At 59.8% G+C, this 56400-nt stretch carries 50 protein-coding genes, 1 tRNA gene and 1 pseudogene (1 of these 52 only partly in view); 33 read left to right on the top strand and 19 right to left on the bottom strand.

The features are described from left to right. On the bottom strand, nt 1-2288 hold the 5' portion of the coding sequence (gene barA, locus AACQ95_RS03040; RefSeq protein ID WP_098980698.1) for a two-component sensor histidine kinase BarA. Its footprint begins 424 nt before the window's first position; the window shows 2288 of its 2712 coding nt (coding positions 1-2288); it begins with the start codon at nt 2286-2288; its stop codon lies beyond the left edge, outside the window. Between the two features lie 230 nt (nt 2289-2518). On the opposite strand from barA, the gene rlmD reads away from it, so the two are divergent. The 14 genes from rlmD (at nt 2519) to rpoS (ending at nt 17470) form a co-directional block, all read left to right on the top strand. Continuing rightward, nucleotides 2519-3838: a 23S rRNA (uracil(1939)-C(5))-methyltransferase RlmD gene (gene rlmD / locus AACQ95_RS03035; protein ID WP_241280534.1), complete on the top strand. Its 1320-nt coding sequence runs from the start codon at nt 2519-2521 to the stop codon at nt 3836-3838. 373 nt (nt 3839-4211) lie between these two features. Next, nucleotides 4212-6422: a GTP diphosphokinase gene (gene relA / locus AACQ95_RS03030; RefSeq protein WP_043142131.1), complete on the top strand. Its 2211-nt coding sequence runs from the start codon at nt 4212-4214 to the stop codon at nt 6420-6422. A 175-nt stretch (nt 6423-6597) separates the two neighbouring features. Continuing rightward, nucleotides 6598-7395, top strand: a complete 798-nt coding sequence (mazG, locus tag AACQ95_RS03025; RefSeq protein WP_043554948.1) for a nucleoside triphosphate pyrophosphohydrolase — start codon at nt 6598-6600, stop codon at nt 7393-7395. Nucleotides 7396-7536: 141 nt separating this feature from the next. Beyond that, the gene (gene pyrG, locus AACQ95_RS03020) at nt 7537-9174 is read left to right on the top strand and encodes a glutamine hydrolyzing CTP synthase (RefSeq protein WP_042872670.1); all 1638 of its coding nucleotides are present in this window, start codon (nt 7537-7539) and stop codon (nt 9172-9174) included. Nucleotides 9175-9263: 89 nt separating this feature from the next. Further along, nucleotides 9264-10565 (top strand): phosphopyruvate hydratase, encoded by a 1302-nt coding sequence (eno, locus tag AACQ95_RS03015; protein WP_103472742.1) that lies wholly within the window; start codon nt 9264-9266, stop codon nt 10563-10565. 179 nt (nt 10566-10744) lie between these two features. After that, on the top strand, nt 10745-11062 hold the full coding sequence (gene ftsB, locus AACQ95_RS03010; RefSeq protein WP_042872668.1) for a cell division protein FtsB: 318 nt from the start codon (nt 10745-10747) through the stop codon (nt 11060-11062). Beyond that, a complete protein-coding gene (gene ispD / locus AACQ95_RS03005; RefSeq protein ID WP_098980695.1) occupies nt 11055-11741 on the top strand; it encodes a 2-C-methyl-D-erythritol 4-phosphate cytidylyltransferase in 687 nt (228 codons plus the stop codon). Before ftsB ends, ispD begins: the two co-directional genes overlap by 8 nt. A gap of 168 nt (nt 11742-11909) precedes the next feature. Then, a complete protein-coding gene (gene ispF, locus AACQ95_RS03000; protein WP_042872662.1) occupies nt 11910-12386 on the top strand; it encodes a 2-C-methyl-D-erythritol 2,4-cyclodiphosphate synthase in 477 nt (158 codons plus the stop codon). Then, nucleotides 12386-13444, top strand: coding sequence for a tRNA pseudouridine(13) synthase TruD (truD, locus tag AACQ95_RS02995; RefSeq protein ID WP_241280533.1), 1059 nt, complete (start codon nt 12386-12388; stop codon nt 13442-13444). The genes ispF and truD overlap by 1 nt, the downstream gene beginning before the upstream one ends. Next, nucleotides 13425-14186 (top strand): 5'/3'-nucleotidase SurE, encoded by a 762-nt coding sequence (surE, locus tag AACQ95_RS02990; protein ID WP_241280532.1) that lies wholly within the window; start codon nt 13425-13427, stop codon nt 14184-14186. Before truD ends, surE begins: the two co-directional genes overlap by 20 nt. A gap of 4 nt (nt 14187-14190) precedes the next feature. Then, on the top strand, nt 14191-14808 hold the full coding sequence (locus tag AACQ95_RS02985) for a protein-L-isoaspartate(D-aspartate) O-methyltransferase (protein ID WP_043142113.1): 618 nt from the start codon (nt 14191-14193) through the stop codon (nt 14806-14808). Further along, the gene (locus AACQ95_RS02980) at nt 14805-15386 is read left to right on the top strand and encodes a YqaA family protein (RefSeq protein WP_043142110.1); all 582 of its coding nucleotides are present in this window, start codon (nt 14805-14807) and stop codon (nt 15384-15386) included. The genes AACQ95_RS02985 and AACQ95_RS02980 overlap by 4 nt, the downstream gene beginning before the upstream one ends. 9 nt (nt 15387-15395) lie before the next feature. Continuing rightward, nucleotides 15396-16439, top strand: a complete 1044-nt coding sequence (locus AACQ95_RS02975; protein ID WP_241280531.1) for a peptidoglycan DD-metalloendopeptidase family protein — start codon at nt 15396-15398, stop codon at nt 16437-16439. A 47-nt stretch (nt 16440-16486) separates the two neighbouring features. Next, nucleotides 16487-17470: an RNA polymerase sigma factor RpoS gene (gene rpoS, locus AACQ95_RS02970; protein WP_042872653.1), complete on the top strand. Its 984-nt coding sequence runs from the start codon at nt 16487-16489 to the stop codon at nt 17468-17470. Nucleotides 17471-17558: 88 nt separating this feature from the next. Here rpoS and tsaD read toward each other — a convergent pair whose 3' ends face one another. Next, nucleotides 17559-18572, bottom strand: a complete 1014-nt coding sequence (tsaD, locus tag AACQ95_RS02965) for a tRNA (adenosine(37)-N6)-threonylcarbamoyltransferase complex transferase subunit TsaD (protein ID WP_241280530.1) — start codon at nt 18570-18572, stop codon at nt 17559-17561. 179 nt (nt 18573-18751) lie between these two features. Between tsaD and rpsU the strand changes: the two genes are divergently transcribed. The 5 genes from rpsU (at nt 18752) to AACQ95_RS02940 (ending at nt 23654) form a co-directional block, all read left to right on the top strand. After that, entirely contained in the window at nt 18752-18967 is a 216-nt protein-coding gene (gene rpsU / locus AACQ95_RS02960; protein ID WP_005309452.1) for a 30S ribosomal protein S21, read from the top strand. A 15-nt stretch (nt 18968-18982) separates the two neighbouring features. Beyond that, the gene (locus tag AACQ95_RS02955; RefSeq protein ID WP_043554942.1) at nt 18983-19426 is read left to right on the top strand and encodes a GatB/YqeY domain-containing protein; all 444 of its coding nucleotides are present in this window, start codon (nt 18983-18985) and stop codon (nt 19424-19426) included. A gap of 88 nt (nt 19427-19514) precedes the next feature. Continuing rightward, on the top strand, nt 19515-21302 hold the full coding sequence (gene dnaG, locus AACQ95_RS02950; protein WP_241280529.1) for a DNA primase: 1788 nt from the start codon (nt 19515-19517) through the stop codon (nt 21300-21302). A 183-nt stretch (nt 21303-21485) separates the two neighbouring features. Beyond that, nucleotides 21486-23381, top strand: coding sequence for an RNA polymerase sigma factor RpoD (gene rpoD, locus AACQ95_RS02945; protein ID WP_290019324.1), 1896 nt, complete (start codon nt 21486-21488; stop codon nt 23379-23381). Nucleotides 23382-23577: 196 nt separating this feature from the next. Then, nucleotides 23578-23654 (top strand) — tRNA-Ile (locus AACQ95_RS02940). Between the two features lie 136 nt (nt 23655-23790). Here the strand turns inward: AACQ95_RS02940 and AACQ95_RS02935 are convergent. From AACQ95_RS02935 to purH, 4 genes are all read right to left on the bottom strand, one after another. Then, on the bottom strand, nt 23791-24354 hold the full coding sequence (locus tag AACQ95_RS02935; RefSeq protein ID WP_241280528.1) for a cytochrome b/b6 domain-containing protein: 564 nt from the start codon (nt 24352-24354) through the stop codon (nt 23791-23793). Further along, nucleotides 24335-24709: a cytochrome b562 gene (locus AACQ95_RS02930; protein WP_043142093.1), complete on the bottom strand. Its 375-nt coding sequence runs from the start codon at nt 24707-24709 to the stop codon at nt 24335-24337. Before AACQ95_RS02930 ends, AACQ95_RS02935 begins: the two co-directional genes overlap by 20 nt. A gap of 280 nt (nt 24710-24989) precedes the next feature. Then, nucleotides 24990-26279, bottom strand: a complete 1290-nt coding sequence (gene purD / locus AACQ95_RS02925; protein WP_241280527.1) for a phosphoribosylamine--glycine ligase — start codon at nt 26277-26279, stop codon at nt 24990-24992. Between the two features lie 117 nt (nt 26280-26396). Next, a complete protein-coding gene (gene purH, locus AACQ95_RS02920; protein ID WP_241280526.1) occupies nt 26397-27989 on the bottom strand; it encodes a bifunctional phosphoribosylaminoimidazolecarboxamide formyltransferase/IMP cyclohydrolase in 1593 nt (530 codons plus the stop codon). A gap of 420 nt (nt 27990-28409) precedes the next feature. Here purH and zntR point away from each other — a divergent pair, with 420 nt between their 5' ends. The 3 genes and pseudogenes from zntR to AACQ95_RS02905 all read left to right on the top strand — a co-directional run bounded on the left by zntR (nt 28410) and on the right by AACQ95_RS02905 (nt 29757). Then, entirely contained in the window at nt 28410-28847 is a 438-nt protein-coding gene (gene zntR / locus AACQ95_RS02915) for a Zn(2+)-responsive transcriptional regulator (RefSeq protein ID WP_043142084.1), read from the top strand. Next, a pseudogene (locus AACQ95_RS02910) lies at nt 28837-29404 on the top strand (dihydrofolate reductase family protein). The gene zntR and the pseudogene AACQ95_RS02910 overlap by 11 nt, the downstream one beginning before the upstream one ends. Before the next feature lie 134 nt (nt 29405-29538). After that, a complete protein-coding gene (locus tag AACQ95_RS02905) occupies nt 29539-29757 on the top strand; it encodes an alternative ribosome-rescue factor A (protein ID WP_241280525.1) in 219 nt (72 codons plus the stop codon). Nucleotides 29758-29874: 117 nt separating this feature from the next. On the opposite strand, the gene hemW is transcribed toward AACQ95_RS02905, so the two are convergent. After that, a complete protein-coding gene (hemW, locus tag AACQ95_RS02900; RefSeq protein ID WP_043142076.1) occupies nt 29875-31020 on the bottom strand; it encodes a radical SAM family heme chaperone HemW in 1146 nt (381 codons plus the stop codon). A gap of 83 nt (nt 31021-31103) precedes the next feature. Continuing rightward, nucleotides 31104-31700, bottom strand: coding sequence for an XTP/dITP diphosphatase (locus AACQ95_RS02895; protein WP_241280524.1), 597 nt, complete (start codon nt 31698-31700; stop codon nt 31104-31106). A 236-nt stretch (nt 31701-31936) separates the two neighbouring features. Between AACQ95_RS02895 and AACQ95_RS02890 the strand changes: the two genes are divergently transcribed. From AACQ95_RS02890 to AACQ95_RS02880, 3 genes are all read left to right on the top strand, one after another. Next, the gene (locus AACQ95_RS02890; RefSeq protein ID WP_043142070.1) at nt 31937-33100 is read left to right on the top strand and encodes a multidrug effflux MFS transporter; all 1164 of its coding nucleotides are present in this window, start codon (nt 31937-31939) and stop codon (nt 33098-33100) included. Between the two features lie 102 nt (nt 33101-33202). Further along, on the top strand, nt 33203-34252 hold the full coding sequence (locus AACQ95_RS02885) for an oxidoreductase (RefSeq protein ID WP_241280523.1): 1050 nt from the start codon (nt 33203-33205) through the stop codon (nt 34250-34252). A gap of 309 nt (nt 34253-34561) precedes the next feature. Next, nucleotides 34562-34795, top strand: a complete 234-nt coding sequence (locus AACQ95_RS02880) for a hypothetical protein (RefSeq protein ID WP_043142271.1) — start codon at nt 34562-34564, stop codon at nt 34793-34795. 100 nt (nt 34796-34895) lie between these two features. Here AACQ95_RS02880 and AACQ95_RS22595 read toward each other — a convergent pair whose 3' ends face one another. The 3 genes from AACQ95_RS22595 to AACQ95_RS02865 are packed head-to-tail and all read right to left on the bottom strand — an operon-like array spanning nt 34896 to nt 36217. Further along, complete coding sequence (locus tag AACQ95_RS22595) at nt 34896-35090, bottom strand: hypothetical protein (RefSeq protein WP_043554932.1); 195 nt, start codon at nt 35088-35090, stop codon at nt 34896-34898. After that, a complete protein-coding gene (locus AACQ95_RS02870) occupies nt 35056-35607 on the bottom strand; it encodes a GNAT family N-acetyltransferase (RefSeq protein WP_043554930.1) in 552 nt (183 codons plus the stop codon). The genes AACQ95_RS22595 and AACQ95_RS02870 overlap by 35 nt, the downstream gene beginning before the upstream one ends. 55 nt (nt 35608-35662) lie before the next feature. After that, nucleotides 35663-36217 carry a GNAT family N-acetyltransferase gene (locus AACQ95_RS02865; RefSeq protein WP_043554929.1) on the bottom strand — a complete coding sequence of 185 codons (555 nt, stop codon included), beginning with the start codon at nt 36215-36217 and terminating at the stop codon, nt 35663-35665. 352 nt (nt 36218-36569) lie between these two features. Between AACQ95_RS02865 and AACQ95_RS02860 the strand changes: the two genes are divergently transcribed. Then, nucleotides 36570-38339: a M4 family metallopeptidase gene (locus tag AACQ95_RS02860; RefSeq protein ID WP_043554927.1), complete on the top strand. Its 1770-nt coding sequence runs from the start codon at nt 36570-36572 to the stop codon at nt 38337-38339. Nucleotides 38340-38390: 51 nt separating this feature from the next. Here the strand turns inward: AACQ95_RS02860 and AACQ95_RS02855 are convergent, their stop codons facing one another. After that, nucleotides 38391-39290, bottom strand: a complete 900-nt coding sequence (locus tag AACQ95_RS02855; RefSeq protein WP_043142060.1) for a LysR family transcriptional regulator — start codon at nt 39288-39290, stop codon at nt 38391-38393. A 209-nt stretch (nt 39291-39499) separates the two neighbouring features. On the opposite strand from AACQ95_RS02855, the gene mdtH reads away from it, so the two are divergent. Then, a complete protein-coding gene (gene mdtH, locus AACQ95_RS02850; protein WP_098980680.1) occupies nt 39500-40693 on the top strand; it encodes a multidrug efflux MFS transporter MdtH in 1194 nt (397 codons plus the stop codon). An 89-nt stretch (nt 40694-40782) separates the two neighbouring features. On the opposite strand, the gene AACQ95_RS02845 is transcribed toward mdtH, so the two are convergent. The 3 genes from AACQ95_RS02845 to aspA form a co-directional block, all read right to left on the bottom strand. Then, nucleotides 40783-41868, bottom strand: coding sequence for a porin (locus tag AACQ95_RS02845; protein ID WP_043554925.1), 1086 nt, complete (start codon nt 41866-41868; stop codon nt 40783-40785). 200 nt (nt 41869-42068) lie between these two features. Beyond that, nucleotides 42069-43388, bottom strand: coding sequence for an anaerobic C4-dicarboxylate transporter (locus AACQ95_RS02840; protein WP_043142055.1), 1320 nt, complete (start codon nt 43386-43388; stop codon nt 42069-42071). Between the two features lie 127 nt (nt 43389-43515). Then, complete coding sequence (gene aspA, locus AACQ95_RS02835; protein WP_098980678.1) at nt 43516-44958, bottom strand: aspartate ammonia-lyase; 1443 nt, start codon at nt 44956-44958, stop codon at nt 43516-43518. 451 nt (nt 44959-45409) lie between these two features. Between aspA and AACQ95_RS02830 the strand changes: the two genes are divergently transcribed. Beyond that, on the top strand, nt 45410-45886 hold the full coding sequence (locus AACQ95_RS02830; RefSeq protein ID WP_043142052.1) for an FxsA family protein: 477 nt from the start codon (nt 45410-45412) through the stop codon (nt 45884-45886). Nucleotides 45887-45910: 24 nt separating this feature from the next. Here AACQ95_RS02830 and AACQ95_RS02825 read toward each other — a convergent pair whose 3' ends face one another. Beyond that, entirely contained in the window at nt 45911-47263 is a 1353-nt protein-coding gene (locus tag AACQ95_RS02825) for an MATE family efflux transporter (protein WP_435301924.1), read from the bottom strand. A 233-nt stretch (nt 47264-47496) separates the two neighbouring features. On the opposite strand from AACQ95_RS02825, the gene AACQ95_RS02820 reads away from it, so the two are divergent. The 5 genes from AACQ95_RS02820 to AACQ95_RS02800 all read left to right on the top strand — a co-directional run bounded on the left by AACQ95_RS02820 (nt 47497) and on the right by AACQ95_RS02800 (nt 52259). Continuing rightward, nucleotides 47497-47790 (top strand): co-chaperone GroES, encoded by a 294-nt coding sequence (locus tag AACQ95_RS02820; RefSeq protein ID WP_005318973.1) that lies wholly within the window; start codon nt 47497-47499, stop codon nt 47788-47790. A gap of 39 nt (nt 47791-47829) precedes the next feature. After that, a complete protein-coding gene (gene groL / locus AACQ95_RS02815; protein WP_043554921.1) occupies nt 47830-49464 on the top strand; it encodes a chaperonin GroEL in 1635 nt (544 codons plus the stop codon). A gap of 95 nt (nt 49465-49559) precedes the next feature. Beyond that, the gene (locus AACQ95_RS02810; protein WP_172955411.1) at nt 49560-50057 is read left to right on the top strand and encodes a molybdopterin-binding oxidoreductase; all 498 of its coding nucleotides are present in this window, start codon (nt 49560-49562) and stop codon (nt 50055-50057) included. Between the two features lie 23 nt (nt 50058-50080). Further along, nucleotides 50081-52012 (top strand): putative bifunctional diguanylate cyclase/phosphodiesterase, encoded by a 1932-nt coding sequence (locus AACQ95_RS02805; RefSeq protein WP_241280522.1) that lies wholly within the window; start codon nt 50081-50083, stop codon nt 52010-52012. 58 nt (nt 52013-52070) lie between these two features. Continuing rightward, on the top strand, nt 52071-52259 hold the full coding sequence (locus AACQ95_RS02800; protein WP_080741189.1) for a hypothetical protein: 189 nt from the start codon (nt 52071-52073) through the stop codon (nt 52257-52259). Nucleotides 52260-52316: 57 nt separating this feature from the next. Here the strand turns inward: AACQ95_RS02800 and rluA are convergent, their stop codons facing one another. From rluA to AACQ95_RS02785, 3 genes are all read right to left on the bottom strand, one after another. Further along, nucleotides 52317-52973, bottom strand: coding sequence for a bifunctional tRNA pseudouridine(32) synthase/23S rRNA pseudouridine(746) synthase RluA (gene rluA / locus AACQ95_RS02795; protein ID WP_241280521.1), 657 nt, complete (start codon nt 52971-52973; stop codon nt 52317-52319). Between the two features lie 107 nt (nt 52974-53080). Beyond that, entirely contained in the window at nt 53081-55948 is a 2868-nt protein-coding gene (gene rapA, locus AACQ95_RS02790; protein ID WP_241280520.1) for an RNA polymerase-associated protein RapA, read from the bottom strand. A 216-nt stretch (nt 55949-56164) separates the two neighbouring features. After that, nucleotides 56165-56400 (bottom strand): hypothetical protein (locus AACQ95_RS02785; protein WP_241280519.1); only part of this gene is annotated, 236 nt, incomplete at its 5' end.

Raw genomic sequence — 56400 nt, 5'->3', positions numbered from 1 at the left:
TCATCCATCCCCTGCCGGATCAGCCGCTCCCGCTCGCCGGGAATGGCGTGGGCGGTCACCGCCACGATCGGCGTCTCTGTGTTGAGGGACTGGCTGCGGATCGCCTGGGTGGCGCTGATGCCATCCATGATCGGCATCTGTATATCCATGAAGATGATGTCGAATGGCTGGCTCTGGGCCAGTCTGACCGCCTCCTTGCCGTTCTTGCACACCACCACCTGGCTCACCATCTCCTTGAGCATGGCGGCGATCAGCTTGAGGTTGGCCGCATTGTCGTCCACCGCCAGCACCTTGACTTGCTGCACCTGGCGCTGGGTCGGGGCGGGCAGCGGCGCGCTCTTGGCTGCCTCGGGGGAGAGCAGGGCGTGCAGCAGCTTGCGGTGGTTGGTGGGCTTGGAGAGACAGTGCTGGGCGCCGTGGGCCAGCATGGCGTCATAGAGCGCGGGCTCGTGGCTGCTGAGCAGCACTATGGTGTTCTGCTGGCCGTCCAGCCCGTCGAGGCGGGCGATCACCTGCTGCGGTGTGTGCAGTGTGCTGCTGCCGATGATCACCATGTCCTGGTTGCTCATCTCGGGCCAGATGGTGTCGATGGCGAGCGACTGCACATCCAGCTGCCACTCCGCCAGCAGGGCGCAGAGGGAGGAGTGGCTGAAGGGATCCGGCTCCAGCAGCCAGACTCGTTTGCCCTGGATGCGATCCAGCGGCAGCTTGTCGGTCTGGGGCAGGGGAGAGACGTCCATGTCCAGGCTGAAGGAGAAGACGGAGCCCTTGCCCAGTTCGGATTCGAAACGGATCTGGCCCCCCATCTGCTGCACCAGCTTCTGGGTGATGACGAGGCCGAGGCCAGTGCCGCCATAGCGGCGCGAGATGGAGGAGTCGGCCTGGTTGAAGGCCTGGAACAGCTGGCGCTGCTGCTCTTCCGAGATGCCGATGCCGGTATCGCGGATCAACACGTTGAGCCGCACCTTGTTGCCGTTGCTGCCCCCGGTCTGCTCGATGCGCACATCCACGTTGCCGCGCTCGGTGAACTTGATGGCGTTGCCGGTGAGGTTGGTCAGCACCTGCTGCAGGCGCATGGGGTCGCCGGTGAGGTAGTCCGGCACCTCGGCATCCACCTGCAGGGAGAGTTCGAGCTGCTTGTCGTGGGCGCTGGGGCCGAGCAGGTGCATGGTCTCGTTGAGGGTGTCGCGCAGGCTGAAGGGTATGTGCTCCAGTTGCAGCTTGCCCGCCTCCAGCTTGGAGAAGTCGAGGATGTCGTTGATGATGCCGAGCAGGTTGCGGGCCGACTTCTCTATGGTCTGCATGTAGTCGGTCTGGCTCGGCGTCAGCGCCGTCTTGAGCAGCTGGCGGGTGAAGCCGATGACGCCGTTGAGCGGGGTGCGCAGCTCGTGGGACATGTTGGCGAGGAACTCGGATTTGACCCGCGCCGCCTCCTGCGCCCGCTTCTTGGCCATGTCGAGCTCGACGTTCTGGATCTCGATCTGCTCCAGCGTCTCGCGCAAGTCAGAGGTGGCCTGATCGATGTTCTGCTGCATCTCCTCGTGATATTCCGAGAGCGCCTTGGCCATGGCGTTGATGCCGTTTTTCAGCATGTCCAGCTCGCCGGTGAGCTGGCCGCTGACCCGGGTGTCGAGCCGCCCCTCCCTGATCTTGTGCACCGCCTGCACCATGTCGGTGATGGGCTGGGTCACGCTCTTGACCAGCCTGAAGCCAAACAGGGTACTGACGGCCAGACCGATGAGCACCATGATCACCGCGAAGAAGGTGTCGCGATACTGCAGGATCATGGCCCTGTCTGTGGTCATCTGCATGGAGATGTAGCCGATCATGGGCGGCTCCACGTCGCTGGGCAGCGGGAAGCCATCCATGCTGGTCTCGGCCTGGATCGGGGTGCGCAGTATGATGTCGTCACCATAGAGGGTGACGCTGGTCAGCTCGGGGATCTGGCTGCCATCGGGCAGCCGCAGCCGGGTGAAGTCCCTGTGGTAGTTGGACGTCACGAACAGCTGGTTGTCCTGGGTGAAGACGGCGATGGACTTGATGAGCGGCGAATTCTTGCGGTGAGTCAGGCCAATCAGCCGCTTGAGCGACTCCCGGCTGTGCTGGGTCATGCCGTATTCACTGGCGATGGCCAGCGGCTCTATGATGTTGATGCCCTGATCGATCAGGTTGTTTTCCAGCTGCTGGTAGCGGTGGAAGGTGAAATAGCCGGCCATCAGGCCGCCAATGATCAGGGTCGGCAATATGGTAAAGGCCAGCACCCGGGCTCGCAGGCCGTACTTGGTCATGCGAATGGTCCCCCGATGAGCAGGGTGGGCAAGATGGTCAATGGCACGACATGAGCGCGCAGGCCGGATTGGGTCATGCGGATAGTCCCCCGAAGAGCAGGGTTGGCAAGAAGGCAAACGACAGTGGGCGGGCCCGCAGGCCGGATTTGGTCATACTATTATTCTTGTGGGACAATAGCCTGCTGCAGATTCCACAATCATGACATAGCCACCTATAGGCACCAAGTTTTATGGCCCAGTTTTTCAAGCCCCAAAAGAAATCCACCCAGCCCCAACGTATTGAATTTACGGTAGACAGTCTGGATCACCACTGCGTCGGTATCGGCCGTCATCAGGGCAAGGCGATCTTCATCGAAGGGGCGCTGCCCGGCGAGCAGGTCAAGGCCCGCATCCTCGAAGACAAGAAGCAGTATGCCCACGCCACCTTGCAACAGGTGGTGACCCCGGCAGCCAATCGCATCGCCCCCTTCTGCAGCCACTACCGCGAGTGCGGCGGTTGCAATGCCCAGCATCTCGGTGAGGCGGATCAGCAGGCCGCCAAGGAGGCCGGTTTGGTCAGCCTGTTCGAGCGGCTGGGGCAGATCAAGGCGCCAGCGCTGGAGCCCGTGCTGACAGGGGAGTCTCGCGCCTACCGCCGGGTCTGCCGGCTGGCCATCAAGTTTGACAAGAATGGCCGCTGCACCCGGGTCGGTTTTCGTCGTCGCCAATCCAACGACCTGGTGGAGATCGAGGACTGCCCCGTGCTGGCCGAGCCGCTCTCTGCCCTCATTAACCCTCTGCGCGACTGCCTCAATCGCCTCAAGAGCCAGCGTGAGCTGGGCCATGCCGAACTCATTCAGGCCGAGCAGGGGATCATGATGCTGCTGCGCCATACGGGTCGTCCCAACGAGGGGGATCGCGCCCTGCTGGTGGCGTTTGCGCAGACGCAGGGGATAGACCTCTATCTGCAGGCTGCCGATGAACGCATCGAGCCATTGCACCAGGTATTCCAGCCATCCTACTCACTGGATGGCCTGTCTCTTGCATTTGCTCCTGGTGACTTCATTCAGGTCAACGGCCCCATCAACCAGAGCATGGTGGCCCAGGCGCTGGCGTGGCTCGGGGCGAGCAAGGATGACAAGGTGCTGGATCTGTTCTGCGGCATTGGCAACTTCACCCTGCCACTGGCCCGTCAGGCCCGGGAAGTGGTGGGCGTGGAAGGGGAGCTGGCCATGGTGGCCCGCGCCGAGGAGAACGCCCGTCGCAACGGCATCGACAATGCCCGTTTCTACAAGGCGGACTTGAGCGGTGACATAGTCGGCATGTCCTGGGCGCGGGAAGGGTTCGATCTGGTGCTGCTGGATCCGGCCCGCCCCGGTGCGCTGGAGGTGATGGGGCACGTCGTGAAACTTTCACCCAAGCGAGTGGTCTACGTTTCCTGTAACCCGGTCACCCTGGCCCGTGACAGCCAGGTGCTGGTGAAAGGGGGCTACCGACTGGTACGTCTGGGGATGCTCGACATGTTCCCCCACACCGGCCATCTGGAGTCCATGGCCCTGTTTGAGCGGTAATGAACGGAGTAATCCAGCCCCTTGGTCTGATGCGTGTGGGGGCCGGATATGTTCTTTTATTCCGGTATATCTGGTGTCCATCAGGCTGTTTGAGCGGGAGTGAACTGAGTAATCCAGCCCCTTGGTCTGATGTGTTTGGGGGCCGGATATGTTCTTTTATTCTGGTGTATCTGGCGTCCATCAGGCTGTTTGAGCGGGAGTGATTGGGGTAATCTAGCCCCTCGTAAATCGGCTGGGCCTGTTGGAGAACTCTATTGTCTTTATTGACAATATGCCTTGAAAAGTTCTCCAGATATCCCCATCTGAGGCAGTCTCATCAGGTGAGGGGGAGGAAGCGGTAGCTTTCGGCCCAATAATTTAAAGGATTGATACCATGGTTGCGGTTCGCGATATTCATTTGAAAGACAACTTCACCCTGGAAGAGTGGGTCAGCTCGCTCTCCTTGAGTGACAGTGACAAGGATCAGTTGCGAACCGTCTACCAGTATTGTCTGACGCTCGGTGACGAGGCGCTCACCAACCGCCTGCTGGTGCGTGGCGTCGAGATGGCGGGCATTCTGCTGATGCTCAGCATGGATCTCGGCACCCTCAAGGCCGCCATCATCTACCCCTTCGTCGAAGCCGGCCTCATCAGCCAGGAGCGGATGGACGAAGACTTCGGTCCCAAGATCGCCAAGCTGGTGGAAGGGGTGCTGGAGATGGAAGCCATCCGCTCCCTGCAGACCCTGCACCGCAGCGAGACCTCGCCGGAACAGGTCGACAACGTGCGCCGCATGCTGCTCGCCATGGTCGAGGATGTGCGTGCCGTGGTCATCAAGCTGGCGGAGCGGATCGCCTGCCTGCGGGAAGCGAAGAAGGCGGATGAAGAGACCCGGGTGCTGATGGCCCAGGAGATCACCAACATCTATGCCCCGCTGGCCAACCGGCTCGGCATAGGTCAGCTCAAATGGGAGCTGGAAGATCTTGCCTTCCGTTACCTGCACCCGGACACCTACAAGCAGATCGCCAAGCAGCTCGACGAGAAGCGCCTCGACCGGGAGCGCTACATCCGCGAGTTCGTGCAGTCCCTGCGCGATGCCCTCAAGGAAGCGGATGTGGAGGCTGAAGTCTATGGCCGTCCGAAACACATCTACAGCATCTGGCGCAAGATGCAGAAGAAGCACCTCGAGTTCAACGAGCTGTTCGACGTGCGCGCTGTGCGGGTGGTGACCAAGCGGCTGCAGGATTGCTACGCGGCGCTCGGCATAGTCCATACCCATTTCCACCATATTCCCCGCGAGTTTGACGACTATGTCGCCAACCCCAAACCCAACGGCTATCAGTCGATCCACACAGTGGTGGTGGGGCCGGAAGGCAAGACGGTGGAGATCCAGATCCGCACCGACCAGATGCATCAGGATGCCGAGCTGGGGGTGGCCGCTCACTGGCGCTACAAGGAAGGGGCCCAGGCCGCCAACAAGGCCAACAACTTCGAAGACAAGATCGAGTGGCTGCGCAAGCTGCTCGCCTGGCAGGAGGATCTCTCCGAGAGCGGCTCCCTGCTCGAGGATCTGCGCAGTCAGGTGTTCGAGGACAGGGTCTATGTGTTCACCCCGAAAGGGGATGTCATCGACTTGCCGGCGGGTGCCACCCCGCTCGACTTCGCCTATCACGTGCACAGCATGATCGGCCACCGCTGCATCGGCGCCAAGATTGACGGTCGTATCGTGCCCTTCACCTATGCGCTGCAAACCGGCGACCAGGTGGAGGTGATCACCCAGAAGGAGCCGAACCCGAGCCGCGACTGGATGAACCCCAACTCGGGTTTCCTGCGCTCCAGCCGGGCGCGGGCCAAGGTGGCCACCTGGTTCAGAAAGCTGGATCGGGACAAGAACATAGCCGCCGGCAAGGAGCTGCTGGAGAAGGAGCTGGACAGACACAACCTGACCCTCTCCAAGGTGGACAAGGTGGTGCTCGAGCGTTTCCACGCCGAGGAGCTGGAAGACCTGCTGGCCGGTATCGGCAGCGGCGACATCCGCATCAACCAGCTGCTCAACTACCTGGACACCCGTTACAACAAGCCGACGGCGGAAGAAGAAGATCGCCGTGTGCTGGAAAAACTGGAGCAGAAGGCCAATACCCCGTTCCGGCCCAAGCCCAAGGATCACATAGTGGTGGAAGGGGTCGGCAATCTGATGACCCACATCGCCCGCTGCTGCCAGCCCATCCCGGGCGACACCATTCAGGGCTTCATCACCATGGGGCGCGGGGTATCCATCCACAGGGATGATTGCGAGCAGCTCAAGGAGCTCTCCCGTCGCAACCCGGAACGACTGATCGATGCGGTGTGGGGGGAGAACTACTCGGGTGGTTATGGCCTCACCATTCGCATCCTCTCCAACGATCGCTCGGGTCTGCTGCGGGACATCACTACCGTGCTGGCCAACGAGAAGATCAACGTGATGGGGGTGCGTTCGCGCTCCAACGTGCGCGAGCAGACCGCCGAGATCGACATGGAGCTGGAGATTTACAACATCAACGCCTTCAACCGGGCGTTGGCCAAGCTCAGCCAGCTCAACGACGTGATCAGCGCCAAGCGCCTCTGATACCCAGCGACCGGCCCAGGGTGGGCCGGTCGCTTTTCCTCTGTTTGAACGACCTGAAAGCGGATCTCCCATGTCCCAACGTTACGACCTGCCCCAACTGCTCGACATGAGATTGATCGGCTGCACGGCTTGATGTCGCTTCATCCCCATTTAACGAATCGAAAGTGAGTAGCTCATGTCTCAACGTTACGACCTCTCTCAATTGCTCGATATCATGTCTCGCCTGCGTGACCCGCAAGAGGGTTGCCCCTGGGATCTCAAGCAGAGCTTCCAGACCATAGTGCCGCACACCCTGGAAGAGGCCTATGAGGTCGCCGATGCCATCGAAACCCGAGATTGGCAGGGATTGAAGGGGGAACTCGGTGATTTGCTGTTCCAGGTGGTCTTCTACGCCCAGCTGGGCAAGGAGCAGGGGCTGTTCGATTTCGCCGATATCGTCGATACGGTGAGCGAGAAGCTCATTCGTCGCCATCCCCATGTGTTTTCCGATGCGGATCTCGGTGACGAGCAGGCGGTGAAGGTGAACTGGGAGGCCGAGAAGGCCAAAGAGCGGGCCGCGCTCGACAAGGAAAGCGTGCTGGATGACATACCGCTCGCGCTGCCGGCCCTGACCCGTTCGGCCAAGATCCAGAAGCGCTGTGCCACTGTTGGCTTCGACTGGAAGACGCTGGGCCCTGTGGTGGACAAGATCCACGAAGAGATCGACGAGGTGATGGAAGAGGCGCTGATGGCCGACGTCGACGAGGCGCGGGTGAGCGATGAGCTCGGTGACCTGCTGTTTGCCACCGTCAACCTGGTACGTCATCTTGGCAAGGATCCTGAGCAGGTGCTGCGGGGCGCCAACAGCAAGTTCGAACGTCGCTTTCGTCAGGTTGAGCAGTTTATCGCCGCGGAAGGGCTGAAAATGACCGATTGCTCTCTGGAAAAGCTGGACGCAGCCTGGGACAAGGCCAAGGAAACCGAACAAAGTTGATTTGGCGCAAGATGAGGGGGCGGTGAGCCTGATAGATTTTTGTTCATTGTTTGGGAGAGGGGGTTTTGGTATACTGTTTCCCCGTCCTGCTTCATCCCCGAAGCACCCCTTAAAATTCCCTAAACTTCTTTCAGGTTCAGCATGACGACAAAATATATTTTTGTAACTGGTGGCGTTGTTTCATCCCTCGGCAAAGGCATTGCCGCAGCTTCTCTGGCAGCCATTCTGGAAGCCCGTGGTCTGGATGTGACCATCATGAAACTGGACCCCTATATCAACGTGGATCCGGGCACCATGAGCCCGACCCAGCACGGTGAAGTATTCGTAACCGAGGACGGGGCCGAAACCGATCTGGATCTGGGCCACTACGAGCGTTTCATCCGCACCAAGATGACTCGCCGCAACAACTTTACCACTGGTCGCATCTACGCCGACGTGCTGCGCAAAGAGCGCCGTGGCGACTATCTGGGCGCCACCATTCAGGTCATCCCGCACATCACCAACGCCATCAAGGAGCGGGTGATTGCCGGTGCCGAAGGCCATCAGGTTGCCATCGTCGAAGTGGGCGGTACCGTGGGCGATATCGAGTCCCTGCCGTTCCTCGAGGCCATTCGTCAGCTGGCTGCCGAAGTGGGCCGCAACAGCGCCATGTTCATGCACCTGACCCTGGTGCCTTACCTGGCTGCCGCCGGTGAAGTGAAGACCAAGCCGACCCAGCACTCGGTGAAAGAGCTGCTCTCCATCGGGATCCAGCCGGATGTGCTGATCTGCCGATCTGACCGTGCCATTCCGGCCAATGAGCGTGCCAAGATTGCCCTGTTCTGCAACGTGCCTGAGCGCGCCGTCATCTCCATGAAAGACGTCGACTCCATCTACAAGATCCCGGCCCTGCTCAAGTCCCAGAATCTGGACTCCTACTTCACCGAGCGTTTCGGTCTGGAGTGCAAGGAGGCCGACCTGTCCGAGTGGGAACAGGTGGTCTTCGAAGAGGCCAACCCGACTGCGGAAGTGACCATCGGTATGGTCGGCAAGTATGTCTCCCTGCCGGATGCCTACAAGTCCGTCAACGAGGCGCTCAAGCACGGTGGCCTCAAGACCCGTCTCTCCGTCACCATCAAGTACATCGATTCCCAGGATATCGAGACCCGTGGCTCCGAGCTGCTGGAAGGCCTGGACGCGATCCTGGTGCCGGGTGGCTTCGGTGAGCGCGGCGTGGAAGGCAAGATCCAGGCGGCCCAGTATGCCCGTGAAAACAAGATCCCTTATCTGGGTATCTGCCTCGGCATGCAGGTTGCCATGATCGAATTTGCACGCAACGTGGCGGGCATGACAGGGGCTCACTCCTCCGAATTCAAGAAAGATTGTGCCTATCCGGTCGTCGGTCTCATCACCGAGTGGGTGGATGACGAAGGCAACGTCGAGACTCGTACCGAGAAGTCTGATCTGGGCGGCACCATGCGTCTGGGCTCCCAGCTCTGCCACCTGGTCGAAGGTTCCAAGGTGCGTCAGATGTACGGCAGCCCGACCATTTACGAGCGCCACCGTCACCGTTACGAAGTGAACAACAAGCTGCTGCCGCAGATTGAAGCGGCAGGTCTGAAAGTGACCGGTCTCTCCGCCGACAAAAAATTGGTGGAAATTATCGAGATCCCGGATCACCCTTGGTTCGTGGCGGCGCAGTTCCACCCGGAGTTCACCTCGACTCCCCGTGATGGCCACGCCCTGTTCGCCGGTTTTGTGAAGGCGGCAGGCGAGTATCAGAAGCGTAATCTGAAGTAATTGAAAATAAATGCGGTTGAGGCTCTGTGCCACAGCCGCTTTTTTTGGCATATTTTTGTTGTTTTTTTACGAAACCTGAGGAAATACACATGTCCAAGATCGTTAAAGTGATCGGTCGTGAAATCATCGACTCCCGTGGTAACCCGACCGTTGAGGCCGAAGTTCACCTGGAAGGTGGTTTTGTTGGTATGGCAGCCGCTCCGTCTGGCGCGTCCACCGGTTCCCGCGAAGCGCTGGAACTGCGTGACGGCGACAAGAGCCGTTTCCTGGGTAAAGGCGTTCTGAAAGCCCTCGCCGCCGTCAACGGCCCGATCGCTCAAGCTCTGCTGGGTAAAGATGCCAAGGACCAGGCCGCTATCGACCAGATCATGATCGACCTCGACGGCACCGAGAACAAATCCAAGTTTGGCGCCAACGCCATCCTGGCTGTTTCCCTGGCCAACGCCAAAGCCGCCGCTGCCGCCAAAGGCATGCCGCTGTACGCTCACATCGCCGAGCTGAACGGCACTGCCGGTGTTTACTCCATGCCGCTGCCGATGATGAACATCATCAACGGTGGTGAGCACGCCGACAACAACGTCGACATCCAGGAGTTCATGATCCAGCCGGTTGGCGCCAAGACCCTGAAAGAAGCCGTTCGCATGGGCGCCGAAGTGTTCCACAACCTGGCCAAAGTGCTGAAGTCCAAGGGCTACAACACTGCTGTTGGTGACGAAGGTGGTTTCGCTCCCAACCTGAAATCCAACGCCGAAGCGCTGGAAGTGATCGCCGAAGCCGTTGCTGCTGCTGGCTATGTCCTGGGTAAAGACATCACCCTGGCCATGGACTGTGCTGCTTCCGAGTTCTACGACGCAGAGAAGAAAGAGTACAACCTGAAAGGCGAAGGTCGTATCTTCACCTCCAACGGTTTCTCTGACTACCTGGCTGACCTGACCACCAAGTTCCCGATCGTCTCCATCGAAGATGGCCTGGACGAATCTGACTGGGACGGTTTTGCTTACCAGACTGCTGAACTGGGCAAGAAAATCCAGATCGTTGGTGACGACCTGTTCGTAACCAACACCAAGATCCTGAAGCGCGGTATCGACAACGGCGTTGCCAACTCCATCCTGATCAAGTTCAACCAGATCGGTTCCCTGACCGAAACTCTGGCTGCCATCAAGATGGCCAAAGACGCTGGCTACACTGCCGTCATCTCCCACCGCTCCGGTGAGACCGAAGACGCGACCATCGCCGACCTGGCTGTTGGTACCGCTGCTGGCCAGATCAAGACCGGTTCCATGAGCCGTTCTGACCGTGTTGCCAAGTACAACCAGCTGATCCGTATCGAAGAAGCTCTGGGTGCCAAAGCTCCTTTCCGCGGTCTGAAAGAAGTTAAAAACCAGGCTTAATTCCAGCCCGCCCTTAATTTGCTCAAAGCCCCGCCAATCTGGCGGGGCTTTTTCGTTTCCGTCATCGCCGGGTGAGGTTTCTGCATTTTTTATTCCGGCCCAGCCCATCCGGGACACAGGCTTCCTTTTGTCTTGCCTGCGAATATGGGAAACTAGGCCGCTTGAAGGAGACTCAGTGCATGCGGCTACTCACTCTTATCCTGCTCTTCCTGTTGGGAGGGCTTCAATATGACCTCTGGCTGGGGAAGAATGGCCTGTCCGATTATCACGAATTGTCCGACGCCATCTCCCGGCAGCAGCAGGACAATCTGGTACTCAAGGATCGCAACAACCTGATTTATCGCGAGATTGACGATCTGACCTCGGGCCTTGAGGCCATAGAGGAGCTGTCGCGCAACGATCTCGGCTACATCAAGCAGGGCGAGACCTTCTACCGGATCATCCCCAAGGATAAGGACAAGGGCTCCAGCTCGGGAGACGCAGCCTACGATGACTGATCGCCAGACCGGGCTGACCGCCATAGTCCCCGCCGCCGGGATTGGCAGCCGGATGGGCGCCGATTGTCCGAAACAGTATCTGCAGCTGGCGGGACAGACCATTCTCGAGCATACCCTCGGCGCCCTGCTGTCACACCCGGCCATCGCCCGGGTGATAGTGGCGCTGGCGCCCCACGATCGTTGGTTTGATGCCCTGCCCGTTGCGACCGACCCGCGTGTCCTGCGGGTAGAGGGGGGCGCCGAGCGCGCCTTTTCCGTTCTCAATGCGCTGCATGTGGCAGAGGGGGAGTGGGTGCTTGTGCACGATGCCGCCCGTCCCTGTCTGACCCACGGAGATCTCGACCGGCTCATCGCCACCGCCATCCAGTGTGGTGGCGCCATTCTCGGCAGCCGGGTGCGCGACACCATGAAGCGTTCAGACGCCATGGGCAACATACTCGGCACCGTCGATCGCGAGCAGCTCTGGCATGCCCTGACGCCGCAGATGTTCCCCGCCCGCACCCTGCTGCGGGCGCTGGAGGAGGGGCTGGCCTTGGGGGCCACCATTACCGACGAGGCCTCCGCCATGGAGCGTGCCGGTTTCACAGTACGCATGGTGGAAGGGCGTGCCGACAACATCAAGGTGACCCGGCCGGAGGATCTCTCTCTGGCGGGGCTGTTTTTAAGCCAGCAGGCATAAGTCGATACACCCAGACAAGGAGCGAGCATGATCCGGATGGGACGTGCGGTTGAGGTGCTCAGGGTTTGGGTGGATGAGTCTCCTGCCTGTTTGGAGGATGTCAGGCCGATCTTGAGGTGAACAAGGTTTAGGCGGAGAAGTTTCCTGCGTGTTTGGAGGATGTCAGGCGTGATACGAATTGGACATGGTTTTGATGTACACAAATTTGGTGGGGTTGGCCCCTGCATGCTGGGTGGCGTCGCCGTGCCGTATGAACAGGGCCTGCTGGCCCATTCCGACGGTGATGTGGTACTGCACGCGGTGAGCGATGCCCTGCTTGGCGCCATAGGCGCCGGTGACATAGGCCGCCACTTTCCCGATACCGCCGCGCAATTCAAGGGGATCGACAGCCGGATCCTGCTGCGGGACGTGTTTGCCCGAGTAAAAAAGGCGGGTTATGCCATCGGCAATCTGGACGTGACCATCATAGCCCAGGCCCCCAAGATGGCACCCCATATCGACGCCATGTGCGCCGTGCTGGCCGCCGACCTGATGTGTGATTTGAACCGGGTGAATGTCAAGGCGACTACCACAGAACAACTCGGGTTTACGGGGCGCAAGGAAGGGATCGCCACCGAAGCCGTCGTCTTACTGGTGAAACAATAATGTTGGAACAACTCAGTTATCTGCATGGGGCGCCCACCGCCCGTGGCATCCTCAAGGCCGAGGCCAGTGATTTCGTGGTGGTTGAGGATCTCGGCTTCGAGCCCTGCGGCGAGGGTGAACACATTTTCGTGCGGGTACGCAAAACTGGCGAGAACACCGCCTGGGTGGCGGGCCTGCTGGCCGATGCGGCCGGGGTCAATCGCAACGCTGTGACCTGGGCTGGCCTCAAGGATCGCCACGCCGTGACCGAGCAGTGGTTCGGCATTCACCTGCCGGGCAGGGCAGAGCCGAACCTTTCGGTGATCGAGAGTGACAGCATCCAGATCCTGCAGGTGAAGCGCCACAACAAGAAGCTGCGGGTTGGCTATCTCAAGGGCAACCACTTCACCCTGCGTCTGACCGGGCTGGAACAGACCGAGGGACTGGCGTCCCGCCTGCAGGCCATCGCCAGTCAGGGGGTGCCGAACTACTACGGCGAGCAGCGTTTTGGCCGGGGTGGCAACAATCTGGAAGCGGCCAAGGCGATGTTTGCCGGCAAGCGGATCAATGATCGCAACAAGCGCTCCCTCTATCTCTCCGCCGCCCGCAGCATGCTGTTCAATGCCATCGTCAGTGCCCGTATCGAGCAGGGGCTGGCTCACCAGCTGCTGGCCGGTGATTGCCTGATGCTCAAGGGCAGCCACTCCATCTTCAGCGAAGAGTTGCTGACCCCGGAGCTGGAGGCGCGTCTCGCCTCCGGTGACGTGCAGCTGACCGCTCCCCAGTGGGGCCGTGGCCGGCTGGCCAGCCAGGGGGCGGCGGCCGAGTTCGAGCAGGGAGTGCTTGCCGCTTACCCCGAATGGTGCGCAGGTCTGGAGAAGGCCGGGCTGGAGCAGGACCGCCGCCCGCTCCTGCTCAAGCCGGAACAGATGAGCTGGCAGCTGGACGGCGAGGCCTTGACCTTGTCCTTCTTCCTGCCGGCCGGTGCCTTTGCCACCAGCGTGGTACGCGAATTAATGCAGGCCGAAGAGGCCGATCATGGTTTCAGGAATCAGTCCGATGCGAATTCTGGTCAGTAATGACGATGGCGTGCATGCCGAGGGGATCCGAGCCCTCAGCGCTGCGCTGACGGCCTGTGGCGAAGTCACCGTGGTGGCGCCGGATCGCAACCGCAGCGGTGCGAGTCACTCCCTGACGCTGGAGGTGCCGTTGCGGGTTACCCGTCTCAGCGAAACCGGTTTTAATGGGATCGAGAGCTATGCGGTGAAGGGGACGCCGACCGACTGCGTGCATCTGGCGGTCAACGAACTGGTGCGCCCTGAACCCGACATGGTGGTGGCTGGCATCAACCACGGTGCCAACCTGGGGGATGATGTCATCTACTCGGGCACGGTCGCGGCGGCTACCGAAGGGCGTCACCTCGGCTTTCCCTCGCTGGCCATCTCGCTGGTAGGCAAGACCCATTTCGCCAGCGCGGCCCACTATGCGGCCCTGCTGGTGAAGGGCATGATGGTGCACCCGCTGCCTGCCGATCAGATCCTCAACGTCAACGTGCCGGACCTGCCCCTCGATCAGATCAAGGGGATCAGGGTGACTCGCCTTGGCAACCGCCATCGGGCGGAATCTGTGATCTGCAGCGAGGATCCCCGTGGTCAGCCCATCTACTGGATCGGCCCCCCCGGCAGCCAGCAGGATGCGGGAGAAGGCACGGATTTCGCCGCCATCGAGCAGGGCTACGTCTCGATCACCCCCCTGACCATCGATATGACTGCCTACAGCAGTCTGGCGGGTCTGGGGGCTTGGTTAGACCTGCAGGGATGAAGGTGTGATAGTACAGCGCCTGTTAAACCAGCTGATCGCACAGGACATTCGTGATTTCCGCGTACTCGCGGCGATTGCGAAAGTGCCGCGCCAGCTGTTTGTGGATGAAGCCATGGCCCACAAGGCCTGGGACAACACGGCGTTGCCCATAGGCCACGGTCAGACCATCTCCCAGCCTTATATGGTGGCGCGGATGACAGAGTTGCTGATCCAGAATGATCCGGCCCACGTGCTGGAGATCGGCACCGGCTCCGGTTATCAGACGGCGGTGCTGGCTCACCTGGTGGAGCATGTCTACACGGTGGAGCGGATCAAGTCGCTGCAGTTCCAGGCCAGACGCCGGCTGCGGCAGCTCGATCTGCACAATGTCTCCGCCAAGCACGGCAACGGCTGGCTGGGCTGGCCCAACAAGGGGCCGTTTGATGCGATCCTGGTGACGGCTGCGGCCAGCGAGGTGCCCACAGCCCTCACCGATCAACTGGCCGATGGTGGCCGTCTGGTGCTGCCGGTGGGGGACAGCCAGCAGACGCTGCAGCTGATCGAGCGATCCGGCTCCCAGCTGACCAGCAAGATCCTGGAGCCGGTGCGGTTTGTTCCCCTGATCGACGGAGATGTTGAGTGACCTTGTTTTCTCGTCTGTACGTGCTGGTGATGCAGTGGGCCCGCCACAAGTACGCCCCTTATTATCTGGCGATCACCGCCTTTGTTGAGTCGGTGTTCTGGCCGATCCCGGTGGACGTCATGCTGGCGCCCATGGCGCTGGCCAGGCCGCATAAGGCGTGGCACTACGCCGGGTTGGCGACAACCTTCTCCGTATTGGGGGCGTTGTTTGGCTATGCACTCGGCTATGCCCTGTGGGAGCCCGTGGTGCAGCCGCTGGTTGCCTCGGTGGGATATGAAGAAAAAATTAGCCTGGCCCGGCAGTGGTTCGAGCAGTGGGGCATCTGGGTGATTTTTATTGCCAGCTTCACGCCGATCCCCTACAAGGTGTTTACCGTCACGGCAGGCCTGCTGCAAATGGCGCTGTTGCCCTTCATCGTGACCTCGTTGATCGGTCGTGGCATGCGCTTTTTCCTGGTGGCAGGCCTGATGCGCTGGGGCGGTGAGAAGATGGAGCGCAAGCTGATGCACTATGTGGATGTGCTGGGCTGGCTCTGTATTGGTTTGGCCGTTGTGGCCTATTTCTGGTTTAGTCGTTAAGGATCCACTATGCGTTCGCGTGTTTGGCAAGGAAGCAGTATCGTCGTGTTGTCATGGCTGCTGCTCGCTTGCTCTTCCAGCAAGACTGCTGCTCCGGTACAGGGATTGGGCAATGATCGCCTCGTCTCCACAGTACCGACTCGTCAGGGGTCGGCTCAGCCGGCCATTCAGGGCAACAGCTACACGGTGAAAAAAGGGGATACCCTCTACTCCATCGCCTTCAACTCGGGCAATGATGTGCCGTCTCTGGCCAGCCTCAACGGCATCAGCCCTCCCTATAACATCTATCCAGGGCAACAGATCCGGTTCGATTCATCCGCCGGCAGTCAGACTGTTGCCCGCAGTGCCGGCACCTACCAGGTACGGCGCGGTGATACCCTGAGCAGCATAGGCCGTCAGTTTGGCATGTCGAATCAGACGCTGGCACAGAGCAACAGTCTGCAGGCTCCCTATGCACTCCACGTTGGCCAGGTGCTGAATGTGCAGTCTGCCAGCACGGGAGACAGCCAGATGGTCGCCGCGACCCGTCCGGTCACGCCACAAAGTACCGGCCCCAAACCTCTGGCGACAGCGCCATCAGGTACGACCACCCCATTTATCAAACAGAAAACGATTGCTCAGCCATCTTCAAAAGAATACGCTCAGATCAAAGAACAAAAAACAGACAATAAGCCTCAGTCGAGACTTTCTTGGCACTGGCCGACACAAGGCCGGATCGTCGAGGGTTTCTCCGTTGCAGAACAGGGAAACAAGGGCATAGATATCGCTGGTCAGAAGGGACAACCCGTCTACGCAGCGAGTGGCGGCAAGGTCGTCTATGCGGGTAGCGCACTAAGGGGTTATGGCAAGCTGATCATCCTCAAGCATGATGATGACTACCTCTCTGCCTACGCTCACAACGATGAGTTGCGGGTCAGGGAAGGGGACAGCGTCAAGGGCGGAGCAGTCATTGCCAACATGGGTAGCACGGACGCACCGGATGTGCGATTGCACTTTGAAATCCGGTATCGAGGCAAATCGATAAACCCGATGAGCCATTTGCCAAAGCGTTAACCCCAGAGAGTTAAGTCTTACTCTGGTTCAGGTCAGGGAGACACGCCATGAGCCAAGAACAACTGGTTATGCAGGATGCAGAGTTAGAGTTCGACGAGGAGCTGGAGACCCACGAGGAGGAAGAGGTTCGGGAAGTCGCGGCCGAGGTCGAAGAGACTATTTCCGACGAACTGATGGCACCGGAACTGAACAAGGTGATGGATGCCACCCAGCTCTATCTGGGGGAGATAGGTTTCTCCCCTCTGCTCACCGCCGAAGAAGAAGTCTATTACGCTCGTCGTGCCTTGCGAGGCGATAAAGCCGCTCGCAAGCGCATGATTGAGTCCAATCTGCGACTGGTGGTCAAGATCGCCCGTCGCTACAACAACCGCGGCCTGGTGCTGCTGGATCTCATCGAAGAGGGCAACCTCGGTCTCATCCGTGCGGTCGAAAAATTTGATCCCGAGCGCGGCTTCCGTTTCTCCACCTATGCCACCTGGTGGATCCGCCAGACCATAGAGCGGGCCATCATGAACCAGACTCGCACCATTCGTCTGCCCATCCATGTGGTCAAGGAGCTGAATGTCTATCTGCGTACCGCTCGTGAACTCTCCCATCGTCTCGATCATGAACCGACCGCAGAAGACATCGCCTTTGCGTTGGATCGCTCGGTAGACGACGTGAATCGCATGCTCAAGCTCAACGAGAAGATCACCTCTGTGGATACTCCCATCGGTGGCGATCGCGACAAGGCGCTGCTGGATGTGCTCTCTGACGAACGTGGCATGGGGCCCGAGCTGGAGTCACAGGATGACGACATGCGTGCCAGCATAGTGCACTGGCTGGAGGAGCTTAATCCCAAGCAGCGCGAGGTGCTGGCGCGTCGTTTCGGTCTGCTCGGTTATGAACCGGCCACGCTGGAAGATGTGGGGTCCGAGATCGGCTTGACCCGGGAGCGGGTACGCCAGATCCAGGTGGAAGGTCTGCGCCGCCTGCGGGAGATCCTGCTGGGGCAGGGACTCTCCATCGAGGCGCTGTTTCGTACCAATTAGCGAGTACCAATCAAGGCGCATTGGCGCTGCTGACAACAACAAAAAAGGGGCCATGAGCCCCTTTTTCATTGCAACCGGATCCGCAGGATCACACCGGATCCAGGGTGTCCAGCGGCCAGCGCGGCACGGCCTTGACTGCCAGTGGCTCGAATACACCGGCTTTGAGGCGCTGCATGCCAGCATAGGCGATCATGGCACCGTTATCGGTGCAATATTCGGTGCGCGGATAGAATACCTCGCCTTTGAGGCTCTCCATCAGCTCGGCCAGTTGGGCACGCAGGTGACGGTTGGCACTGACGCCACCGGCGACCACCAGCCGCGTGAGGCCGGTCTCCTTCAAGGCCCGGCGGCACTTGATGGCCAGGGTATCGACCACTGCATCTTCAAACGCACGGGCTATGTCGGCGCGGGTCTGCTCATCGTCGCCGTTGGCGGCTATGGTGTTGGCAGCAAAGGTCTTTAGGCCGGAGAAACTCATGTCGAGTCCGGGCCTGTCCGTCATGGGACGGGGAAAGTGGAAGCGACCGCTGGCGCCCTTCTCGGCCAGCCGGGAGAGCAGGGGGCCACCCGGATAGTCCAGCCCCATCAACTTGGCGGTCTTGTCAAACGCCTCACCGGCGGCATCATCGATCGACTCGCCCAGCAGATGATAACTGCCGATACCGTCAACCCGCACCAGCATGGAGTGACCACCGGAGACCAGCAGCGCCACGAAGGGGAACTCGGGCGCTCTATCTTCCAGCATGGGAGCCAGCAGGTGGCCTTCCATATGATGCACGGCGATGGCCGGTTTGTTCCACGCCATTGCCAGCGAGCGGCCTATGGTGGCCCCTACCAGAATGGCGCCAACCAGTCCTGGACCCGCGGTATAGGCTATGCCGTCTATGTCATCTTTATCCAGTCCCGCCTCTTGCAATGCGGCCTGGATCAAAGGGATCGTCTTGCGAACGTGATCCCGGCTGGCGAGCTCGGGGACCACGCCACCGTAGTCCGCATGCAGCTTGACCTGGCTGTATAACTGATGGGAAAGGATCCCTTTTTGATCGTCGAAGATCGCGATCCCGGTTTCGTCACAGGATGTCTCTATGCCCAATACACGCATTGCTAAAAAATTTCACTGCTAAAATGAGACGGCTATGGTAACCTTCGCGGGTTTTTTAAACCAGAGCGATCTCTGCGGGTTTACTTTCATTCCCTGTCCAGAGTATAATTTCGCACCATTTTAAGACATGCTGATCGACTGATGGTCAGCTAACAATATATCACTGAGGTGAAAGGCACATGCCAGTAATCAAAGTCCGTGAAAATGAGCCGTTTGACGTTGCTCTGCGTCGCTTCAAGCGTTCTTGCGAAAAGGCCGGTATCCTGTCTGAAGTTCGTAGCCGTGAGTTCTACGAGAAGCCGACTACCATTCGTAAGCGCGCCAAAGCGTCTGCTGTAAAGCGTCACGCCAAGAAGCTGTCTCGCGAAAACGCACGTCGTATCCGCCTGTACTAATCGGGAGATAATGCCGTGTCTCTGAAGGATCAACTCAAGGATCAACAAAAACTCGCCATGCTTGCCAGAGATAAGGCTCGCTTGGGGGCGATCCGTTTGTTGATGGCAGAAATCAAGCAACGTGAAGTTGATTCCCGTATCGAGCTCAATGATGAGGATATCCTCGCTGTCGTGACCAAAATGGTCAAACAGCGCCGTGATTCCATCAGCCAATTTGAAGCTGCCGGTCGCCAGGATCTCGCCGACAAAGAGTCCGCAGAGATCGTTGTGCTGCAGGAATTCCTGCCACAACAGCTGACCGCAGACGAAATTGCCGCACTGATTGAGCAAGCCATCGCTGAAAGTGGTGCTGCCGTCATGGCTGATATGGGCAAGGTCATGGCTGTCTTGAAGCCGAAAATTCAGGGGCGTGCCGATGTCGGCGCCGTCAGTGCTCAGGTGAAAACCCGCTTGGCGTAACAGGCAACTCTCTTGTTTGGTCGAAGAAGCCGTGCTTCCCTGGGAATGCGCGGCTTTTTTATTTTCTACGCAGTGAAACAGGACGGTTATGGCAGGCAGGATCCCACAATCCTTTATCGATGATCTGCTCGTACGCACAGACATAGTCGAGCTGATCGACTCGCGAGTGCGGCTGAAAAAAGCCGGTAAGAACTACCAGGCTTGCTGCCCTTTTCATAACGAAAAAAGTCCTTCTTTTACCGTCAGCCAGGAGAAACAGTTCTATCACTGCTTCGGTTGTGGCGCCCACGGCAATGCCATCGGCTTTGTCATGGAGTACGACGGTCTCGAATTCCCCGATGCCATCGAAGAGCTCGCCAGCATGCAGGGCATGCAGGTGCCTCGCGAGCAGAGCATTGGCGGCTCGACCAATAGTCAACCGGCCGTCAGCAAGGATCTCTATGAGCTGATGAACCAGATCGCACGCTTCTACGAGAGCACTCTCAAGAGTGCACCCCAGGCGGTGGAATACTTGAAGGGGCGCGGTCTGACTGGTGAAGTGGTCAAGCGTTTCAATATCGGTTATGCCCCCGCGGACTGGGATCAGGTGAGACGCCGCTTTGGCGCCAGCCGGGATCACGAGCAACTGCTCATCTCGGGCGGCATGCTGATCACGCGTGACAGCGGTCCCGGCAGCTATGATCGCTTTCGCGATCGCATCATGTTCCCGATCCGGGACAAGCGAGGCCGGGTCATAGGTTTCGGTGGCCGGGTGCTGGGAGAGGGTACGCCCAAGTACCTCAACTCGCCGGAAACCCCCATTTTCCACAAGGGGCGGGAGCTGTTCGGCCTCTATGAGGTGAAGCAGGCACACAAGGATCCTCGCAGGATCCTAGTGGTGGAGGGCTACATGGATGTGGTTGCGCTCGGTCAGTACGACATCGATTATGCGGTGGCTGCACTGGGTACTGCCACCACCACTGACCATATTCACACCCTGTTTCGTACCACGGCCGAAGTGGTCTGCTGCTATGACGGCGACAAGGCCGGCCGTGAGGCGGCCTGGCGGGCGCTGGATAATGCCCTCTCTCATCTGCAGGATGGGCGTGAACTCAAGTTCGTATTCCTGCCCGATGGTGAGGATCCCGATTCGCTGGTCCGCCAGATTGGCAGGGAGGGTTTCGAGGCCCTGCTGGATCAGGCACAGCCTTTCGCCGACTTCATGTTCGAGCGTCTGGGGCGGGATGCTGCACTGTCCGGTGAGGCGGGCAAGTTCGAGGTGGCCAACAAGGCTGCCGAACTGATCCGCCGGGTACCGGAGGGGTTTACCCGCGAGGGTCTGATCACCCGTCTCTCCAGCATGATGCGTTGGGGTGAGAACAAGCAGCGAATTGCCGAACTGTTCGCCCGCAATAGCCAACCCAAGGCCGAACTCACCAAACCCAAGGCCGCCAAGCTGACGCCGCTGCGTCGGGCACTGGCTCTGATGGTGCAATATCCGGCGGTGACGGCCGAGCTGCCGGCCATGCCTGAGCTGGCCGGGCTGCGGGTACAAGGCATCAAGTTCCTGTTGCAGCTGCATCAGCAGATCCTGGCCCAGCCTGGGATCACCACTGGCATCTTGCTGGAGCATTGGCGCGGCACCAAAGAGGGCGAGATCCTCGCCCAGCTGGCGATGCACGACTTGTTTGAAGAGATCAAGCTCGACCAAGAGCCGGATATTCTGGGAGAGCTGCAGGATACCTTCGTCGGTTTCATCAACCAGTTTCTGAAGCAACGAATTGAAGAACTGCAGGCCAAGGTGGCTCAGGAAGGGCTAAGCTCTGAGGAAACGCAGGAGCTGATGATGCTGATCAGAGAGGTACAGATTGAGAAAAGAAATGAGAGTGGGGCTTGATATTTGAGTGATTAGTCCCAATATGAATACCGTTGCCCGAATCGACGGGATTAAAAGCAAAAATTTTATAACCGCCTGGCCCCGACAATACTGCGGGCAGGGGTTTCTCATGACCGACGCCGCAACCAGACATAGCATGTCTGGCGGTTTTCTATTAGAATTGGCTATTTGCGCAGCAGCGCACTGTACGCGCAACCTAGCAACACCAACCGGATGAGTTCTATGGAGCAAACCCCGCAGTCTCAGCTTAAACTCCTCGTTGCCAAAGGTAAAGAACAGGGCTACCTGACCTATGCCGAGGTGAACGATCACCTCCCGCAAGACATTGTCGACTCTGACCAGATCGAAGACATCATCCAGATGATCAACGATATGGGTATTCAGGTGGTTGAAAACGCCCCGGATGCCGATGACCTTATCATGGCTGAAGGTGGCACCGCCGATGAGGACGCTGCCGAAGCAGCTGCCCAGGCACTGGCATCTGTTGAATCTGAGATTGGTCGTACGACCGATCCCGTCCGCATGTACATGCGGGAAATGGGTACCGTCGAACTGCTGACCCGCGAAGGCGAAATCGACATCGCCAAGCGGATCGAAGACGGTATCAACCAGGTACAAAGCTCCGTTGCCGAGTACCCGGAAGCGATTACCTATCTGCTTGAGCAGTATGATAAATACGAAGCCGAACAGCTTCGTCTGTCCGACATCATCTCGGGTTTCATCGATCCTAACGAGACCGACGACGTCGCGCCGACCGCGACTCACATCGGTTCTGAACTCGGCGAAGACGATCTGGCCGACGAAGACGAAGATGAAGACGAAGATGAAGACGAAGACGGCGAAAGCTCGGACGACGACGGTGACGGTGGTCCGGATCCGGAAGTCGCTCGCGAAAAGTTTGGCGAGCTTCGTGCCCAGTATGAGGTAACGCGCCTCTCCATTCAGAAGAATGGCCGCGCGCACGAAGATACCCAGGCTGCGATTGCCCTGCTGGCCGATGTGTTCCGTCAATTCCGCCTGATGCCCAAGCAGTTCGATCGCCTGGTCAACAACATGCGCGAGATGATGGAGCGGGTCCGCGTACAGGAACGCATCATCATGAAACTCTGCGTTGAGCAGGCCAAGATGCCGAAGAAAACCTTCGTCGCGGCCTTCACCAACAACGAGTGTGAAACTGCCTGGTTTGAATACCAGAAACAGGCTGGCAAAGCCTGGTCTCCGCGTCTGGTCGAGATGGACGAAGAAGTGCTGCGTTCCATCGGCAAGTTGCAGCAGATCGAAGAAGAGACTGGTCTCTCCATCGCCCAGATCAAGGACATCAACCGCCGCATGAGCATAGGTGAGGCCAAGGCCCGCCGTGCGAAGAAAGAGATGGTTGAGGCCAACTTGCGTCTGGTTATCTCTATCGCCAAGAAGTACACCAACCGTGGCCTGCAATTCCTGGATCTGATCCAGGAGGGCAACATAGGTCTGATGAAGGCGGTAGACAAGTTTGAATACCGTCGTGGCTACAAGTTCTCGACTTACGCTACCTGGTGGATCCGTCAGGCCATTACCCGCTCCATCGCGGATCAGGCCCGTACCATCCGTATCCCGGTACACATGATCGAGACCATCAACAAGCTCAACCGTATCTCCCGTCAGATGCTGCAGGAGATGGGTCGTGAACCGAACCCGGAAGAGCTGGCCATGCGCATGGGCATGCCGGAAGACAAGATCCGCAAGGTATTGAAGATCGCCAAGGAGCCCATCTCCATGGAGACGCCCATCGGTGATGATGAAGACTCCCACTTGGGCGACTTCATCGAAGATACTACCCTGGCTCTGCCAGCGGATGCGGCGACCAGCGAGAGCCTGCGCAATGCGACCCGCGAAGTGCTGGCTGGCCTGACCGCCCGCGAAGCCAAGGTACTGCGGATGCGTTTCGGTATCGACATGAACACTGACCACACCCTCGAGGAAGTGGGCAAGCAGTTCGACGTCACCCGTGAGCGTATTCGTCAGATCGAAGCCAAGGCACTGCGCAAATTGCGCCACCCGAGCCGCTCGGAAGTGCTGCGCAGCTTCCTGGACGAATAGTCCCGGGGATGTGCCCAGAGCCGTCGTCTCAAAAGCCCCGCCATGCGGGGCTTTGTTTTATCCGGACTTTACGGGACGTGAGCGGGTTGGCAGGAATATTGGCAGGAAAGTGGACAAAATGTCGCCAAGTGGTTGATCTACCTATAGACTGGCTTCTCTACATCCCCTATAATCCACGCCGCAAAACCAACAATCTGGCCCCTTAGCTCAGTTGGTTAGAGCAGTCGACTCATAATCGATTGGTCGCCCGTTCAAGTCGGGCAGGGGCCACCAAATTCAGTAAAAAGGCCGCTCATCATGAGCGGCCTTTTTGTTTCTGGCTATTACCAGCGTCGATCCAGAGCGGCAGAATAGAGGGCAATGGTGAGTCGACAAGGGACAGACCCGAGGCGAGGGTCTGTCTGACATATCAGGAGTGCTGATCCTGACGCGCCGGCGCTCGCTGCGGGCGTGCGCCGCGCACCGCAGGCAACATGCGCGCCACCAGATTGCTGCGCTGGCGCCAGGAGGTGAATGCGAGGGCCGTCAGGTGCAGCGCGATCAGCCCTTGCAGCGCCCAGGTACACCAGAGGTGCCAGTCGTCGGCTCCCAGTTCGAAACCCAGCTCTGTGTTCTGGAACCAGCCGCTACCGGCGGTGGCCAGTACGGTCAGCCAGAGCGCCCATACCGCCAGCTTGCCGCTGCCGTGATGGCCTGGGGTCGCCGGGGTGCGTTCACGCAACGCCACGGCCTGCTGGCGAAAATCTGCCCGGCTCGGGATCAGGGCTCGCAGCCGGGCATGGCCCCTGGCGAAAGAGATCCCCCACACCAGGCGCAGGCTGATCAGTGCCATGGCGGCATACCCCAGCCATTCGTGCCACTCTTCCCCGGCCTCGTTGAGCCAGAGGTTGCCGATACAGGCGGCCGCCACACCCCAGTGGGTGAGGCGGACCAGACTATCCCAGTGAAAGGGCTCAGCCTTTTTGCTTGGCATATTTGTGGTACTCCTTCTTCAGGTCATTGACCTTGGCCAAGTGCTCGCGCGCCTTGGCTTCGTCACCCGCCTTGAGGGCTGCCAGGCTGGCATCCAGCTCGGTCTGCACTTCGTTCATGCCTTCCAGAAACTTCTCTTTCTTGGCGGCCGGCATGTTCTTCTGCTTGGCGACGTCGAGCTGAGCCTTCATCTCGTTGATGTGTTTCTCCATGGAGGCTGCGTCGCCGGCCTTGACGGCCTGCTTGTAGTTGAAGCCGATCTTCTTCATCGGTTGTTCCAGCTCGCCGGCCATGGCGGGCAGGGTCATCAGGCCAAACATCAGGGGCAGCAACAGGGGGCGAACAGTTTTCAACATGGGATTTCCTTATTTAACGACATGCTTATCAATTTAGATTGGTTTCTTATGAACCCTTATTTGGCGTTCATGTCAGGCATGATGCCATGAGCCACCGTGAACTGTTTGTGAAAATTGCTGTTTTTTGTCACAAATGGTAACGCCAGAGGGGAAAATGTGAGGGCGGTGGCGAGGGATCCCCCTGGGGCAAGGGTGAGAGCCGTTAACAAATCCAGCCGGTCGCACCATATGAAAAAGGGCCCGCAGGCCCTGATGATAATCTGTGTGTCACAGGTGGAAATTACTGCTCCTGCTCGCGCTCTATGGCACGCCAGCCGATGTCCTTGCGGTAGAAGAGGCCGTCCCACTTGATGCGAGCCGCCAGCTGATAGGCCCGCTGCTGGGCTTCGGCGACGGTATGGCCGAGGGCGGTGGCGCACAGCACGCGGCCACCCTGGGTCAGGCTGGTATCCCCTTCCAGCCTGGTGCCGGCATGGAATACCTTCTCGCCGGCCACTTCATCCACCGGCAGCCCGCTGATGGGGCGATTGCTGCTGTAGTCGCCAGGATAACCACCCGCTGCCAGCACCACGCCGATGGCGGCGCGGGGGTCATAGATGGCCTCCTTCTGATCCAGCTTGCCGGCGCAGGCGGCCAGGCAGAGTTCCACCAGATCGGATTGCATCCGCAGCATGATGGGCTGGGTTTCTGGGTCGCCGAAACGGCAGTTGAACTCGATCACCTTGGGGTTGCCCTGGCCATCTATCATCAGGCCGGCGTAGAGGAAGCCGGTGTAGACATTGCCTTCGGCCGCCATGCCACGCACGGTCGGCATGATCACCTGCTCCATCACCTTCTGGTGCACGTCAGCCGTCACCACAGGGGCCGGGGAATAAGCCCCCATGCCACCTGTGTTGGGGCCTGTGTCGCCATCGCCGACTCGCTTGTGATCCTGACTGGTGGCCATGGGCAGCACGTGCTCGCCATCCACCATGACGATGAAGCTCGCCTCTTCCCCGTCCAGAAACTCTTCGATCACCACCCGGGCACCCGCTTCCCCGAACGCATTACCGGAGAGCATGTCGCGCACCGCTTCCTCCGCCTCGGCGAGGGTCATGGCGACGATCACGCCCTTGCCCGCCGCCAGACCATCGGCCTTGATGACGATGGGGGCGCCCTTCTCACGCAGGTAGGCCAGTGCCGGCTCCACCTCGGTGAAGTTCTGGTAGTCGGCGGTCGGAATGGCGTGACGGGCCAGGAAATCCTTGGTGAAGGCCTTGGAGCCTTCCAGCTGGGCGGCGGCGGCGGTCGGGCCGAAGATGGGCTGACCGGCGGCGCGGAAGGCATCGACCACCCCTTTCACCAGCGGCGCTTCCGGCCCGACTATGGTGAGGCCTATCTGTTTTTCCCTGGCGAAGGCCAGCAGTCCCTCGATGTCGGTCGCCTCGATGGCGACGTTCTCGACGCCCGGCTCCAGCTGGGTGCCCGCATTGCCCGGTGCCACGAAGACGTGGTGTACCAGTGGGGAGTGTTTGGCCTTCCAGGCCAGGGCGTGTTCACGACCGCCGTTGCCAATGATCAGTACTTTCATCGTATCGCTCGCTTCTATTCGTGGTAACCGGCTCAGCCCGCAGATGGCGCGTCGCCGGTTGAAAATAGTCAGTGGAAAAGAGACAACAAAAGGGCCGCCGGCGGCGACCCTGACCCATCAGTGACGGAAATGGCGCATGTTGGTGAACACCATTGTCATGCCGTGTTCGTCGGCGGCGTCGATCACCTCCTGATCGCGCATCGAGCCACCCGGCTGGATGACGCAGGCGATGCCGGCGGCCGCGGCGGCATCTATGCCATCGCGGAACGGGAAGAAGGCATCGGAGGCCATGACGGAGCCCGCCACCGTCAGCCCTTCATCCTCGGCCTTGATGCCGGCGATCTTGGCGGAGTAGACCCGGCTCATCTGGCCGGCGCCGACGCCTATGGTCTGGCCCTCTTTGGCGTAGACGATGGCGTTGGATTTGACGAACTTGGCCACTTTCCAGCAGAACAGCAGGTCTTTCAGCTCGGCCTCGGTCGGCTGGCGCTTGCTGACCACTTTCAGGTCGCCCTGGGTCACCATGCCAAGATCCCGCTCCTGCACCAGCAGGCCGCCGTTGACCCGCTTGAGGTCAAAGCCCTGGGCCGGCGCAGTCCACTGGCCGCATTCGAGCAGGCGTACGTTCTGCTTGCTGGCAACGGCGTCACGGGCTGCCTGGCTGACGCTCGGAGCTATGATCACTTCCACGAACTGGCGGGCGACTATGGCGGCGGCGGTGGCACCATCCAGTTCGCGGTTGAAGGCGATGATGCCGCCAAACGCCGAGGTGGGGTCGGTCTGGTAGGCGCGATCGTAGGCCGTCAGCAGGTCGTCACCAATGGCCACGCCGCAGGGATTGGCATGCTTGACGATGACGCAGGCCGGCTCGTTGAACTCCTTCACGCACTCCAGCGCCGCATCGGTATCGGCGATGTTGTTGTAGGAGAGCGCCTTGCCCTGCAGCTGTTGGCTGCTTGCGACTGAGCCCGGTGCGGCCTGCTCTTCAGCATAGAAGGCGGCAGCCTGATGGCTGTTTTCGCCGTAGCGCATGTCCTGCTTCTTGATGAACTGGCTGTTGAAGGTGCGCGGGAAACGGGACTCGGCGTCGCCTTCCTTGTTGTCACCATAGCTAGGCACCATGGTGCCGAAGTAGTTGGCGATCATGCCATCATAGGCGGCTGTGTGCTCGAAGGCGGCGATGGCAAGGTCAAAACGGGTAGCAAGCTGCAGGCTGTTGCCGTTGGCATCCATCTCGGCGATCACGCGCGCGTAGTCGGCTGCCTTGACGACTATGGCTACGTCTTTATGGTTCTTGGCGGCGGAGCGAACCATGGTCGGGCCGCCGATGTCGATATTCTCGACCGCATCGGCCAGGGTGCAGCCCGCTTTGGCCACGGTCGCGGCGAAGGGGTAGAGGTTGACGACAACCATGTCGATGGGGGAGATAGCGTGCTGGGCCATGATGGCGTCATCTTGATCGCGACGACCGAGAATGCCACCGTGGACCTTGGGATGCAGGGTCTTGACCCGGCCATCCATCATCTCGGGGAAACCCGTGTAGTCGGAGACCTCGGTCACCGGCAGACCCGCATCGGCGAGCAGCTTGGCGGTGCCGCCGGTGGAGAGCAAGGCCACGCCACGTTCGTTGAGTGCCTTGGCAAATTCCAGGATGCCAGTCTTGTCAGACACACTCAGCAGTGCACGGCGAATGGGTCGAGCTTGTTCCATCACACTATCGTCCTCAGCATAACGGGGACCGTTCCATGGGAGACGAGGCTCAACACAGAGAGTCCCCAAATAAATGGAAGTGGGGGATTTCGCAAACCACTCTCGCCAAAAAGACCTGCTGTTGGCAAACGTGTTTTAGGAAATGCCCGCTTGACGCGGCGCTCTCTTGTGGGCGCGTATTCTACACAAAAAATGTGAGCCGTGGTGGATTTTTTAAGGTGGCAAAGCCTTGTCCGGTGCGGTGTTAAACGTTTTCTGGTGGTTTTTTGTGAAACGTTTGTCTTTTCAGTGTTTTGATGGAAAAAAGTGACCGCGGCACCTTTAGCTTGCCCGTTTTCTGCCCCTGGCTGGCAATCCATTGGCAAAGGGGCGATAGTGGGTTCCGGTTTTTTGAACGGCAAATTCAATGGGGGAGAGGGCATGTATCGGATCGGGGAATTGGCCAAAGCGTGTGGGGTAAAGGCGGATACCTTGCGTTTTTACGAGAAGAACGGCCTCATCTCGCCCGGGATCCGTAACGAGTCCGGCTACCGCCTCTACGGCGAGCAGGACAGGCGGCGACTGGAATTCATCATACGTGCCAAGTCGGTGGGCTTCTCCCTTGCCGACATAGGTGAGCTGCTGGATCTGGACACCAACAAGGCCAAAGTCACCTGTCAGGAGGTGAAGGCGGTGGCCGACACCAAGCTGGCCCAGGTGGAGCAGAAGATCATGGAGCTGACCCGCTTTCGCGAGAACCTGCGCGAGCTCTCCAACATCTGCTGTGGCGGCCCGCGCTCGGCGGAGCACTGCGCCATCCTCGAGACGCTGGAGTCCGGAGCCCCGTCCCGCCACGAGCATCACGATCATGAGCACTGAATCTATCAGCACCAAGCACAGCCCCCGGATCTCCGCCTTCCTGGCGCTCTCCCTCGACGGCTTCATCGCCGGGGAGGGGGACAGTCTCGACTGGCTGACCCCCTTTTCCAGCGACTCGCCGGAGGAGACCGGCTACAACACTTTGATGGCGAGCGCAGATGCACTGCTGATGGGGCGCAACACCTTCGATGTCGTGCGCGCTTTCCCGGAGTGGCCCTACGGTGACAAGCCGGTGGTGGTGCTGACCCACAGGTCGGCCGAGCCGGCTGTGAACGTCTCTTTCCGGCAAGGCGCCCTGGCGCAGGTACTGAGCGAGCTGTGGCAGGAGGGCGCGCGCCACCTCTATCTGGACGGCGGCAATCTGGTGCGCCAGGGCCTGCAAGCCGGGCTTGTCGACGAGCTGACCCTGTGCTGGGTGCCGGTCACCCTGGGCGCTGGCGTGCCGCTGTTTGCGGGCACCCTGCCCGGCGGCCTTCAACCCCGTCTCCAGCACTCTGCTGCCGAGTGGTCTGGTGCGGGTCGTCTACCGGCCGGGATCCTTGCCGCCCGCCGCGTGAATCCTTGCGCCACCCTCACTTGCACTCGGCTTCGGGGAGGCGCACAATCGGCGCGTTTTTCGCCACCTGGGGATCCACTTCGGCCAGGCGTTGAACAATCGCTTACTAGAGTCAGTCATCGCAAAGGAGCCGATATGGTCAAGCAGAAGGTGGCCATCGCCACCACAGAGCCCGCTCACGATCATCAGCGCGGGGTCATCCAGGACAATCACCTCAAGGCATTGGTGACCTCCCCCCTGTTCCAGGCAAGGGTTGAGCCCAGCAAGAAGGGCAAGGGCAGTTATCAGCGCAAGGCCAAGCACGGCAAGCGGTGGGAGCCCGGCCAACAGCAGATGATAAGCGTCTGCTGCTGAGCGGGTTTCTGCCGAAGGCAGGAAGTAAAAACAATCGGGGCGCCAATGGCGCCCCGATTGTTTTTCTCTGTCTGCAAAACGAGATCCAGGTCTTGCAGCAAGACAGTGAACAAGTGCTCATTCATCCATAAAGAGCTCGAGCAGCACATTCAGGTAGCGATGGCCGAGGGAGGTCAGCTGCCAGCTGTCGCCGAGATCCTCGATCAGCTCCTTGGTCTGGGCAATCGCGAGCATAGTCTCCACCCGCTCCAGGCCCAGGCCGGTGTAAGCCTCGAACTCCGCCTTGGGGGCCGGCTCGAACAACCTGAACCGGTTCATGAAGTACTCCAGCGGCAGTTCGTCCTCGCTCACCTGCCACTGCTTGTCCAGATAAGGACGGGCGGGATCCAGATAGCCTTTCGGGTGCTTCACCTTGGCGCTGCGCAGTATCTGGCCGGAGGCCAGATCCGTCATCTTGCCGTGGGCGCCGCAGCCGATCCCGAGATAATCGCCGAAGCGCCAGTAGTTGAGGTTGTGGCGGCATTGATAGCCCGCCTTGGCATAGGCCGAGATCTCGTACTGCTGATAGCCCTGGGCGGTGAGCATGGCGTGACCCTGCTCGTAGATGTCCCACAGGGTGTCATCCTCCGGCAGGGTGGGCGGCTTGGAGGCAAAGGCCGTGTTCGGCTCTATGGTGAGCTGATACCAGGAGAGGTGCGGCGGCGCGCAGTCGATGGCCTGCTGCAGGTCATAGAGGGCGTCGTCCAGGCTCTGATCCGGCAGGCCGTGCATCAGATCTAGGTTGAAGGTGGGCAGCGCGATGGCGTGGGCCAGTTCGGCGGCCTTGCGCGCCTCTTCGGGGCCGTGGATGCGGCCGAGCCGGGTCAGTTTTTCTTGCTGGAAGCTCTGTACTCCGATGGAGATGCGGTTGATGCCTGCCCGCTGGAAGCCGGCGAACTTGTCCGCCTCAACCGTGCCCGGGTTGGCCTCCATGGTGATCTCGCAATCCGGGGTCAGCGCGATGCGGGCCCGTACGCCATCCAGCAGGGTTTGCATCGCCTCTACCGTCAACAGGCTGGGGGTGCCACCACCGATAAAGATGGAGGAGAGCGGACGCCCCTGGGCCCACTTCAGATCCTGATCCAGATCCTCCAGCAGGGCGGCCACGTACTCGAGGTGAGGCAGCTCCCCTTTCTGGGCGTGGGAGTTGAAGTCGCAGTAGGGGCACTTCTGGACGCACCAGGGCACATGGATATAGAGGGAGAGGGGCGGCAGTTGCAGCATGGGGCTTCCAATAATCAAAAATAAAAACGGGGGCTGACGGCCCCCCATTGTAGATGAAATGCGTGCCGGCGTATGGTCCGGACTCAGTGAGCCGCCGCCAGGGCCTCTTTCAGCCTGGCCAGCGCCTGGCCGCGATGGCTGAGCTGGTTTTTCAGCTCGCTCGGCATCTGGGCCGAGGTGCAGTCATGGTCGGGCACGAAGAACACAGGATCATAACCGAAACCGTGCTGGCCGCGCGGTTCGTCGATGATCATCCCTTCCCAGCTCGCCTGGCAGATGATGGGGGTGGGATCATCTGCATGGCGCATGTAGACCAGCACGCACCAGAAGCGGGCGCTCTTGAGGTAATCGGGGGCGCCTTTGAGCTCGGCCAGCAGCTTGTCGATGTTCTCCTTGTCGCTGGCATGCTCGCCGGCGAAGCGGGCTGAGTAGACGCCGGGGCGACCGTGCAGCAGATCCACTTCCAGACCCGAATCGTCGGCGACGGCGGGCAGACCCGTGATGCGAGCGGCGTGGCGGGCCTTTATGATGGCATTCTCGACGAAGGTGGTGCCTGTCTCTTCGGCATCAGGCACAGCGAACTCGCTCTGTGGGATCACCTGGATCTTCATATCGGCCAGCATGGCGGCCAATTCCTTCACCTTTTTCTGGTTACCTGTTGCCAGGACAAGCTTGTTCATCGAGCACCTCCGCAAAAATAATCTGCGCATTCTATGCGGGGCACGCCTTGAGTAAAAGCGCCAATTGCCCTCAATACCGCCCTGGCTTGCCACTCCTGTGACCCCGGTGGAGATGCGAACAACATACATGTTTCCGTATAGGAATAACCAAAGTGATTAAATACCATTTCAATTCATTACTGTGAGTCAGTAGACTCGCGCCCCAATCGATTTTCCCTTACGGCTTGAGGTGACTGATGCCATTGATTCTTCTGCTTGTCCTGCTGGTGCTGTTCAGTCCATTGGCCATTGACATCTACCTGCCCGCCATCCCGCAGATGGCCGAGCAGCTCGGTGCCGAAGTGACCCTGATGCAGGGCACCATCACCTGGTTCCTGTTCAGCATGGGACTGGGGCAACTGCTGGTAGGGCCGCTCGCCGACCGTTATGGCCGCAAGCCCATCGCTCTGGGCGGCGTGCTGCTTTATGGCCTGAGCGCACTGGCGGCCGGTTTTGCCGCCAGCCTGGGTGAGCTGATGCTGGCGCGGGTGCTGCAAGGCTTCGGTGCCTGTGCCACCTCGGTCGCTGCCTTCTCTGTGGTGCGTGACAGCTATGGCCCCAAGAAGAGCGGCCAGATGATCTCCTACCTGAACGGCGCCATCTGCTTCATTCCTGCGCTGGCGCCGCTGCTCGGCGGCTGGCTCACCGCCAAGGCTGGCTGGTCTGCCAACTTCTGGTTCATGGCCGGTTATGCGGTCGTCGTCGGCAGCTGGCTGCTGTGGCGCATGCCGGAGACCCGCCCGGACGAGACCAGCAGCAGCGGCCCGCTCATCAGCTGGTCCCGCTACAGCCCTGTGCTGCGCTCCCCGAGCTTCCTGTTCAACGCCTCTCTTTGCATGTTGGCGATGGCGGTGATCCTGGCCTATGTCACGGCTGCGCCAGTGCAGCTGATGGTGAAGCTGGGGCTGGACATGAGCGGCTTCAGCTACTGGTTCACCGCCAATGCGGCGCTGAACATACTGGCCTGCTTCCTGGCGCCCCGCTTCATCGCCAGAGTGGGGCCGAGACGCACGCTGCGCATCGGCCTGCTGGTGATCACGCTGTCGGCCATAGCACTGACCCTGGTGCAGCACGTCGAGCATCCGCTGGCCATGATGGGGCCCGTGTTCTTCTCCAGCATCGGCTTTGCCATGGTGCTGGGGGCGGCAGCCGGCATGGCACTGGCCCCCTTCGGCCACTGCGCCGGGACGGCGGCGGCCCTGCTCGGTCTGTTCCAGATGAGCGGCTCTGGCGCCCTGGTGGGGATCACTGGTTGGTTGATGCCGGATCCGCTCAATCAGCTGGCGTTGCACATGTGGCTGCTGTTGCCGCCGCTGTTGCTGCTGTTGACCCGGCAGGGCCGGCGCTTGTGTTTGCAATAAATCCTGTGCTCTGATGGGCACACTCAGGGGGCCATGAGCCCCCTTCTCTTTTGCAGGCGGCACCTCGCCTGACCCTAATGACAGACCCGTGGAGAAAACCGGATGAGCCAGACTCTCAACGCCGCCCTGGTGGGCTATGGCTTCGCAGGCCAGACCTTTCACGCCCCCTTCCTGACCAGTACTCCGGGGCTCTCCCTCGGTTGGGTAGTGAGCCGGGATGCCGCCAAGGTGCAGGCCGATCTGCCCGGTTGCCGGGTCGGCTCGCTGGAGCAGGTGCTGGCCGATCCGAACGTCGATCTGGTGGTGATCGCCACACCGAACGATACCCATGCCCCCATAGCCCGTCAGGCGTTGCTGGCCGGCAAGCACGTGGTGATCGACAAGCCGTTCGCGCTGGATCTGGCCGAGGCGAAGGCCCTGGTGGAGCTGGCCGGGAAGCAGCAGCGGCTGCTCAGCATCTTTCACAACCGGCGCTGGGACGGAGACTTTCTCACCGTACGCCGCCTGCTGGCAGAAGGTGCCCTGGGGCAGATCGCCCAATTTGAATCCCACTTCGATCGCTATCGTCCACAAGTGCGCCAGCGCTGGCGCGAGGCGGGCGGCCCGGGCTCGGGTCTGTGGTTCGATCTCGGTCCCCACATTCTGGATCAGGCGTTGCAACTGTTCGGCCAACCGGACTGGCTGCAGGCGGATTTGGCGCAGCAGCGCCCAGGCGCCCTGGCGGATGACTACTTCCACCTGGTGCTGGGCTATGGCGAGTTGAGAGTGATATTGCACGGCAGCTGTCTGGTGTCGGCCACCATGCCCCGTTTCGTCATCCACGGCAGTGAAGGCTCGTTTATCAAGTTCGGCATGGATGTGCAGGAAGATCAGCTCAAGCTCGGCAAGCGGCCACCGGCGGCGGACTGGGGCCTCGACAGCGAACCCGGCCAGCTCAGCCGCATTCGGGATGGTCAGCTCCAGCAGCAGACTGTGGTCGGTGAGGGCGGGGATTATGGCGCCTACTATCGCGGCGTCTGCGCCGCCATCAAGGGGGAGGGAGAGAATCCGGTGCCGGCCAGCGAGGCACTGGCGGTGATGGCGCTGCTGGATCTGGCCCGTGACAGCCACCAGCAAGGGAAGCGGCTGGCTTGTCAGAACTTGTCTGACTGAGATGCATATCTCGCCTCTCACCCGAATGGGGAGAATCGCCGTTTATCGCCAGTAATTACGCCAGTTGCGGTGTTTTATTGTACAGGTTGACCGAATGGTGAGTGTTTTGTATTAATGTTTGTCGTTGTAGCAGTTCTTTTCATCCAGCCAACGAGAAAATATCATTGTGATACTCGTTTTCATTAGGCGCGTATGGGGATATATTTCGCGCGCCTCTTGGCTCCCGGCCTATGGGTTTCTAACCGGGTGAAAGGACGCACTGTGATGGTTGAACGAACCATCTCTCCATATTTTTTTGAGGGTATGCACATGAACAAAGTACTGGTAGCCGGTATCCTGGGTCTGATGTTGACCGCTTGTGGTCAGAAAGAAGAAGCCGCCGCTCCGGCTGCTACTCCGGCCGCCGACGTTGCTGCAACTGTTGAGAAAGCCGCTAGCGAAGCCACCTCTACCGTAGAGAAGGCTGCTTCCGAAGCGACTGCAACCGTCGAGAAAGCTGCCTCCAAGGTTGAAGCCGCAGTGAGCGATGCCAAGGCCAACTAAGCCTGCACCTCTGCTGAAGACGGGTCCGGAGCCAAGCTCCGGACCCGTTTTTTTATGTCTGGCGGGCAAGGTCCCCCGCGGTTGGCCAGCCCCTTCTTGCCTAGACCGCCGGGTTGAGCCGGGCGGTGAGCACATGATCCTCCCAGCGGCCATTGATCATCAGATAGTCACGGGCCAGGCCCTCCCGCTCGAAACCGAGGCGCTCGAGCAGGGCGGCGCTGCGCAGTGTGATGGATTGGCATATGGCTGGCCTGATGGCGTTAGACCGCCGGGTTGAGCCGGGCGGTGAGAACATGATCCTCCCAGCGGCCATTGATCATCAGATAGTCCCGGGCCAGGCCCTCCCGCTCGAAGCCGAGGCGCTCGAGCAGGGCACCACTGCGCAGATTGGTGGGCATATAGCTTGCCATGACGCGGTGCAGGCCGTGCTCCCGAAACAGGTACTCGATGCCGGCCTCGACCACCTCCTGCATCAGGCCCTGGCCTTCATGGGCCTGATCGATGGCATAGCCAAGATGGCAGGCCTTGAACATGCCCATCAGTATGTGGGTGAAGTTGCAGGTGGCGATCACCTGCTCGCCCTGGGGGTCGAGCGCCACCAGATGAACGGCGCTGCCGTTGAAGAACTGGCCATAGCTGTCGCGCAGGCGGCCATGCCAGTGGCTCAGGGTATAGAAACTCTCGTCCCGGCTGGGTTCCCAGGGGGTGAGGTGAGCGCGATTGCGCAGATAGAAATCCAGCATCAGGTCGGCCCGCTCGGGCGGCAATACGGTGAGTCGGGTACGGGCCGTGCTGAGGTGCGGTAGTGCCATCAAGGTTCCCTCTGTGGATTCATAAGCATGGTGCCAGCCAGGGCGGCCTCGGCCATCAGTGATCTCGTTGCCTTAACCACTCATCGCGCAGCAGGCCGTAATGGACGTGATCCACCACCCTGTCCGCCAGCCGTTCGGCCCGCCGGCTGATCCCCTCCTGCTGCATGCCGAGTCGCTCGCACACAGCCCGGCTGGGCTCGTTCTCCACCGCCGCGCTGATCTCGACCTTCTCCATCCCCATCTCCTCGAAGGCGTGGTGGATCAGGGCCTGACAGGCGCGGGTGATGATGCCGTTGCCCTGCCAGCGTTCCGCCAGCCAGTAGCCTATGGTGACCTTGGCCAGCGCCTGATCGATCTGGTTGTAGCCGATGACGCCGACCACCTCGCCCTGATACTCGATGGCGGTGGTCAGCCCCTCGCCGCGGGCAAACTTCTCGATGGCGTGGCGGATGAAGGTGGCGCTGTCGGCCGGTTGCTGTATGTAGGGGGGCCAGGGCAGCCATTGGGTCAGGTAGTCACGGTTCTCCCGGCACAGGCCAAAGAGTTCGCTGGCCATGTCGGGCTGCAGGAACAGCAGCGCCAACTCATCGTCCAGTTGCCATGAAAACATCCTTACCTCCCTGCCGCGTCTTGGCCCGGTGCGGGCCGCCAAACAGCCAATGTAGCCAATCAACCCCTTGTGCGCCAAGGACTTTCAGTCTCTCGCCTGCGTTCGCTATCCCCATATGGAGGGGCCTGTCTTGGGGGCTGTACGAGGCCTTGTCATTCTCCGCCCTTTTTTAGCGTCATTCACTGCCTTTAGTTCTGTTTGCGCTACCAAACATATGAAACAGCAGATCCTGCTACCGGTTCGTGCTGCGCTGTCACATATGACAGGCAGCAATTTCGATCGTGCCAACTAGTGTAGGAACGCCGGGCAACGGACCCGGCGTGCAATCTTCATCGACTTAAGGAAAGACGAGATGAACAAAGTCTATTTGGCCGTGGTATTGGCCTGCTGGGGAAGCGCAGCGCTGGCTGCAGAACAGGTTGACGTACATCAGGTGGCGGGCATTCAGGGGGCACCGAGCGGTGCCGCTGGGGTGAGCGCGCTGGCCGGGGATGGCGAGTTTCGTCAGGTGCGGGCGGTCAAGCTGCCCAATGGCCAGCAGCGGGTGCGCTATGAGCAGACCTGGCACGGCATCCCGGTCTGGGGCCAGGTGCTGGTGGCCGAACAGTCCCTCGGTGGTCAGATAAGCCAGGTCTCCGGCCAGATCCTGCGCCAGATCGATGCCGACGTGGCCAGCCCGACCGCCGCCCTGTCACCGGCCGATGCCGCTGGCAAGGCCCGTGCCGGGGCCAAGGGCAGCAACGAGCGGGTCAAGCTGTTCGTGATGCAGGATGAGGCCGGTCAGGCCCGTCTGGTCTATCTGGTCTCCTGGCTGGCGGCAAGCGAGCAGCCGAGCCGTCCCTTCGTGGTGATCGATGCCCAGAGCGGGGCCGAGCTCAAGCGCTGGGAGGGGATCAACCACAAGGACGCCACAGGCCCGGGTGGCAACGTCAAGACCGGCAAATACTTCTACGGCTCCGACTTCGGCCCCCTGCTGGTGGACGACAGCTGCCGCATGACCAGCCCGAACGTGGACACGGTCAACATGAATCACGCCACCACGGGGGGGGCCGTACACCAGTTCACCTGCCCGGAGAATACGGTCAAGGAGATCAACGGTGCCTACTCGCCGCTCAACGATGCCCACTACTTCGGCAACGTGGTGTTCGACATGTACCGCAACTGGTACAACACGGCGCCGCTCAGCTTCAAGCTGAAGATGCGGGTGCACTACAGCCGCAACTACGAGAATGCCTTCTGGGACGGCAGCCAGATGACCTTCGGTGACGGCGCCACCACCTTCTACCCGCTGGTGAGCCTGGACGTGGCCGCCCACGAGGTGAGCCACGGTTTCACCGAGCAGAACTCGGGTCTGGTCTACTCGGGCCAATCGGGCGGCATCAACGAGGCCTTCTCCGACATGGCGGGGGAAGCGGCTGAAAATTACATGAAGGGCAGCAACGACTGGCTGGTCGGGGCCCAGATCTTCAAGGGCAACGGCTCGTTGCGCTACTTCGAGGATCCGACCCGTGACGGCAGCTCCATCGGTCATGCCAGCGATTACTATGACGGCATCGACGTGCACCACAGCTCGGGTGTCTACAACCGTGCCTTCTACCTGCTGGCCAACACCAGTGGCTGGAATACCCGCAAGGCCTTCGAAGTGTTCGTGCTGGCCAACCGCCTCTACTGGGGCGCCAACACCACCTACGATCAGGGCGCCTGCGGCGTGACCAAGGCGGCCACCGATCTGGGCTACAGCGTGACTGACGTGGCGGCGGCCTTCACCACGGTCGGCGTCAACGCCTCCTGCGGTACCACACCGCCACCCCCCGGCAGCGTGCTGCAAAACGGGGTCCCGGTGAGCGGGCTCTCCGCCGCCAAGGGTGGCAAGGTGAACTTCACCATCGACGTGCCGGCCGGCAAGAGCCAGCTGGTGGTCGCCAGCAGTGGCGGCACAGGCGATGCGGATCTCTATGTGAAGTTCGGGGCGCTGCCGACCGGCACCAGCTATGACTGCCGCCCTTACAAGAGTGGCAACACCGAGACCTGCACCCTGAATTCGCCCAAGGCGGGTACCTGGTATGTGCAGCTGAGCGGCTTCAGCGCCTTCTCCGGTGTGACCCTCAAGGCGACCTACTGATCCCTGCTTGATGTGACTTAGCGTTTGGCGCCGGACTTGTCCGGCGCTTTTTTATGCGGGTTTGCCAGACCAGCGCCGGGCCAGGGTGCGAGCGGCTTCCAGCACCCGCTCCTTGGCGGGGTTGGGCCGCTTGCCGCTGCGCCAGGCCATCATGACATCCCAGTGATCCTGCGGCAGATCAACCACATCCAGCTGGACCAGGCGGCCAAACTCCAGGTCCCGGCTGATGGCGAGCGCCGGCATCAGGGTGATGAAGCCGTGTTCCAGCGCCAGTTCCCGCGCCGCGCTGGCGGGCTGGATGGCGTGCAGCGGGCTCGCCACCTGGCGCAGCAGTCGCAGTTGCAGGATCAGCTCGTCGCAGCCTGTGCCCCACTGCTGGGGGGCCAGCCGTTCGTTGGCTATGTCCTGCAGGGTCAGCCCCTGCCGTCCGGCCAGCGGATGGGTGGCGCAGGCCACCGCTATGATGGGGGAGCGGTAGAGCAGTTCGAGCTGGATGCCGGCGATGGCCGGGCATTTGAGGATGAAGCCGACGTCTGTCTCACCGGTCAGCAGCTCCTGCATTATGATGCCGGAGTGATCCGTGTTGCAGCGGATCTCGAACGCTTCATCCACCAGTGCCAGCAGCAGGGGGCCAAACACCACGGTCGTCAGGGAGGGCAGGCAGGAGAGCTTGATGCGGGGCAGGGCAGGCGCCCCCTGCATCGCCAGGCGTCCCCCTTCCAAGGCACTCAGGGCCGCCGCCGCCGCAGGCAGAAACTGCTCGCAGGCTGGAGTGGGCGTGGCGCCGCGTCTGTGGCGGCGAAACAGGGGTTGTCCCAGCGCCTGTTCCAGCACGGCGATCCGCTGGCTGACCATGGGTTGCGACCAGCCGCGAATGGCCGCCGCCTTGCTGAAGCTGCCGCGATTAACCACATCCAGTAGTAATTGCAAGTCATCCAGGGTCATAGCCATAACGTAATCCAATATGAAATATAGCCAGTTGTCGGCTACCACTATATCTGGCGGCCTTCCAGAATAGCAGTATCAATCGTTGTGCATTGGCATATTGCCATGCCGGGTCAGAGGGTTGCAGTCACCCTTGACCCGGTTTGGCGACGGCGTCATCCGGGCGATGAGACGAGCGAGTTGGATGTCATTAGCGAAGCAGGGGTCAGGCAGTCATGGTGGAGCGAGCGAGGCGGTTGGGGCGGTGGTTTTTGGCGTTGGATTCCCTCTTGGTGATCCTGGGTTTTTTCGTGGTGATGCCCATGATCAGCCTGCGCTTCGTGGATCAGCTTGGCTGGGCGGCCGGGGTAGTCGGTCTGGCGCTGGGGCTGCGTCAGCTGACCCAGCAGGGGTTGGGGGTGCTGGGGGGATCGCTGGCAGACAAGTTTGGCGCTCGGCCACTCATAGTGGGCGGCATGTTGTTGCGGGCCGCGGGCTTTGCCAGTCTTGCCTATGCCCAGAGCGGGCTTGAACTGATCCTCTCCTGCATCATCTCGGGGCTGGGGGGCTGTCTGTTCGATCCACCCCGGGCCGCCCTGGTGATCAAGTTCACCCGTCCGCGCCAGCGGGGTCGCTACATCTCCCTGCTGATGATGCTGGAGAGCGCGGGCGCCGTGGTGGGGGCTCTGCTCGGCAGCTGGCTGCTCAACTTCGACTTCGAGTATGTCTGCCTGCTGGGGGCCGGTCTGTTTGTCTGTGCGGCCCTGTGCAACCTGCTGATCCTGCCGCCCTACAAGCTCTCGCAGCGGCCGACGCCGATCCGGGCCGGCCTCGGCCAGGTGCTGGCGGACAAGGCCTTCTGCCGGCTGGTGCTGATCCTGAGCGGCTACTACGCGCTCTGGGTGCAGGTGATGCTGATCTTCCCCATACTGGTGAAACAGATGGCGGGCAGCACCACGGCGGTGGGCTGGATGTATACCCTGGAGACCGCCATCTCGCTGGCGCTGCTCTACCCTCTCGCCCGCTATGGCGAGAAGCACTTCAAGCTGGAGAGCCGGCTGATGGCGGGCGTGTTGCTGATGACGGCCGGTATCGGGCTGGTGGCGTTTGCGACCACGTTGCCCGCCGTCTTCATGCTGCTTGCCTGTTTCTATCTGGGGATCGTCATCGCCGAGCCGGCGCGGGAGACCCTCATGACCAAGCTGGCGCAGCCGGGCGCGCGTGGCAGTTACATGGGCTTCAGCCGGCTGGGGCTGGCGCTCGGTGGCATGACGGGATACGTGGGGGGAGGTGCCCTGCATGATTACGCCAATGCCCAGGGGCAGCCCTGGTTACCCTGGCTGGTGTTGGGGACGGTCGGTGTGACGACCTTGCTGCTGCTGGTGAACTGTTTTCACCGCGAGCCGAGTCTGGCGCGGGTCAACATCTGACAGGCAATAAAAAAACCGGCCGCAGGGCGGCCGGAAGTAATTCAAGCAGTAGACATTGGTATCACAGGGTATAACTGACTTCCAATTACTTAGAAGTTGTACTGCAGGGCCACGGCGACCACGTCGTCGGTGTTCTTGCCCAGAGTATTCATGCTGGTAGAACCCACTTCGTCCAACAGGTTGATCTTGTAATCAACATAGGCGTTGAAGTTGTCGGTGAAGTTGTACCAGGCACCGATGGATACGTATTCGGTGGCGGTGTCATCGATACCGTGAGCGCTGTCCTTCACGTCGGTACGCAGGTAGGCCAGAGACGGCTTGAACTTGCCGATGGTGTACTGGGCTACGGCTTCATAACCATCCATCTTCTCGGCGTAGCCGTTGTTGACGAACAGGTGGTCTTCACCGTGGGAGTAGGTCGCGGCCAGGTAGAGGTCGCCGACTGCGTACTTGGCACCCACGCCGTAGAGCTTGGCATCGCGATCGCCACCGAAGGCGGCGTTGGCAGCCTGTTCGTCGGTCTTGCCTGCCTGGTTGTAGGCGGTACCCAAGCTCAGGCCCATGTCGAAGTCATAGTTGGCTGAGACGGCGAAACCTTCTGCAGACCCTTCAGAATTCCAGGCGCTGTTCGGGCCGTTCATCACGGAACGGTCGGCGTTCTGCGGATCGTTGTTGCCGGTGAACTGGGCACCCAGGGTCAGACCCTGATAGGTGTAGATGTACTGGGCCAGACCATTGGTGCGGCCGGTGCCGAACACTTCGGTGTCTTTACCCAGGCCGTCACCGCCCCACTCAGGCAGCACGTCTGTGTAGTTGTTCACGGCTTTGGTGAACAGACCATCCTGACGGCCATAGCTGAAGGCACCGAAACGATCGTGCTTGATGCCGGCGTAAGCCAAACGCAGCTCGTCGTTGTCAGAGCCGGAGACCGGCAGGTTGTATTCAGCGAAGCCGAACGCGGTCAGCTCGTTGTCGATCTTGGTCTCGCCGCCAACGTGCAGACGGAAGTAGCTCTGATCACCTTCGGTGCCGTTGTTATCGGTACCGTAGTACATGCCTTGAGCACGGCCACCGATCTCGAGTTTGGTGCCGTTCTGGTCATAGACGGTAGCGGCTTGCGCACCACCGGCCAGCAGCACGCTGGAGATGGCCATAGTCAATGCGGTCTTTTTCATTGTTCATTCCTCTGGTGTAAACACTGTCGGACCTGTGCTCGGCCCTGTTGATCGGTCTCTGTTCCGATGCCCCAGAGTAGATCTGCGAACCTTGATAGAAACTGAAGCGGATGAGGATTAATTAATGATTTGACGTAAAAACGAGGCATAAAAAACGGCCCGTCGCGGGCCGTTTGAAGGTTTATGGCATGAAATGCTGATCAGAGTATCAGACCGCCAAAGAAGAAGCCCAGTGCCACGGCGAAAGCGATGGTCGCAGTGCCGGGGATGAAGAAGGGGTGGTTGAACACGGCCTTGCCGATCCGGGTCGAGCCGGTGTCGTCCATCTCGACCGCGGCCAGCAGGGTCGGGTAGGTCGGCAGTACGAACAGGGCGCTCACGGCTGCGAACGAGGCGATGGCGGTCAGCGGGCTGACACCCAGCGCCAGTGCGGCCGGCATCAGGGCCTTGGTGGTGGCGCCTTGTGAGTAGAGCAGCATGGCGGCGAAGAACAGCACCACGGCCAGCAGCCAGGAGTACTGGTTCAGCAGGTCGCCGGCGATCAGCTGTATGGTGTCCATGTTGCCTTTCACGAAGACGTTGCCCAGCCAGGCCACACCCAGTACGCAGATACAGGCAGACATACCGGACTTGAAGGTCGGCATGTTGGTCACTTGAGTAGCGTCCAGTTTGCAGACCAGGGTCATGATGGTGGCAGCAGCCAGCATGATGCCCATGATGGCACCGTCACGGGGGATCGGCGGATTGGCGATCAGGCCCACTTTGCCCGAGATGGCGGTGGCATAGGCCATGACGGCCACGATGGCGGCGATGAATATCCAGACAGAAACCTTGGCGTAAGGCTTCAGCTCCAGCTTGGTGGTGCCACGCAGCTTGATCAGCCCCTTGGCTTTACGCTCCAGATAGACTTCATCCAGCTCCAGCGGTTTGCCCATCATGTTGGCAATGAAGGCGCCCAGGATACAGGCGAGGAAGGTGGACGGAATGCAGATGGCCAGCAGGGTCAGGTAGTCGACACCGAACGGCTCCAGCATGCCGGAGAAGGCAACCACGGCCGCGGAGATCGGGGAGGCCGTGATGGCGATCTGGGAGGCGACAACCGCGATGGAGAGCGGACGGGAGGGACGAATGCCCTGCTCCTTGGCCACTTCGGCGATCACCGGCAGGGTGGAGAAGGCGGTGTGACCGGTACCGGCCAGCATGGTCATCAGATAGGTGACGACCGGGGCGGCGAAGGTGATGTATTTGGGGTTCTTGCGCAAGGCCTTTTCTGCCAGCGACACCAGGTAGTCCATGCCACCGGCCAGTTGCATACAGGCAATGGCACAGATGACGGACGCGATGATCATGATCACGTCCCAGGGGATGAAGGTGACCAGCTGGTCGCTCGGAATTTGTACCCCCAGGCCCCAGGTCAGTACCAGCACACCCAGACCACCGGCAAAGCCGATACCGATACTGCCTATCCGGGCTCCCAGATAGATAGCGGCGAGCACGACAAGTAACTCGATAACAATCATAGTGAACACTCCATTTTCCAGTTTTTTTAGGTTTTATTTGGCAGAAAAGCCAATTCCCGATGGGGCTGGGTGAGACCGATCGGGAACTGACTTTATGGGCCGGGATAAACCCGGCCCATTTGCTCGCTTATACGGTGGCTTCGCGGGTGTAGCGCTTGGCTTTGTATTGCGGGTTCATCAGGTTCTCGATGGAGAGAATTTCATCCAGCTGCTCTGCGGTCAGCAGGCCGCGTTCCAGCACGACTTCACGGACGTTCTTGCCGGTCTGGGCGCAGATCTTGCCGACTATGTCCCCTTCGTGGTGGCCGATGAAGGGGTTCAGGTAGGTCACGATGCCGATGGAGTTCAGCACGTGGTTCATGCAGATTTCCGGGTTGGCAGTGATGCCTTCGACGCACTTCTCGCGCAGGGAGATACAGGCTTTTTCCATCAGGCTCAGGGATTCGAACATAGCCTGACCAATCACGGGCTCCATGACGTTCAGCTGCAGCTGACCGGCTTCGGCGGCGAAGGTGATGGTGACGTCGTTACCGAATACCTTGAAGCAGCTCTGGTTGACCACTTCCGGGATAACCGGGTTGACCTTGGCCGGCATGATGGAGGAACCCGCCTGCATTTCCGGCAGGTTGATCTCTTTGAGTGCGGTGCGCGGGCCGGAGGAGAGCAGACGCAGGTCGTTACAGATCTTGGACATTTTCATGGCCAGACGCTTGATGGCGCCGTGCAGCATCACGTAGGCGCCGCAGTCGGAGGTCGCTTCGATCAGATCTTCAGCCGGTACGTAGGCACGACCGGTGATCTCGGCCAGGCGCTTGATGGCCAGGGCTGAGTACTCGGGCGGGGTGTTCAGGCCGGTACCGATGGCGGTCGCGCCCAGGTTCACTTCCAGCAGCAGCTCCTGGCAACGCTTGATGGACTTGATCTCTTCACGCAGGGTGACGGCGAAGGCGTGGAATTCCTGGCCCAGAGTCATGGGAACCGCGTCCTGCAGCTGGGTACGACCCATCTTCAGGATGCTCTTGAATTCGGCGGCCTTGGCATCGAAGGCGGCGATCAACGCTTCCAGCGCATGCAGCGTGGTGTCAGTGCTGTTCACCACGGCAACGCGGAAACCGGTAGGGTAGGCGTCGTTGGTGGATTGGCACTTGTTGACGTGGTCGTTCGGGTTGATGACGTCGTAACGGCCTTTCGCCAGACCCATGATCTCGAGGGCGATGTTGGCCAGTACTTCGTTGGTGTTCATGTTGACGGAGGTGCCGGCACCACCCTGATAAACGTCGACCGGGAACTGGTCGAAGCATTTACCGGTGTTCAGCATCAGGTCGCAGGCTTCTACGATCTTGTCAGCAATCTCAGGACGGATGGTGCCCAGTTCGCCGTTCGCCATGGCGGCGGCCTTCTTGGTCAGTACCATGCCGCGGACGAATTCCGGAACGTCAGAAATCTTCTGAGAGCTGATCTTGAAGTTCTCGACAGCGCGCAGGGTGTGCACACCGTAGTAGAAATTATTGGAAACTTCTTTGGTGCCCAGCAGGTCTTCTTCAATGCGGACGTTCTTGATGTCGCTCATTGTAATGCCTCAGAAATCAGATAAATGGAAACGATCCTCACCGAGTGGTCGCGAGTTCCTTACGCACGGCTCATCCTGAAGCACCACACATCGAGTGGGGCAGTTGGGGGCTTTTTTGCTCCCTTAATTACTGGCGTCGATATTACCTCAATTGAGGTATCTGATATTAGACCTGGATCACTAAATTTGAGACAACCTCAAATAACTTGTGGTCATTAAACAGATATTGCAATCGAACGATTTACTTTGACAGAACAAGGACTTCAATCACAGTCCAGCAGGCCGTTTTTTCTGAATATCCGGCGTGCTATCACCCTTCAGACTTGAAAAACGAGGGGGTACCCCCATTTTAATTATCAAGGACCTATATCATGGTGGGTTGGCAGCAAGATTATTTCGGTGGCTGCCACCGACCAGAGATTCATTCAAATTCACCCGCACTGAGGTTGTTATGGGCAAGTTATTTCTGTTGTTGGTCGGTCTGGTGCTGCTCGAGCTAACCGTGATGATCGAGGTGGGTTCAGTGATTGGCGCCTTGCCAACCGTCGGCTTGCTGGTGCTGACCGCCGTGATCGGGTCATCGCTGGTGCGCAGTGAAGGCATCAAGACCCTGCTCAATGCGCAGCAAAAGATGCAGCAGGGCGAGATGCCGGGCCGCGAGGTGATAGGGGGCATGATGCTGGCGCTGGCCGGCTTGCTGCTGATCATTCCGGGGTTTGTTACCGATATCTTCGGTATCTTGCTGTTGCAGCCCTGGCTGCGCAACAGGTTGGCCGACAAGCTGGTGGGCAGCGGCCAGTTCAGGATGCAGATGGGCGGTTTTCAGGCGCAGCAGCCTACGTTCGAGGCGCGTCCTGGTGAGGAACAACCGGGTGAGGCCAATCGTGGCGGGACCACCATAGAAGGCGAATTTGAACGTAAAGAATAAACCTCAGTATTGAGACTGTGCCTGTCAGGGCCTGCCCTGATGGCACAGCCGTTCGAAGCGGTGACGGGCATACCACCAGGCCAGTATGCCCGCCGCCAGATTGGCCAGCAGTATCCCCAGATAGACCCCCTGTTCCCCACCCAGTTCCGCCCCCAGCCAGGCTCCTGGCAGCAAGAAGACAAACAGTCGCAACCCGTTGAACAGAAACGAGACGCTCGAGGCCCTGACACCGTTGAGCGCCGAGGCCAGCAGCATCACCATGCCCTGGAAGCCGTAACCTATGGGCACCAGATGCAGATAAAGGATGATGAGACGGACCACCTGCGGGTGATCGCTGAACAGGTTGGCGATGAGCGGTGCCAGCAGCCAGGTCAGGGCGTAGACGCCGAGCTGGAACAGCAGGGCGAAGCGCATGCAGAACTGCAGCGCCGCCTTGGCGCGGGCCGGGTTGCCCGCTCCGCAGTTTTGAGAAATGAAGGGGGCCAGCACGGAAGAGAGCGCCATCATCACGATAAGCAGCAAGGCTTCCACTCTCGATGCGGCGCCATAGGCGGCCACCACCTCGGTGCCCAACCCGGCGAAGATGGTCATCAGCACGGCATTGGCCAGCGGGTTGAGTATGTTGGTAAAGGAGGCCGGTACCGCCACGTGCAGCAGGGCGCGCCAGTGAGCCAGCAACTGCGGGCGCGGGGATAGGCGCCAGCGCAGCAGGCCTTCCCGATGGCGCAATATATAGAGGCTGACCAGCATGGCCATCAACCAGGAGATCGAGGTGGCAATGGCAGCCCCGCGGATCCCCCACTCGGGGAAGGGGCCTATGCCGAAGATGAGCAGGGGATCCAGCACACCGTTGACCAGTCCCGCCACCCCCATCACCAGGCTCGGGGTCTTGGTATCCCCGGTGGCCCGGATGGCGGCATTGCCCACCATGGGCAGCGCCAGCAGAGGCACAGTGAGGTACCAGATCAGCATGTAGTCGTGGATCAGCGAGATGAGCTCACGGCTGGCCCCGAGCAGGGTGAAGAGGGGAACTATCGTCAGGGCGCCCAGTACGGAGAGCAGGGTGACCAGCACCACGGCCAGAAACAGGCTGTCGGTGGTGATGCGGGCGGCTTCGTCATGCCGGCCCTGGCCGAGCGCGTGACCAATCACGGCCGAGAGCCCGGCCCCCAGCCCCATCGCCAGCGAGGTCACCACGAAAGTGACCGGGAAGGTAAAACTGATGGCCGCCAGCGCCTGGGTGCCCAGCATGCCGATGAAGAAGGTGTCGACCAGGTTGAACGCCAGTATGGCGACTATGCCGAGTATCATGGGGCCCGTCATGCGCAACAACACGGACGTCATGGGGGCGGTCAGCATGGGATTGGGTCGGGTCACGGGCTCGTCTCTTGCATCTGGCGAAGTGCGTTCTGGCTGCAAGCAGCGCAAATCCGGTTTCCTGACCGGGACACGGGCGATCCATCGAAGATATTCATAGTACGTGAAAATATTTTTTTTGTATTTGCCCTTGAAGGGTTAACAAAAACGCCCCACATCAGAGGCATATCTAATTTGGCCAGGAATGGCCATTCCTCAAAGCAACACAGAGACTCATTTTGGGAGAGTTATCGATGAAAATTCGTCCACTGCACGACCGCGTCATCATCAAGCGCATCGAAGCTGAAGCCAAATCCGCTGGCGGCATTGTCTTGACTGGTACTGCGGCCCAGAAGTCCACCCGTGGTGAAGTACTTGCCGTGGGGACTGGCCGAATTCTGGACAATGGCGACGTCAAAGCCCTCGCCGTCAAGGTGGGTGACAAGGTGATCTTCAACGAAGGCTACGGTGTGAAGACCGAGAAGCTGGATGGTCAGGATGTACTGATCCTGTCCGAGACCGACATCCTGGCGATTGTCGAAGCGTAATTCACCCTTTTCCCCGAATTGATTTAAGGATTGAAGAAAATGGCAGCTAAAGAAGTCAAGTTTGGCAACGAAGCCCGCATCAAGATGCTTGAAGGCGTCAACATCCTGGCCGATGCCGTCAAGGTCACCCTGGGCCCGAAAGGCCGCAACGTGGTACTGGACAAGTCCTTCGGTGCCCCGACCATCACCAAGGATGGCGTCTCCGTTGCTCGCGAAATCGAGCTGGAAGACAAGTTCATGAACATGGGTGCCCAGATGGTCAAGGAAGTTGCTTCCAAGGCCAACGATGCCGCCGGTGACGGTACCACCACGGCGACCGTACTGGCTCAGGCCATCGTCAACGAAGGCCTGAAGGCCGTTGCCGCCGGCATGAACCCGATGGATCTGAAGCGCGGCATCGACAAGGCCGTCATCGCTGCCGTTGCCGAGCTGCAAGTGCTGTCCCAGCCGTGTGCCGACAACAATGCCATCGCTCAGGTGGGTACCATCTCCGCCAACTCCGATGAGAAAGTGGGCAAGCTGATTGCCGAAGCCATGGACAAAGTCGGTCGTGATGGCGTCATCACGGTTGAAGACGGTCAGGGCCTGGACGACGAGCTGGCTGTAGTAGAAGGCATGCAGTTCGATCGCGGCTATCTCTCTCCCTACTTCGTCAACAAGCCGGAAACCGGTTCCGTCGAGCTGGATGATCCCTTCATCCTGCTGGTTGACAAGAAAGTGTCCAACATCCGCGAGATGCTGCCGGTGCTGGAAGGCGTTGCCAAAGCAGGCAAGCCGCTGCTGATCGTTGCCGAAGACGTGGAAGGCGAAGCGCTGGCTACCCTGGTGGTCAACACCATGCGCGGTATCGTGAAAGTGGCTGCCGTCAAGGCACCCGGTTTCGGTGACCGTCGCAAGGCCATGCTGCAGGATATCGCCATGCTGACCGGTGGTACCGTGATCTCCGAAGAAGTGGGCATGGAGCTGGAAAAAGCGACTCTGGAAGACCTGGGCCGTGCCAAGCGCATCGTCATCACCAAAGAGAACACCACCATCATCGATGGCGTGGGTGATGCAGCCCTGATCGAGAGCCGTGTGGCCCAGATCCGTCAGCAGATCGAAGATACCTCTTCCGATTACGACCGTGAGAAGCTGCAAGAGCGCGTAGCCAAGCTGGCTGGCGGCGTTGCCGTGATCAAGGTCGGCGCCGCTACCGAAGTCGAGATGAAAGAGAAGAAAGCCCGCGTTGACGATGCCCTGCACGCAACTCGCGCCGCCGTAGAAGAAGGCGTGGTTGCCGGTGGTGGTGTCGCGCTGGTGCGCGTCGCTGCCAAGCTGGCCAATCTGCGCGGTGACAACGAAGACCAGAACGTGGGTATCAAGGTTGCCTTGCGCGCCATGGAAGCACCGCTGCGTCAGATCGTCATCAACGCCGGCGAAGAAGCCTCCGTCATTGCCAACGCCGTGAAGAATGGTGAAGGCAACTTCGGTTACAACGCTTACACCGAACAGTACGGTGACATGCTGGCCATGGGTATCCTGGATCCGACCAAGGTGACCCGTTCTGCGCTGCAGTTCGCCTCTTCCATCGCCGGCCTGATGATCACCACAGAGTGCATGATCACCGAGCTGCCGAAGAAAGATACCCCTGCCATGCCTGACATGGGCGGCATGGGTGGCATGGGCATGATGTAATTCGACCATGGTTACCAAACGGCTCGCTTTTGCGAGCCGTTTTTTTTATGGCGACTAAACTGAGTCTATCGTTGGCAACTTTATCTGAGGTGAATATGCGTGTACTGGGTTTGATTACATTACTGTTTTCTCTGGCAATGCCAGCCATGGCCCTGGAGGCGCCGCAGGGACCCGTCATCTTGAAGGTGACCGGCAATGTGATGCCCGCCGAGGCGACCGAGGGGGTCGTTGCCTTCGATCTGGCCATGCTCAAGGCGCTGCCACAGCACGAGATAGTGACTAGCAACCCCTGGGTCGACAAACCGCACAAGTATGTGGGGCCCAAACTGGCAGATGTGCTGACTGCCGTCGGGGCGGATGGCAAGGCCATTACTCTGACCGCATTGAACAGTTTCCAGATCAGGATCAACTGGGATAAGGTCAAACAATATGATCCTATTCTGGCCTGGCAGGATGACGGGGTTACCATGCGGGTACGGAATAAGGGGCCGCTTTGGTTTATCCTACCGCTGGATCAGTATCCTGAGCTGAAACGGTCAGAATTTACCGACATGATGATCTGGCAACTGAGTTCGGTTGATATCCAGCATTGATAGAATGGTTTGCGGGAGTGCGGGTGAAAGCAAAGACCAAGGCGTGGCCTTTACTTGTGGTGCTTTATCTATCCATCCTGTTGTTCACGGGAAGTACCCTGTATTGCCTCGCGCAGATACAGAATGCGACCCGGGTGATGGAGAAATATACCTATGATGTCTCCTGGGCCCTGATGCAACTGCAGCTGGAGTTGGGGCGCTTCCTCAACTCCGTCGAGATCTATCATTATGGTGGTATCGATCACGACACCCTGATGCTGCGTTACGACATCCTCTGGAGCCGCACACCGATCCTGCTCAGTGGCCAGCTGCGCCAGAGCATGAAGGACAAGCAGAAGACACTGCGGCTGGTGCAGCTGATCGAAAGCAATATCCGCGAGATGGAGCCCAACATCACCCAGCTGAAGTCTGGTACGCCGGACTATCAGCAAATAATGATGCGACTGTCACCCCTGCAGGAACCCCTCTCTTACTCCCTTGCGTCTGTCATGCAGAAGAACATCAACGTCTATTCGGGCAATGACAAGCGTTTTGGCCAGCTGCGTAATGCCCTGCTGTTCATGGTGTCCGGCCTGGTGCTGTCGGTAATGCTGCTCAGTGGCCTGCTGATCCGCGAGGCTCGCCGGCACTTCCGCGCGGCACGGGTCGATCCCCTGACCGGGCTGGCCAACCGGCTGGCGTTGCTGGAGAAGATGGAGTCCTACGCGACCAAGGAGACACCATTCGGGTTGGTGCTGGTGGATATCAACGATTTTCGCGATATCAACAGCAAGTTCGGCTACAACACAGGTGATTTCCTGCTGCAGGAGCTGGCAAAGCGGATCCGCAGCCTGTGTGAAAACGGCGAGTGGGTAGCGCGCCTTGGAGGCGATCAGTTTGCCATGATCCAGCGCGAGAGCAGTGACCTGCGGCAGGTGAGGGAGCTGGTGGCCCGTCTGCTCCATGCACTCAAGCAGGATATCATCATCGACAATTATCCGTTCCGGCTGGAGGTGGGGATCGGCATCGCCTTCTTCCCGATGGACAGCAAGTTGACGCAGGAGCTGCTCAGTCGGGCCGAGCAGGCGCTGTTCCACAGCCGCAAGACCCATGTCCCTTATGTCATCTATGACAATTCTCTGCTCAATGAGACGGCGCGTCGCAAGCATCTGGCCAGCGACATGATAATGGCGCTGGAGCACAACGCACTCGAGCTCTATTACCAGCCCATCGTCAATCTCGAAAGTGGCCGCTGCGAGGCGGTCGAAGCGTTGCTGCGCTGGCGCCACCCTGAATTGGGTTTCATTCCGCCCAATGAGGTGATCCAGGTGGCGGAAGAGTTCCAGCTGGCCGAGAAACTGGGCAGCTGGGTGCTGAATACCGCCTGTGAGCAGCTCTATCAGTGGCAGCAGCTCGGGCTGGTCGACTTGCAGATGTGCGTGAACATCTCGCCTGGCATGTACCAGCGCAACTTGTTGAAGTTGGTGGCCAAGGCCTTGATGGAGCACCATATCCCGGCTGCCAGCCTGGTGCTGGAAGTGACGGAAGACACCACCATGCGCGAGGTGAAAAACTCCTTGCAGCTGATGCAGGATCTCAATCAGCAAGGGGTACAGCTGGCACTGGATGACTTTGGGACCGGCTACTCCTCCCTCAGTTATCTGCAGAAACTGCCGGTCAGCAAGGTGAAGATAGATCGCTCCTTCATTCAGGGGATCGATACCTCGGTAGAAGCCTCGGAACTGGTCGCCAACATTTGCCGCATGGGCTCCATGCTGGGCAAGAGTCTGGTGTGTGAGGGAATCGAAACCCAGGCCCAGCTCGATGTGCTGCGTACCCTCACCGACATTCATCTTTACGGACAAGGCTATCTGTTCAGTCGCCCCGAGCAGGCAGAGAAGGTCTATCAGACCTTGCTGGAGATGGAAGAGCAGTGGCTGGAGCGGCGTCAACCTAACAAGACGTATTTAATTTAGCCAAAATGATTCATGTCTGGCACAGGATGGCCGATAGTCTTAGGGCAGGAGGTACACCATGGATATATCTAGTTCTGCATCAACGTCATTTGGTTCTGCTTTGCTGACAGCCAGTCTGGCCAAGAAACAGCAAACCCAGGATGGTGAAGCCGCTTTGAAACTGCTCCAGACGGCTGCTCAATCAGCCCCGACCGCAGCGACATCGGCCAGCTCCACACTGGGGAGTAAAATCGATATTCGCGTCTGATCATAATGAAAAAGCCCCCATCAACTGATGGGGGCTTTTTTATGTCCAGGATCTGGCCTATAGCGGAAAAGGTGCGGGAGCTTCAAAGGTCATCCGCTCGCCGCTGCGTGGGTGGCTGATGGTCAGCATGGCCGCATGCAGGTAGAGATGGGGGGCCGCCGCCAGTGCATCCGGATGGGCATAGAGGTTGTCACCCAGTATGGGGTGCCCCAGCTCCAGCATATGGACGCGCAACTGGTGTGAGCGGCCCGTGATGGGGGTCAGCTTGAGCAGGCTGTTGCCGTTCTCCACCTTCAGTTTCTGCCACAGGGTCAGGGCGTGGCGCCCCTCCTCAAAGTCAACCTTCTGTTTCGGGCGGTTGGGCCAGTCGACGCAGAGTGGCAGATCTACCTGACCCGAGTCCGCTTCCGGTTCGCCCCACACCCAGGCGAGGTAGTGCTTCTCGGTCTCCCGCTCGCGAAATTGCCGGCTCAGCTCCCGATGGGCATTGGGAGTGAGAGGAATAACAATGACCCCTGTGGTAGACATGTCGAGGCGATGGGCTGCCGCCGCCTTGGGGTGCTGCTGCTTCACCCGATGCAGGACGCTGTCTTCATTCTCGGGGCCGCGCCCGGGGACGCTCAGCAGGCCAGTGGGCTTGTTGACCACCATGATGTCCTTGTCCTTGAACAGGATATCGAGCCAGGGTTCCAGAGGCGGTGAGTATTCAAACATAAATGTCTCGCATCAGAAGGTGGGGCAAGCCCCATCGGTTATGGGTAACCACAATCATAAAGGGCATGGGATCCCGCGTGAGCCGGTCATGTCTCTTCAGTATCGCGTCAGTTATGGGTGACCACGATAAAGCGGATGGCATCCAGCTTGAGTTGGGTCTGATCGATCAGGTGGTGCAATTCTGCCTGCAGATTGCGCAGATAATCCAGTTCGCTGTCGCGCACGTTCGGGTTGACCGCCTTGAGTGCTTCGAGACGATCCAGGTCCTGCTGCAGGGTCTGCGCCATCTGGGCGCGCGCCTTGTCGACAATCCCGGCTTTCAGCTCTTCGGCAATCGGCTGGCCCTTGCCAATCAGGCCGTGGATCACCGGCTGGGAAGCGGTTACCAGCTTGCTGCCAAGGTGGCGGTTGACCGGGGTCAGCTGGCGGTTGAAGGCATCAAATGCCACCTTCTCACCCAGGTTCTGGCCGTTCTTGTCCATCAGCAGGCGAATTGGCGTCGGCGGCATGAAGCGGTAGAGCTGGGGATGAGCCGCAGACTCGGCCACGAAGATGAGCTCAAGCAGGATGGAGCCGACCGGCAGCGCCTTGTTCTTGAGCAGAGCCACCGAAGTGGCGCCGATCTCGGAGCCCAGGATGAGGTCGATGCCACCGCGCATCATGGGGTGATCCCAGGAGAGCAGCGCCATGTCATCCCGCGACAGTGCGGTCGGACGATCGAAGGTGATGGTCATGCCATCCTGGGGCAGGCCCGGGAAGCTGGAGACCAGCATGTGATCCCCCGGCGTCAGCACCAGAGCATTCTCGCCACGGTCATCCTGATTGACGCCGATCTCGTCGAACATCTTGAGCGCGAAGGAGATCATGCCGGTGTCATCGTCTTCGGCAGTCAGCTTGTCGACCAGTTGCTGCGCAGCCACGCCACCGCTGGAGTGGATCTCCAGCAGGCGATCGCGCCCCTGCTCCATGCGGGATTTGAGCGGCTCGTGGATCTCCCGTGTCCTGGCCAGAAGGGCATCCAGAGCGGCTTGATCACCCGTGTTGGCGGCAAGCAGTTCGAACAGCTCGTCACGCACGGCTTCAAATACCGGGCGGGCGGTCGGACAGGTCTGCTCGAACGCATCCAGGCCATCGTGGTACCAGAGCTGCAAGGCACGCTGGGCAGTTCCTTCCAGATAGGGAACGTGGATCTCGACGGTATTTTGCTGACCGATGCGATCCAGACGGCCGATGCGCTGTTCCAGCAGATCCGGGTTGAGGGGCAGATCGAACAGTACCAGATGACTGGCAAACTGGAAGTTGCGGCCCTCTGAACCTATCTCGGAACAGAGCAACACCTGAGCCCCGCTCTCTTGCTGGGCGAAATAGGCGGAGGCCTTGTCTCGCTCCAGAATGGACATTCCTTCGTGGAATACTGTGCCGCGGATCCCTTCACGGGTACGCAGCGCCTCTTCCAGCGCGATGGCGGTAGCCGCTTCCGAGCAGATCACCAGTACCTTCTGTTGGCGGGCAGAGAGCAGCAGCTCCAGCAGCCAGTCAACGCGGGGATCAAACTGGGTCCAGGTTGCGTTCTCGCCTTCAAATTGCTGGAAGATCTTCTCTGGATAGAGGTAGCGCAGGGCGCGAGTCTGCAGCTCACCGCCGTTGCCGCCCATCATGCCCATCACCTTGATGGCGGTCTTGTACTGCTCCGGCAGCGGCATGGGGTAGACGTTGAGGTGACGCTCCGGGAAGCCCTGAATATTGGCGCGGCTGTTGCGAAACAGCACCCGGCCAGTGCCGTGCTGATCCAGCAGCGTGGCGACGGCCTGCTGGCGTGCGGCGGCATCGCTCAAATCCAGCCCTTCCAGCTGGCTGGCGAGGATCTGCTTGGCTTCGTCGCTCAGGCTCTCGCCATCCAGCAGCTCCTGGGCTGCGCTGGCGACCTGGCCATAGGCCTGCTCCTCGACGAGGAAGGCGTCGTAGTCGTAGAAACGCTCGGGATCGAGCAGGCGCAGACGGGCAAAGTGACTCTGGTGACCCAGCTGATCCGGGGTCGCGGTCAGCAGCAGCACGCCAGGGACCTGTTCGGCCAGCGCTTCCACCATTTCGTAGGCGCGGCTCGGGGCCTCCTCGCTCCACTCCAGGTGGTGCGCCTCGTCGACAACCAGCAGATCCCACTCGGCTTCCAGCACCTGTTCGAAGCGACGACGCTTCTTGCGCAGGAAGTCGAGGCTGCAGATCACCAGTTGCTCGGTTTCGAAGGGGTTCTCCGCATCGGCGAACGCCTCGATGCAGCGCTCCTCGTCAAACAGGGAGAAGTGCAGGTTGAAGCGGCGCAACATTTCGACCAGCCACTGGTGCTGGAGAGTCTCGGGCAGCAGGATCAGCACGCGATGGGCACGGCCCGAGAGCAGTTGCTGATGGATGATCATGCCCGCTTCTATGGTCTTGCCCAGGCCCACTTCATCAGCCAGCAGCACGCGCGGGGCGTAGCGGTGGCCCACTTCATGGGCGATATAAAGCTGGTGCGGGATCAGGCTGACCCGGCCGCCGGCCAGACCGCGGGTCGGATTGCGACGCCGCTGGTGCTGGTTGATCAGGGCTTCGTAGCGCAGGGTAAAACGGGACATACGGTCAATCTGACCGGCGAACAGGCGATCCTGCGGCTTGTTGAACTTGATGAAGTTGTTGAGAAACACTTCCTTGAGGGCAACGGGCTCATCGTTGTCGGTGCGTACACCTACATATATAAGCAGACCGTTTTTCTCCTGCACTTCTTCGACCGTCATGGTCCAGTCTTCATGACTGGCTATCTGATCGCCCACATTAAAGCTGACCCGGGTGACCGGCGCTTCTTCTTTGGCATACATGCGGTTTTCACCGGTAGCCGGAAACAACAGGGTCACCATGCGTCCTTCAACAGCAACGACAGTCCCCAACCCCAGATCCGTCTCTGTATCACTAATCCAACGCTGGCCAAGTGCAAAAGGCATTAAACTCTCCAAAGCCCAAGAGTGTGTGAATCGCAAAGGGGCGCTATGTTACCCGAAGGCGTGACCTCGATCACTATGCATATAGATGTGGTGACACCAAATCGCCACAACCTTGACTATAACCGGCAAGGCATCACTGAAGAGAGGTTGATGTCGTCAAATGAGCGTCTTATTGCGGGATAAACAGGCTTTTTGGTGGATTGGTGAGCGGTTGAGCTAATAATTCGAATTTAATTCGAAACATCTCTTGCCAGCGTGATCCAGATCCCTATAATGCGCCTCCATCGACAGGGCAAGCGGCAACGCAGTAAAGCCAGTCGGTGCTTCGAAAAGCCTTTGAAAATAAGGCTTGACTCGAGAAGGCGGTTGAGTAGAATTCCACTCCCGCAGCAACACACTGTTGCGTCGCTCTTTAACAATTTGAATCAAGCAATCTGTGTGGGCACTCACAG

It is taken from the genome of Aeromonas sp. MR19 (assembly GCF_963899305.1).
Classification (GTDB): Bacteria; Pseudomonadota; Gammaproteobacteria; order Enterobacterales; family Aeromonadaceae; genus Aeromonas; species Aeromonas bestiarum.
This window is presented reverse-complemented; position numbering and strand designations above follow the sequence as displayed.

Excerpts from the sequence above, each read along its gene's own strand:
- rpoS (WP_042872653.1), top strand. The coding sequence starts at position 16,487 with ATGAGCCAAGAACAACTGGTTATGCAGGATGCAGAGTTAGAGTTCGAC.
- AACQ95_RS02870 (WP_043554930.1), bottom strand. The coding sequence starts at position 35,607 with ATGGCACTACCGCACCTCAGCACGGCCCGTACCCGACTCACCGTATTG.
- pyrG (WP_042872670.1), top strand. The coding sequence starts at position 7,537 with ATGACGACAAAATATATTTTTGTAACTGGTGGCGTTGTTTCATCCCTC.
- AACQ95_RS02895 (WP_241280524.1), bottom strand. The coding sequence starts at position 31,700 with ATGAACAAGCTTGTCCTGGCAACAGGTAACCAGAAAAAGGTGAAGGAA.
- purD (WP_241280527.1), bottom strand. The coding sequence starts at position 26,279 with ATGAAAGTACTGATCATTGGCAACGGCGGTCGTGAACACGCCCTGGCC.
- AACQ95_RS02905 (WP_241280525.1), top strand. The coding sequence starts at position 29,539 with ATGGTCAAGCAGAAGGTGGCCATCGCCACCACAGAGCCCGCTCACGAT.
- purH (WP_241280526.1), bottom strand. The coding sequence starts at position 27,989 with ATGGAACAAGCTCGACCCATTCGCCGTGCACTGCTGAGTGTGTCTGAC.
- ftsB (WP_042872668.1), top strand. The coding sequence starts at position 10,745 with ATGCGGCTACTCACTCTTATCCTGCTCTTCCTGTTGGGAGGGCTTCAA.
- zntR (WP_043142084.1), top strand. The coding sequence starts at position 28,410 with ATGTATCGGATCGGGGAATTGGCCAAAGCGTGTGGGGTAAAGGCGGAT.
- surE (WP_241280532.1), top strand. The coding sequence starts at position 13,425 with ATGCGAATTCTGGTCAGTAATGACGATGGCGTGCATGCCGAGGGGATC.
- rpsU (WP_005309452.1), top strand. The coding sequence starts at position 18,752 with ATGCCAGTAATCAAAGTCCGTGAAAATGAGCCGTTTGACGTTGCTCTG.
- eno (WP_103472742.1), top strand. The coding sequence starts at position 9,264 with ATGTCCAAGATCGTTAAAGTGATCGGTCGTGAAATCATCGACTCCCGT.
- AACQ95_RS02930 (WP_043142093.1), bottom strand. The coding sequence starts at position 24,709 with ATGTTGAAAACTGTTCGCCCCCTGTTGCTGCCCCTGATGTTTGGCCTG.
- hemW (WP_043142076.1), bottom strand. The coding sequence starts at position 31,020 with ATGCTGCAACTGCCGCCCCTCTCCCTCTATATCCATGTGCCCTGGTGC.
- AACQ95_RS02830 (WP_043142052.1), top strand. The coding sequence starts at position 45,410 with ATGGGCAAGTTATTTCTGTTGTTGGTCGGTCTGGTGCTGCTCGAGCTA.
- AACQ95_RS22595 (WP_043554932.1), bottom strand. The coding sequence starts at position 35,090 with ATGTTCTCACCGCCCGGCTCAACCCGGCGGTCTAACGCCATCAGGCCA.
- dnaG (WP_241280529.1), top strand. The coding sequence starts at position 19,515 with ATGGCAGGCAGGATCCCACAATCCTTTATCGATGATCTGCTCGTACGC.
- AACQ95_RS02880 (WP_043142271.1), top strand. The coding sequence starts at position 34,562 with ATGAACAAAGTACTGGTAGCCGGTATCCTGGGTCTGATGTTGACCGCT.
- AACQ95_RS02845 (WP_043554925.1), bottom strand. The coding sequence starts at position 41,868 with ATGAAAAAGACCGCATTGACTATGGCCATCTCCAGCGTGCTGCTGGCC.
- AACQ95_RS02885 (WP_241280523.1), top strand. The coding sequence starts at position 33,203 with ATGAGCCAGACTCTCAACGCCGCCCTGGTGGGCTATGGCTTCGCAGGC.
- groL (WP_043554921.1), top strand. The coding sequence starts at position 47,830 with ATGGCAGCTAAAGAAGTCAAGTTTGGCAACGAAGCCCGCATCAAGATG.
- AACQ95_RS02865 (WP_043554929.1), bottom strand. The coding sequence starts at position 36,217 with ATGTTTTCATGGCAACTGGACGATGAGTTGGCGCTGCTGTTCCTGCAG.
- rapA (WP_241280520.1), bottom strand. The coding sequence starts at position 55,948 with ATGCCTTTTGCACTTGGCCAGCGTTGGATTAGTGATACAGAGACGGAT.
- AACQ95_RS02800 (WP_080741189.1), top strand. The coding sequence starts at position 52,071 with ATGGATATATCTAGTTCTGCATCAACGTCATTTGGTTCTGCTTTGCTG.
- ispD (WP_098980695.1), top strand. The coding sequence starts at position 11,055 with ATGACTGATCGCCAGACCGGGCTGACCGCCATAGTCCCCGCCGCCGGG.
- relA (WP_043142131.1), top strand. The coding sequence starts at position 4,212 with ATGGTTGCGGTTCGCGATATTCATTTGAAAGACAACTTCACCCTGGAA.
- AACQ95_RS02860 (WP_043554927.1), top strand. The coding sequence starts at position 36,570 with ATGAACAAAGTCTATTTGGCCGTGGTATTGGCCTGCTGGGGAAGCGCA.
- rlmD (WP_241280534.1), top strand. The coding sequence starts at position 2,519 with ATGGCCCAGTTTTTCAAGCCCCAAAAGAAATCCACCCAGCCCCAACGT.
- rluA (WP_241280521.1), bottom strand. The coding sequence starts at position 52,973 with ATGTTTGAATACTCACCGCCTCTGGAACCCTGGCTCGATATCCTGTTC.
- AACQ95_RS02935 (WP_241280528.1), bottom strand. The coding sequence starts at position 24,354 with ATGCCAAGCAAAAAGGCTGAGCCCTTTCACTGGGATAGTCTGGTCCGC.
- truD (WP_241280533.1), top strand. The coding sequence starts at position 12,386 with ATGTTGGAACAACTCAGTTATCTGCATGGGGCGCCCACCGCCCGTGGC.
- mazG (WP_043554948.1), top strand. The coding sequence starts at position 6,598 with ATGTCTCAACGTTACGACCTCTCTCAATTGCTCGATATCATGTCTCGC.
- mdtH (WP_098980680.1), top strand. The coding sequence starts at position 39,500 with ATGGTGGAGCGAGCGAGGCGGTTGGGGCGGTGGTTTTTGGCGTTGGAT.
- AACQ95_RS02810 (WP_172955411.1), top strand. The coding sequence starts at position 49,560 with ATGCGTGTACTGGGTTTGATTACATTACTGTTTTCTCTGGCAATGCCA.
- AACQ95_RS02975 (WP_241280531.1), top strand. The coding sequence starts at position 15,396 with ATGCGTTCGCGTGTTTGGCAAGGAAGCAGTATCGTCGTGTTGTCATGG.
- AACQ95_RS02890 (WP_043142070.1), top strand. The coding sequence starts at position 31,937 with ATGCCATTGATTCTTCTGCTTGTCCTGCTGGTGCTGTTCAGTCCATTG.
- AACQ95_RS02855 (WP_043142060.1), bottom strand. The coding sequence starts at position 39,290 with ATGGCTATGACCCTGGATGACTTGCAATTACTACTGGATGTGGTTAAT.
- tsaD (WP_241280530.1), bottom strand. The coding sequence starts at position 18,572 with ATGCGTGTATTGGGCATAGAGACATCCTGTGACGAAACCGGGATCGCG.
- aspA (WP_098980678.1), bottom strand. The coding sequence starts at position 44,958 with ATGAGCGACATCAAGAACGTCCGCATTGAAGAAGACCTGCTGGGCACC.
- AACQ95_RS02820 (WP_005318973.1), top strand. The coding sequence starts at position 47,497 with ATGAAAATTCGTCCACTGCACGACCGCGTCATCATCAAGCGCATCGAA.
- AACQ95_RS02840 (WP_043142055.1), bottom strand. The coding sequence starts at position 43,388 with ATGATTGTTATCGAGTTACTTGTCGTGCTCGCCGCTATCTATCTGGGA.